Source organism: Klebsiella sp. BIGb0138 (assembly GCF_004342285.1).
Classification (GTDB): domain Bacteria; phylum Pseudomonadota; class Gammaproteobacteria; order Enterobacterales; family Enterobacteriaceae; genus Klebsiella.
The window spans coordinates 115,344-170,777 of the sequence record NZ_SMCV01000009.1; the positions used below are offsets into that span (position 1 = coordinate 115,344).

Consider the following 55,434-nt stretch of genomic DNA (forward strand, 5'->3'; position numbering starts at 1 on the left):
GTGAGCTACGCCTGGCCTGGCGCAGCGGGGTCGAGATCCTCAATCCGCTGTGGTTTTTCCTGATGGTGATCGCCCTGTTTCCCTTTGGCGTCGGCGCCGACCCGCAGCTGCTGGCGCAGATTGCGCCCGGCATCGTCTGGGTGGCGGCGCTGCTGGCGGCGCTGCTGGTGATGGACCGGCTGTTTCGCGACGACTGGCAGGATGGCTCCCTGGAGCAGCTCCTGCTGATGCCGACGCCGCTGGTGGCGGTGGTGCTGGTCAAGATCGTTGCCCATTGGCTGATGACCGGTCTGCCGCTACTGGTGGTTTCTCCGCTGGCGGCGCTGCTGCTGGGGATGTCGGGCCATGACGCGGGCGTACTGGCGCTGACTCTGCTGCTGGGGACGCCGACCCTGAGCTTCTTAGGCGCGGTAGGGGTCGCCCTGACGGTGGGGCTGCGGCGCGGCGGCGTGCTGCTCAGCCTGCTGGTGCTGCCGCTGTCGGTGCCGCTGCTTATTTTTGCCACCGCCGCCACCCAGGCCGCCTCGACGGGACTGCCGGTGGATGGCTACCTGGCGATTCTGGCGGCGTTTTTCACCGCCAGCGCCACGCTGTGCCCGTTCGCCACCGCCGCCGCGCTGCGGCTGACGGTGCAATAACCCGCTGCGGCCACCCTGCCGCAGCCATAAAAACAGTAGTGTGAGCAAACGTTATGTGGAAAACATTACATCAACTGGCGATACCCGAGCGGCTGTACGGCCTGTGCGGCCGCTTTATCCCGTGGCTGGCGGCGTTAAGCGTGCTGCTGCTGGCGGTAGGGTTGGTCTGGGGCTTCGTCTATGCTCCGGCGGACTATCAGCAGGGGCAAAGCTACCGGATTATGTATCTGCATGTTCCGGCGGCGATGTGGTCGATGGGCGTCTATCTGGCGATGGCCGTGACCGCCTTCGTCGGGATGGTCTGGCAGATCAAAATGGCCGATCTGACGGTGGCTGCGCTGGCGCCGGTGGGTACCGCCTGTACCGTCATCGCCCTGGTCAGCGGCTCAGCGTGGGGCAAACCGATGTGGGGAACGTGGTGGATCTGGGACGCCCGCCTGACGTCAGAGCTGGTATTGCTGTTTCTTTATGCCGGCATCATCGCTCTGTGGCACGCCTTCGACGATCGTCGGCTGGCGGGCAGGGCGGTGGGGATTCTGGTGCTGGTGGGGGTGGTGAACCTGCCGATCATTCACTATTCGGTGATCTGGTGGAACACCCTGCACCAGGGCTCCACCAACATGCAACAGACCATCGACCCGAGCATGCGCCTGCCGCTGCGGATCTGTATTCTGGCGTTTCTCAGCCTCGTGGCGACGCTGACGCTGATGCGCCTGCGCAATTTAATTCTGTGGCAGGAGCGCCGCCGCCCGTGGGTTCAGGCGCTGGTCAATAAAGGAGTGCTGAAATGACGCCCGCTTTTTCTTCCTTCTCCGCCTTTCTGGCGATGGGCGGCTATGCGCTTTACGTCTGGCTGGCGGCGGGGGCGACGCTGGCCGTTTTGGGGCTGCTGACGCTGCATACCCTGTGGCAACGGCGGGCGCTGTTTCATGAGATCGCCCGCCAGCAGGCCCGGGAGCGGCGTATTGCCGCCGCCCGTCGCCGCGAAAAGGAGGCCGCGGATGCAAACGCGTCGTAAAAACCGGCTCGCTATCGCTCTGGCGGTTCTGATCGGCCTGGGGCTGACGATTGGCCTGACGCTGTATGCCCTCAGCGCCAATATCGATCTGTTCTACACCCCGGGCGAGATCCGCTATGGCAAAACGGAGACGCAGCGGAAACCGGATATTGGCCAGCGTTTGCGCGTCGGCGGCTACGTTCAGCCCGGCAGCGTGCAGCGCGATCCGCAGACGCTCGACGTCAGTTTCCAGCTGTATGACGCCCGCGGGGTGGTTGATGTCAGCTACAAAGGTATTCTGCCGGACCTGTTCCGCGAAGGTCAGGGCGTGGTGGCCCAGGGCGTGCTTGACGGCGAGCGGCATATCACCGCGCAGCAGGTGCTGGCGAAACATGACGAGAACTATACTCCGCCGGAGGTGAAAGCGGCCATGCAGCCGGAGAAACAGGGAGAAAGGCCATGATGCCGGAACTGGGCAATTACCTTTTGTGCCTCGCGGCGGGCCTGGCCCTGCTGCTGAGCGTTTACCCGCAGTGGGGCGCCGCGCGCCAGGATCGTCGGCTGATGGCGCTGGCCCGTCCGCTGGCCTGCGCGCTGTTTGTCTGCATCGCCGGCGCGTTTCTGGTGTTGGTCCATGCCTTTGTGGTCAATGATTTTACCGTGCGCTATGTCGCGGAAAACTCTAACAGCGCGCTGCCGGTGTGGTATCGGGTCGCCGCGACCTGGGGCGCGCACGAGGGCTCGCTGCTGCTGTGGGTACTGCTGCTGAGCGTCTGGACCTTCGCGGTGGCGTTGTTCAGTCGGCGGATGCCGCTGGATGCCGTAGCGCGGGTGCTGGCGGTGATGGGCGCTATCGCCTTCGGCTTCCTGCTGTTTATTCTGTTTACCTCGAATCCGTTTCGCCGCACGCTGCCGCTTTATCCGGTTGATGGTCGCGATCTCAATCCGCTACTGCAGGATATCGGCATGATTTTCCATCCGCCGATCCTCTATATGGGCTACGTGGGCTTCTCGGTGGCGTTTGCTTTCGCCATTGCCTCGCTGCTCGCTGGGCGGCTGGATACCGCGTGGGCCCGCTGGTCGCGCCCGTGGACCCAGGCGGCGTGGGTGTTCCTTACCCTCGGCATCGTGCTCGGGTCGGCGTGGGCCTACTACGAGCTGGGCTGGGGCGGCTGGTGGTTCTGGGACCCGGTGGAAAACGCCTCGTTTATGCCGTGGCTGGTGGGAACCGCGCTGCTGCATTCGCTGGCGGTGACCGAGAAACGCGGCAGTTTTCGCGCCTGGACCGTCCTGCTGGCGATTGCCGCCTTTTCGCTGTGCCTGCTGGGAACCTTTCTGGTGCGCTCCGGCGTGCTGGTGTCGGTGCATGCGTTTGCCTCCGACCCGTCGCGCGGGCTGTTTATCCTCGCGCTGCTGACGATCGCCATCGGCGGCTCGCTGCTGCTGTACGCCCTCAAAGGCGGCCAGGTACGGGCGCGGGTCGAGCACGCGCTGTGGTCGCGCGAATCGTTCCTGCTCGCCAACAATATTCTGCTGGTGGCCGCGATGCTGGTGGTGCTGCTTGGCACGCTGCTGCCGCTGGTGCACAAAGAGCTGGGGCTTGGCAGTATCTCTATTGGCGAACCGTTCTTCAATACCCTGTTCAGCGTCCTGATGGCGCCCCTGGCGCTGCTGCTCGGGCTGGGGCCGTTGGTTCGCTGGCGGCGGGATGAGGCGGGAAAGCAGGTGAAGCGTCTGCTGATCGCCCTTTTGGTGACGTTGTCACTTTCTCTGCTGCTGCCGTGGCTGCTACAGGATCGGATTGCCGCCATGGCGGTCGTCGGGCTGATGATGGCCATCTGGGTACTGATCTTCGCCCTGATCGAGGTGCATGAGCGCGCCAGCCACCGTCACGGCTTCTGGCGCGGGCTGCGGACGCTGTCGCGCAGTCAGTGGGGGATGGTGCTTGGCCACGTCGGGGTGGCGGTGACGGTGATCGGTATCGCCTTCAGCCAGAACTATAGCGTTGAGCGCGATGTGCGGATGAAAACCGGCGACAGTATCGATATTCACCGCTATCACTTCGTTTTCGAGGGCGTGCGCAATATCGTCGGCCCGAACTGGAGCGGCGGCGAAGGGGTGATTGTGGTAACGCGTGACGGTCGCCCGGAAGCGACGCTGTATGCGGAAAAACGCTTCTACAGCGCCAGCCGGATGATGATGACCGAAGCGGCAATCAGCGGCGGTCTGACCCGTGACCTGTATGCCGCTCTGGGCGAAGAGCTGAACGACGGCAGTTGGGCGGTACGTCTGTATTACAAACCTTTTGTACGCTGGATCTGGTACGGCGGGGTGCTGATGGCGCTGGGCGGCCTATGCTGCATGCTGGATCCGCGCTACCGGATGCGTAAAAAACTGCAGGAGGCGCAATGAACCGCAGGCTGCTTTTTATCCCGCTGGCGCTGTTTCTGGCGCTGGTCATTGCTTTGTTCTGGCAACTGATGCGCAATGCCGACGGCGACGATCCGACGACGCTGGAATCGGCGCTGATTGGCAAGCCGGTGCCGACATTTCGCCTCGAAGCGCTCAACGTGCCGGGTAAAATCTACGACCGCGCGGCGCTGATCGGCGGCCAACCGCTGCTGCTCAACGTCTGGGCCACCTGGTGTCCGACCTGCCGCGCCGAGCATCAGTTCCTCAACGGCCTGGCGAAACAGGGCGTGCGGATCGTCGGGATGAACTATAAAGACGATCGCCAGAAAGCAGTCAGCTGGCTTAATAATCTCGGCAACCCCTATGCGCTGAGCCTGTTTGACGGCAACGGCATGCTGGGGCTGGATCTTGGGGTTTACGGCGCGCCGGAAACCTTCCTCATCGACGGTAAAGGGATTATCCGCTGGCGACACGCGGGCGATCTGAACGAACGGGTGTGGCGCGAGCAGCTCCAGCCGCTGTGGCAAAAATACCGCCGGGGGCCGGCATCATGAGGCGCTGGACTGTGGCGCTGCTGGCGCTGCTGATGGCCGCCCCGACGTTGGCCGCTATCGATACCTGGCAGTTTAAAAACGAGGCCCAGGAGCAGGCGTTTCGCGAGATAACCTCGCAGCTGCGCTGCCCGAAGTGCCAGAACAACAGCATCGCCGACTCGAATGCGATGATTGCCGCCGACATGCGGCTCAAAGTCTATGAGCTGATGCAGCAGGGGCAAAGCAAAGAGCAAATCATCGCCTATATGGTGGCGCGCTATGGCAATTTCGTCAGCTATCAACCGCCGCTGACCGCCGCGACCCTGCTGCTGTGGCTGGTGCCGGGGCTGTTTGTGGCGGCGGGGGCCGCGGTGCTGGTGACGCGCGCCCGGCGCCGCGATCCGGGAGACGCGGCGCTGAGCGCAGAGGAGCGCCAGCGGTTGGCGAGGTTACTCAACCAGGGAGATGAGCAATGAGCCTGTTTTTACTCCCGGCCCTGCTGTTGCTGGCCGGGGCGCTGGCGGTACTGTACTTTCCGTGGCAGGGCAAAGGGGCGGTTGACCGCGATACCCTCAACCGGGCGCTGTACCAGTCGCGGCTACAGGAGCTGGAGCAGGACAACCCCGCCGCCCGCGAAGCGATGGTGGTCGAGCTACAGCGGACGCTGCTGGCGGATATTCCCGTTGCCGGACCGCCGCCCGCCCGTCCGCTGAGCCGCTGGGCGCTGCTGCCCGGTGCGCTGGTGTTGGTGGCGCTGAGTAGCGGCATCTTTCTGAAAACCAGCGATTTTGGTCAGGTGCTGCTGTGGCAGCAGGCCGGGCGTGACTATCCCGCCTTGCTGCGGCAGGTGAACGATCCCACGGCAGCGCCGCTGCGAATGGATCAAATCGCCCAACTGCGGTTAGGGTTGCGCAGCCAGTTGCAGGAGCATCCTGACGATCTCGCTGGCTGGCAGCTGCTGGGGCGTCTCGGCCTGCTGCTGAACGACGGCGAGACGGCGATCGGCGCGTTTGCCCGCGCCCATCGGCTGGCGGCGGACGATCCGGCGGTGACCTTCGATTATGCCAGCGCGCTGGTGCGGGCGGGGGGTAGCGGGCAGCTGCGGATGGGCGAGCTGCTGCTGCGCGAGCTGTATCGGCGCCAGCCGCAGAATCTGCCGGTGCTGGAGATGCTGGCGCTGAGTGCGCTGCGTAGCGAAGATTACCCGCAGGCGGTTGCGGCATTGCAACAACTGCTGGCAGTATTGCCGGCGAACGATGCGCGACGTCAGGCCATTGAACGCCAGCTGGCGCAGGCGCAGGCGAGCGCACGGTAATCTGCCGGGCTAACCATCGCCCGCCGGGCTGCGGGGCGCCTTTTATTGTCTGAACGACCGTGACAAGCACACAAAAAAGCCCCGGCGTTTCCGCTGGGGCAAACCCTGTCAGAGCATCATGGAATTAGTTAAAGACCATCCCGCCGTCGATCAGCAGCGACTGACCGGTCATATAGTCGGAGTCCGGGCTCGCCAGATACGACACGCAGGCCGCCACGTCTTCAGGCTCCGACAGACGCCCCAGCGTGATGCGTTTCGCGAACTCGGCCGTACCGTGGCCCAGCGGTTTGCCCGCCGCTTCCGATACCTGACGATCGATCTCCGCCCACATTGGGGTCTTGACGATCCCCGGACAGTAGCCGTTAACGGTGATACCCAGCGGCGCCAGGTCGCGGGCGGCGGTTTGCGTCAGGCCGCGCACGGCGAATTTACTTGAGCTGTAAACCGCCAGATCCGGGTTACCGACGTGCCCGGCCTGCGAACAGGCGTTGATGATTTTCCCGCCGTGTCCCTCTTTTTTAAAGGCCGCGACCGCCGCCTGAATGCCCCAGATCACGCCTTTGACGTTGATGTTATAAACCTTATCGACGATCTCTTCGGCGATCGTTTCAATCGGCGTGGAAGGGGCGATGCCGGCGTTGTTGACGATGACGTCGAAGCCGCCCAGCGTTTTGCGCGCCTGCTCGACGGCGGCGAAAACCTGTTCGCGGCGGGAGACGTCTACCTTAACCGCCAGCGCCCGGCCGCCGTGCTGGTTGATTTCCGCGGCTACCGCTTCGGCAGCGGCGTCGTTGTAATCGGCGATGGCCACGGCAAATCCGTCTTTAACCAGACGCAGCGCGATAGCTTTACCGATGCCCTGAGCGGCGCCGGTGACGAGTGCGACTTTTTGCATGTTCCTTTCCTTTTATTGATGGTGGCTCAAAGTATCTGGCTGAGATGGAGCTGTCCCATCAGCAGCGGGTTATCGCGGTAATCGACCGGAATGGCGACCACCGCAGGGCCATCGACGTCCATGGCGGCACGCAGCGTCGGCTCCAGCGCGTCGGCGCTCTCCACCGCAAAGCCTTTGGCCCCAAAAGCTTCGGCGTAGGCTTTAAAATCCACCGCGCCGAATTCCACGCCGGAGAGGCGCTGGTATTTTTTCTGTTCCTGAATCGCCACCATGTTGTAACCGTTGTCGACCCAGATGATATGCAGGATATTGGCCCGCAGTCGGACGGCGGTTTCCAGCTCCATGCTGGATTGCAGGAAACCGCCGTCGCCGGAAACCGAGACCACTTTGCGCTGCGGATTCACCAGCCACGCGCCGATTGCCCACGGCAGCGCGACGCCCATCGTCTGCTGACCGTTGGAAATCATCACCTGACGGGCGCGGAAGCTGTACAGATAGCGGGCAATCCAGATATGGAAGCTGCCCATGTCGACGGTGAGGGTGACATCGTCGTTAACGATATCCTGCATTGCCCGCACGATGCGCAGCGGATGAAGGGCAAATTGATTCAGCTGCGCGCCGTGGCGGTCGAGCAGTTCGCGCTGATGCTGGCGATCGCGGAGGATCTCCGCCGCCTGCGGGGTTAATACCAGCTTATGCGTGATGCGCCGGGTCAGTTTGTTCAGCGTCGCGGCGATATCGCCCACCAGTTCGCTATCCGGGGTGTAGTTACGTTCTTCATACGCGGGCAGGACGTCGATATGTACCAGCGTCGCGTCGCCGCGGTTCCACATCGCCGGTTCATATTCCACCGGGCTGTAGCCGATGCAGATGATCAGGTCCGCCAGATGCAGCAGGCGGTCACCGGCCTGGTTGTTAAACAGCCCGACCCGGCCGGCGAAGCGTGAAAAATGCTGCTGGTTGACCGCCCCGGCGGCCTGGTAGGTACTGGTGACCGGAATATGACTCTGCTCCAGCAGCTGGTGCAGAGCGCGGCTGTTTTCCGGCTGGCTGGCCATCAGCCCGAGCAGGAAGATGGGATTTTTGGCGGCGGCGATCATCCGCGCGACCTTGTCGATCGCCTCGTCCGGGGCGGCCCCCATTTGCGGGACGTTGCCGGCCGGCAGAATCGCGCCGTGGGCAGGTTGATCGACAACATCCTGCGGCAGGCTGATAAAGGCGCTGCCCGGGCGCCCCTGTTCAGCGGCGCGAAAGGCGTTGGAGACGGCTTCCGCCAGCGCGTCGGCGGCGGTGACTTCCACGGCATATTTGGTCACCGGGCTGAACATCGCCACGGTATCCATGCTTTGATGGACCAGTTTGGCCTTATCCGCCCGCTTGACCGCGCCGCCCAGCGCCACCACCGGGTCGCCTTCGCTGTTGGCGGTGGCCATGCCGGTAATCAGATTCGAACAGCCCGGGCCGGAGGTGACCAGCGCGACGCCCGCTTTACCGGTAAGGCGCCCGACCGCCGCGGCCATAAAAGCGGCGTTGGCTTCGTGACGTACGGGAATAATGCGGATGGTGGAGTCCAGCAGCGAATCGAAAACTTTATCTATTTTGGCGCCGGGGATGCCGAAGACCTGGCGTACCCCCTGGGCCTCAAGCTGGCTGACGATCATATCCGCGCCGTGCGCCCACCGGCGTTCGTGACGTTGATTGTCCATAGGAAGCTCCTTAGTTTTCTACCGCGCGGATGGCGGCGTCGAGATTGTCAGGATGCAGATCGGCCTGCAGAAAAGCGCTGTCGACCGGGAGGTCAATCAACAGCTTGTGGATCTCGCCGAAGGTCAGCACGCCGCGGTCGAGCTGGTAATCCAGCAGATGCCCGCCGCCCTGACGATCGTCGGTGATGAAATGTTCGTGATACCCGGCGACGTTGATCCCCTGCATATGCTGCGGAGTGCGAAAACCGACCAGTATCCCCTGGCGCTGGTTGAAGCGGAACACCGGCTGGTCGTCCAGAACATCGGTCATCGCCCGGTAGGGCGGGGACTGACGAGGAACGGTCCGGGTATGGGCGTGGCGAAAATGGCCTGCGATATGCAGGGCGCAGAACAGATTATCAGAGGGGATGCGCCGGTCGATGATCTCATGCAGCTGCTGGCGGTTGACCGGATGGTCGAAGCTGACGCGATGCTGCGGGCGAAACCAGGTCATCACCGCGAACGGCGTTTTTTGATCCGCGCGGGCTTTGCGCGCGCTACCGTCGGCGCGCAGCTGGTAGACCTCGCTACTGAAGGCGATCAGCTCGCCGTCAAGTTCATTAAAGGTCCCGAGACCGAAGTCGCCGTGGGTAAGCAGGTCGGCGATGGTGGTATTGCCCTCATAGACGCCGCTCAGGAGCGCGCTCATCAAAGAGGTCTGGTAGAGCACGCTCTCAGGCCGCTGGGCAGAAAAACCGCGTACGGTTTCATACAGGCTCTGCTGGCAGGTGCATGCAGAAGATCGGGTCATCAGCGACTTCCTCGTTCAACAAATATAAGAAAGATTAAATAATTGTTGACCCGATTCAGCGCTCAGTTCCAATATAGAAAGCATGTTGGTTTGAGACGTTTTTTATATGGAACTTCGTTATTTACGCTATTTTGTCGCCGTGGCCGAGGCGCGAAATTTCACCCGCGCCGCCAGGGAGCTCGGCATCTCTCAACCGCCATTAAGTCAGCAGATTCAGCGGCTTGAACGGGAGATTGGCACGCCGCTGCTGCGCCGTTTGACGCGAGGAATTGAGCTGACGGAAGCGGGGGAATCGTTTTATGAGGATGCCTGCCAGATCCTCTCCCTGAGCGATGCGGCGCTGGAAAAGACCAAAGGCATCGCCCGCGGAATGAACGGCCGCCTGGCGTTAGGTATTACCAGTTCTAATGCTTTTCATCCGCAGATTTTCGCGCTGCTGCGCCAGTTTCAGCGCCATTATCCGGCGGTCGCCCTGCGCCAGGTCGAGGGCAATATGGCGGCGCTGATGAGCGCGCTGGGGGAAGGGGAGCTGGATATCGCTTTTGTACGCCTGCCGTGCGAAAGCAGCAAAGCGTTTAACTTGCGCATTATTGATGAAGAGCCGATGGTTATTGCCCTTCACCGCGACCACCCGCTTGCCGCGGAGTCCACGCTGCCCCTGGCGCGGCTGCAGGGCACCGCGCCGGTGCTATTTCCGCGCGAGGTGGCCCCGGGGCTGTATGAGCAGGTATTTAATAGTTGTTTGCGTGCCGGAATCGATATGCGCCAGGCGAGGCAATCGTCGCAACTCTCCGCCTCTTTGAGCATGGTGGCTGCCGGATTTGGTTTTGCGCTGGTGCCGCTATCGATGACCTGTATTCACCACCCTGAGGTCACCTGGCACCCGCTGCAGGGGGCGCCGCTGACTACCGATATCGCCATTGCCTGGCGGCGATTCGAACGCTCGCGGACGGTAAAGCGTTTTCTGCAGATGTTTTAGCCGCACCGTGTGCCCGCGGGCCGCGGCGCTGCGGTTATGAAAGATAGACGTTTGCCGCCGTGGGGCCGCGCAGGCCGTTAACCCGACGAAACTCAACACGAATGCCTGGGATAATGGTTTCTGGTTCGCCTGGGGATAATGCGGAAATATGGACCTGAACGTCTTTACGACCATCGGAGGGAATTATAAGGCCTTTGCCGGTTTTATTATCAAACGCTTTGACAATGCCTGTCATTTTTTGGAACAAATAAAATCCTTGGGAAAATAAGTACCGGCGCACTATACCTTAAGCAGGGAATAAAGCTATTAATTTTATTTTCCGCGAGGCCGGGCTTCTGGATGGCTAAAATAAGTGTTGCTAATAAATATCGCCTGTGCCTTAATAGCTGGGTCGGTTTGTAAGACAGAAAGCAGTTCACTAAAGCAGTCCTCATTTCCAGGCGTTATCGCTGATACCTCCTTCCTTGAGTCCCTCCATTAAGTGTTAAGTCGTTTCTGTAACGCAAATCAGTTTGCCTAAAAGGCTCAAAAAAAGGATTATAAAATGTCGAATAAAATGACTGGTTTAGTAAAATGGTTTAACGCAGATAAGGGCTTCGGCTTCATTACGCCTGCTGATGGTAGCAAGGACATATTTGTTCACTTTTCTGCGATTCAAAGCGATGACTTCCGTACCCTGTTTGAAGGGCAAAAGGTTGAGTTTGTTATTGGCAGCGGCGCGAAAGGCCCGGCTGCGACAAACGTCGCGATTGTAGGGTAAATTTTCTGAATTCTCGTCGGTCTGCGACAACGAAGACGGCAACAGCCTGAGTAGACAGATTGATGAGATTAAAAGATAAATTTAAGTTTATTTAAAACCCGCCAGCGTGCGGGTTTTTTATTTGCCAAAGCAAAGACACCACCGATTGTGCCCGTCATCACCGATAATAAGAATAATCTAATTAAGTCCGGGTTTCGGGGAACAATCAGCGTGGGGTAACCTGGAAATTAAGCTGCGGTTTTTGCTGACGTCTGGAAGAGTTTGTGGCAATAAGGGCAAATGAGCTGGGCGCCTTTTTGTACTCGGCTAAAGCTGTGTTCGGAATCCTGGGAGCAGTTAGGGCAGGTGCATTTTACAAGATAATTACGGCGGCTTTTAGCATCTTTTCGATCTGACATATGATTTTTCCTGATTTAATGGCCTGAAACCATACATCATTATTAAATAAATAGCTCGAACTCATTGTCTTTCGCCAAAAATAAACCGGCAGCAGGCGAATATTTCCGCGGACAAAAATGAGGGAAACGGGCTGCGTTTCTCAGGAGGAACAGGTTCCTCCTGAGAGGGGGCGGTTATTGCGCGATCCAGCCGCCGTCCATGTTCCACGCCGCGCCGCGGACCTGAGCGGCCCCCTCGCTGCACAAAAACAGCGCCAGCTCGCCCAGCTGCTGCGGCGTCACAAACTCGCCCGCGGGCTGTTTTTCCGCCAGCAGCTGCGCGCGGGCGTCCTCTGGTTTCGCCCCTTCGCTGATGCGCTTATCGATCTGCTGCTGCACCAGCGGCGTTAATACCCAGCCGGGGCAAATCGCGTTGCAGGTGATGCCGGTTCTCGCGGTCTCCAGCGCCAGCGTTTTAGTAAAGCCCACCACGCCGTGCTTGGCCGCCACGTAGGCCGACTTATCCTTTGACGCCACCAGGCCGTGAACCGAGGCGATATTAATAATGCGCCCCCAGTTGCGCGCCCGCATGCCGGGCAGCGCCAGGCGGCTGGTGTGAAAAACGCTCGACAGGTTAATGGCGATAATATCGTTCCACTTCTCCACCGCAAAACTCTCCACCGGCGCCACATGCTGGATCCCGGCGTTATTAATCACGATATCGACGCCGCCAAATTCGGCTTGTGCGTAGGCCATCATCGCTTCAATCTGCTGCACATCGCGCAGGTCGGCATCGTGATAACCCGGCGCGGTTCCCGCCCGGGCGACCTCCGAACGCGCAGCAGCGCTGTCGCCAAAACCGTTGAGAATCAGCTGCGCGCCGGCCTGTGCCAGCACTTTGGCAATGCCTAAACCAATACCGCTCGTCGAGCCGGTGACCAGCGCCACTTTACCGTTCAGATTCATTGTATTTTCCTTAGTCATACCGGTTAAACGATACCGGTTAAATAGAAGATCGCGATGACAAACAGGACCGCCAGACTCTTGATCAGGGTAATCGCAAAGATGCCGCCGTAGGCCTGACGGTGGCTCAGGCCGGTGATCGCCAGCAGGGTAATCACCGCGCCATTGTGCGGTAATGTGTCCATGCCGCCGCTGGCCATCGACGCCACGCGATGCAATACCTCAAGCGGAATATGGGCGGCGTGGGCGGCGGCGACAAAAGTATCCGACATCGCCGCCAGCGCGATGCTCATGCCGCCGGATGCCGAGCCGGTAATCCCCGCCAGTACGGTGACGCTAATTGCTTCATTTAACAACGGGTTGGGAATGGCGGTCAGCGCTTTGGACAATACCAGGAAGCCGGGAAGCGCGGCAATCACCGCGCCGAAACCGTATTCCGAGGCGGTATTCATCGCCGCGAGGATCGCTCCGCTCACGGCGGTACGGCTTCCCTCGGCGAGACGGCCGCGAATATTGCGAAAGCCGAACAGCAGCACGACGAAAATACCGGCAAGCAGCGCCGCTTCCACCGCCCAGATAGCGGTGATTTTGCCGACTTCCGTGACGATCGGCGTCGGCAGCCCCGGCAGGACCAGTTGGTGGCTGGCGCCATACCACCGCGGGATCCAGCGGGTAAACAGCAGGTTCAGGACGCCAACCAGCAGCAGGGGCGCAATCGCAATCAGCGGATGAGGCAGGTTAATGTTATCCGGCGTATCCGGCTCGTTTTGCAAATTGGTACCGTAGCCTTCAGCGTTGGCCTGGGCTTTACGCCGCTGGCGCTCAAGCCATAGCAGACCCAACGTGATGATAAACAGTGAACCGATCAACCCCAGCCACGGGGCTGCCCAGGCGTTGGTGCCGAAGAAGCTGGTGGGAATAATATTCTGGATCTGCGGCGTGCCGGGCAGCGCATCCATGGTGAATGAAAAGGCGCCCAGGGCCACGGTTGCCGGAATCAGTCTCTTCGGTATTCCGCTCTGGCGAAATAGTTCAGCGGCGAACGGGTAGACCGCGAAGGCCACGACAAACAGCGATACCCCGCCGTAGGTTAACAGGGCGCAAACCAGCACAATCACCGGAATGGCGTGACGCCGGCCGAGGATCTGAATGGCGGCGGCAACGATGGAGCGGGAGAATCCCGAGAGTTCAATCAGCTTGCCGAAGACCGCGCCCAGCAGAAATACCGGGAAGTACAGCTTCACAAAACCGACCATTTTTTCCATGAACAGGCCGGTGAAGGTGGGGCCGACCGCGCCGGGGTCGGTCAACAATACCGCCCCGAGGGCGGCGATCGGCGCAAAAAGGATAACGCTATATCCGCGATAGGCGGCCAGCATCAGTAATGCCAACGCGGCCAGGGCAATCAAAACACTCATCACGATGCCTCACTTGTCTTGTTATTGTCGGGTACCGTTCGCGAAGTTACGGTTTCAGGGCATAGCGCAGCTGGTGTTCCCGGCGCGACCGGATGCGGGCCGTGCGGGCGTCATCCCAGCGGTAAAAGCCTTGTCCGCTGCGGGCGCCGGTATCGCCGCGGGCGACTTTTTCCGCCACCAGGGCCATCATTTGCGTACCGCTGGCCAGCTCCGGCAACAGGTGCTGACAGATATCCTGCACCGTCGCCAGTCCGGTCATATCGGCGGCCTCCAGCGGCCCCACCATAGCGTAACGGCGGCCAAGCGAGGCGCGCATCACCCGATCGACCACTTCCGCCGAGGCGATGCCGCTGTGGACGATATGCAGCGCTTCGCGCAGCAGGGCGAACTGCAGGCGGTTGCCGACAAAACCCGGCGCGGCGCGGTTAAGGACCACGGCCTCCAGCGCCGTCGCGGTAAAAAATTCGCTGAGCCGGGCGGGCAGTTCCGGACGGGTGGCGCTGCCGGGAACCACTTCCACAAGGGGAATAAAGTGCGGCGGGTGCCAGAAATGGGCGATCAGCAGACGTTGCGGATGCGCCATCCCCTCGGCCAGCTGGTCCGGCGGCAGGCCGCTGGTATTACTGGCAATCAGCGCATCTTCGGCGATAATCGCTTCCAGCTGCGCATACAGCGCATGTTTTAGCGCCAGGCGTTCGGGAATGGCCTCAATCAGCAGGGTGCATTCCGCCAGATCGTTCAGGGCGGTGGTCGGGGTCAGCCGCGCCAGTAACGCCGGGGCGTTGCTGACCTCAAACTGGCCGGCATCGTGTAGCTCATTCAGAATGGCGGTGACAACGGCGGGGACTTCCGCCACGCGCGCCGGATCGGTATCGTAAAGCCGTACCCGGTGGCCGTGGCGGGCAAAATGGCAGGCGATGCCAATGCCCATCAGCCCGGCGCCGAGTACCGCCAGCGTTGGTTTATACATAGTGACTCCTGTTAGCGTTCAATGGTCATCGCGATACCCTGGCCACCGCCGACGCAGAGGGTAGCCAACCCCTTTCTGACGTTGCGGCGCTGCATTTCGTGCACCAGGGTTACGAGGATCCGACAGCCGGAGGCGCCAATCGGGTGGCCTAATGCGATCGCCCCGCCGTTGACGTTCACCTTATGGCCCTCCCAGCCCAGCGTCTCGCCGACCGCCAGCGCCTGGACGGCAAAGGCTTCATTGGCCTCGATTAAATCGACCTCATCGAGCGTCCATCCGGCCCGTTCCAGCGCCTTCTGACAGGCGCTGACCGGACCGAGCCCCATCACCGCGGGATCGACGCCCGCCACCCCTGAACTGACGATGCGAGCCAGCGCCGGCAGCCCCAGCTCACGCGCTTTGTCGGCGCTCATCAGCAGTACCGCCGCCGCGCCGTCGTTCAGCGAGGAGGCATTCCCGGCGGTGACGGTGCCGTGTTGGTGGCGAAACGCCGGGCGGAGCTGCGCCAGCTGTTCTGCGCTGGCATTCGGCCGGGGCTGTTCATCGCCGGTAATCACCTGCGGCGGTTTTTTCCCCTGGCTGACGCTCACCGGGATAATCTCTGCCTGAAAGCGGCCGGCCTCGATCGCCGCGGCCGCTTTGCGCTGCGATTGCACGGCGAAGGCGTCCTGCTGCTGGCGGTTAATGGCAAATTGGTCGGCGAGGTTTTCCGCCGTCATCCCCATGTGATAATCGTTGAAGGCGTCCCACAGTCCGTCCTGAATCATGCTGTCCAGCATGCTGGTATGGCCCAACCGCAGTCCGGCGCGGGCGCCGTCGACCAGGTAAGGGGCATTGCTCATGCTCTCCTGGCCGCCGGCGATGACCACCTGGGCGTCGCCGCAGCGGATCGACTGCACCGCCTGCTGTACCGCCTTGAGCCCGGAGCCGCACACCAGATTGACCGTGACCGCGGCGCTGGTGACCGGCAGCCCGGCGCGTAATGCCGTTTGCCGCGCCGGGTTTTGCCCGCAGCCGGCGGTCAGCACCTGACCGAAGATCAGTTCATCCACTTCCGATGCCGGAAGCTGGCTACGGGCCAGCAGTCCTTGTACCACCGCAACGCCGAGGTCGACGGCGGAAAGCGTCGAGAAAACGCCGCGAAAGCTGCCGATCGGCGTCCTGAGCGCGCTGACAATCACCACTTCTTTCATTCTGCTTCCTTAGTTGAAACGCATTTCGCAGACATCGTCCGGCACAATCAGCCGTCCGGCGGTTTTACGGGCAATCTCGTCAACGGTGACCCCCGGCGCGTATTCGCGCAGCACGAAGGCGCCGTCGCGAATTTCCAGCAGGGCGAGATCGGTCAGCACCCGGCGGATACAGCCGACGCCGGTCAGCGGCAAGGTGCACCGCGGCAGGAGTTTGGATTCGCCGCTTTTCGAGGCGTGGGTCATCACCACGATGATGTTTTGCGCCCCGGCAACCAGATCCATCGCCCCCCCCATGCCTTTCACCATCTTTCCGGGGATCATCCACGAGGCGATATTGCCCTCGATGTCGACTTCAAAGGCCCCGAGAACGGTTAAATCGACATGGCCGCCGCGGATCATGGCGAAGGACTGGGCGGAGTCGAAAATCGCCGCGCCGCTGCGGGCGGTGACGGTCTGCTTGCCGGCGTTGATCATATCGGCGTCAAGCTGTTCCTCGTGCGGAAAACCGCCCATGCCGAGCAGGCCGTTTTCGGATTGCAGCATCACGTCGATACCCTCCGGGATGTAGTTCGCCACCAGCGTCGGGATGCCGATGCCGAGGTTAACGTAGTCGCCATCGCGCAGCTCTCTGGCGACGCGCATCGCCATTTGTTCACGAGTCAACATCATCAGCGGCTCCCTGCGCGCAGCGTGCGCTGTTCAATGCGTTTTTCGAACTGACCGACAATCAGCCGGTCGACGTAGATTCCTGGCGTGTGGATGGAGGAGGGAGGCAGCTCGCCCGGCGCCACGATCTCTTCAACCTCTACCACCGTAATGCGCCCGGCGGCGGCCATCAGCGGGTTAAAGTTTTGCGCCGTATGGCGATAGATCACGTTGCCGTACCAGTCGGCTTTCCAGCCCTTAATCAGGGCGAAATCGCCGCGAATCGCCTCTTCGAGGATGTAGTTTTTGCCCGCGAACTGGCGGACTTCTTTGCCTTCCGCCACCGGCGTGCCGTAGCCGGTGGCGGTATAAAACCCGGGAATGCCGGCGCCCCCGGCACGTATTTTTTCCGCCAGCGTCCCCTGTGGGGTGAGGTCCACCTCCAGTTCACCGCTGAGCACCTGCTGTTCAAACAGCGCGTTTTCACCGACGTACGACGCCACCACTTTGCATATCTGGCGGGTTTCCAGCAGCAGGCCGAGACCAAAACCATCAACGCCGCAGTTATTCGATACCACCGTCAGCCCGTGCACCCGGCGGCGTTTGACTTCGGCAATCAGGTTCTCAGGGATACCACACAGGCCAAAGCCGCCGGCCAGCAACGTCATTCCATCCGTTAGTCCTTCCAGCGCCGCCTCGTAGCTGGCGACGCGCTTGTCCAGTCCTGCCATGTTTCACCTCTGCTGGCTTGCGATAGGGTTATCATTGGCGGCGCTGACTGATTTGTTAATTTTGAATTTGTGACCCACTCATTTGGTTTTCTTATTAATTTATTGTTAACTAAATCTTTTCAATTAGTTAACAGGTGAAGAAATGAGAATGAGTGTCAAACAGTTACGCGCGTTTTTAGCGGTAGCTCACACTCTCAATTTTGCCCATGCCAGCGAGCGGCTGAATCTTTCGCAACCGGCCCTTAGTTTGACCATCAAAGGCCTGGAGGAGGTGCTGGGCGGCGCGCTGCTGCAGCGCAGCACCCGCAAAGTGACGCTGACTCAGGAAGGGGAGAGTTTCTTACCGATGGCGCGCCAGCTGCTGGCGGACTGGGACAACGTCGAAGAGGCGATGCGGCAGAGCTTCACCCTGCAGCGCGGCAAAATATCGGTGGCGGCGATGCCCTCGTTTGCGGCGAACGTCCTGCCCGAAGTGCTGAAAGCATTTCGCGACCGTTATGCCGGTATCAACGTGACGGTTCATGACGTGATTAACGAGCAGGTGATTGAAATGGTTCGTGAAGGTCGGGTAGAAATGGGGATCGCGTTCGAACCGGCGCCAGCCAACAATTTGCTGTTTACCCCGCTGGGGGTTGACCGTTTTGTCGCCATTGTGCCGAAGGCGTCGCCGCTGGCCAGCAGGCGCCGGCTAAGCTGGCAGGAACTGCTGACGCTCGACTTTATCACTCTGCAACGGCCTTCGGCGGTGCGCCTGATGCTTGAAGAGGAGCTGGCGCGCAGCGGGCGTAAGCTGGATGTGGCGCTGGAGAGTCACCAACTGGTGACGGTGGGGAGAATGGTCGCCAGCGGTCTTGGCGGCAGCGCCGTACCGGCATTATGCCAGTCGCAAATGCAGGCGCTGGGCACCGTGTGTCTGCCGCTCGATAACCCGCCGATTGAAAAATGTATCGGGGTGATTCATGCCGGGCATATGCAGCTGTCGAAAGCGGCTCAGGCGCTGCTGGAGACGTTGAAGGCGGCGTTTTCGGCTTGAGCTGCCGGTACAGGGGACAGAGGAAAAAACCGGCGTGGTTAGCCGGTTCAGCAATCAGATTTTGCAGGCGTCGCCGCAATCATCATCGGCAACAATCGCCTCGGCTTTTTTGTCAGCATCTTCAAGGCGTTCGGCGTTACGCTCTTCCGCCTCTTCCAGACCGCTGAAAACCAGGTTGTCGAGATCAATTTCCATGAGTTACCCACTTTAGTTCAGTTTTGACCGTCAGCAGATTATAGAACAAAACCCCCAGGGGATGAACCCAGGCCGGCAGGCGACCGCACATAGCGATAATTTGGTGCTGTTGCCGGTTATTTCGACAGCCTCCTCGCGTTTACCGCTAATAATAAGAGTTGACAGATGATTATTATTTTGAATGCGTAAAAATGATTATCTGGCTACTTATTAAATGAAAGGACAACAAACTGGCAATCAGGCGTTGACCTGGGCTATTCATGATATTATGGCCGCGATTATGGTTGATTCTATGGATCTTGATCAATGGCGCCAACAGCAACAGTTGCCATCAAAGAATGGCGAAAAAATAATAAATTTATTTGTCAAATTAAACTCAAATATAAAAAGGTCTTACGAAAATGCAGAGAAATACCTCTCGCAGGGGGAAAGTATAAGGAATATCAAGAACTTTGTGATAAATACGTCTGCGCCAGATTGACCGGCGCCACCGAGGGGCTGGTCAGTTTCCAGGATAAGCCGTTCAAAGCGTATTTGAATAAAAAAATGTCCAAAAGAACCAAGCTGGCTATTGCTTATGGTTCGTTGAATTTTATAGAAAAAACCTTCAGTCCGACGGTGCTGCCGCAGCTGTATAATGTGCAGGACTTCGGGCTGCCGGTGGCAGAAATTCCGTTGAAAAACGGCACCCACCTTGCGGTTAAGCTGCTGGCTTCGCCTTTTCAGGAAGAGGGCGAGCTGATGCTATTAATGTTACAGGGTGACAAACGCATCTATAGCATCTGTTTTTCCTGTACTGAAGATCGCCGGGCGTATATTGGCGGAATTCAGGGCGGGAAGGATATTGCTAATGATGAAATTAAAGTGCTGACCAAAGAGTTACACGGTGCGCGGCCGAAAAATTTAATTATCTCTTTGCTGTACGCTTTTTTGCAGTATTGCGATATTAAAGAGATCTATGCGATCGACTCAGATTTTCACGTCAAAAGCGAACGGCTGAAAAGCCGTTACGCCGAGCTGTGGCTGGAACTCGGTGGCGAAAAGCACCGCCGCGGATGGTATAAATTACCGCCGCATGAGATAAAGAAAAGTCTTGAAGAAGTAAAAAGTAAGCATCGCAGCCAGTTTATCAAACGTGAAAGTTTGAAGGAGCTGGCGCAGCTGGAGCTGATGGCCGCCTTGCGGAACATCAGCGCACAGCCGCCCGCGACTAAGCTGCAGTAAGCGACTGGCGGGTCAACAGGGGGCTGTTGACCCGCCACTCTCCTCCCAACTTATCCCTTTCCGCTCGCTCAACTTCCTTTTATAAATTAAAAAATTTTAAACATTTAATGCGGGATGGTTTTACATAACTTTTACATATCCTTATACTTTATTACGTTCTTCGCTCGGCTCATGAGCGTCCAACCAGCATGTTATGTGGTCAGTGCCCGGTCATTTTCTGATAAGACACTGTTAAAAATAAATACATTGGTTATATCGACTAACGTCGTATGGGATGAGATATGGACGAACAACAAGGTAGCGGAAGAGGGATTTTCTTCACCGTTTACCGACTACTCTTTGTGGTACTGAGTTTTGGGATTGGACTGTTTTTGACTCTCTGGGGCGGCAAGCTCCTCTCGCTAGGCGGCAGCGCCTGGTATCTGTTGGCCGGCCTGGCCTATCTGCTGATCGCCGTCGGATACGTCATCCGCAGTCGCTACGTCCTTCCTTTCGCTATCATTACCTTCCTGCTGACCCTCGTCTGGGCGCTCTATGAAGTGCAGCTGAGCTACTGGGGGCTGATTCCACGACTGGTGGTTCCCGCGCTGCTGTTGATGCTCGGCCTGTGGCTGGCCACGACGCTGCCGGTGAAACGCGCGCATGTCCGCTATGCCAACTGGAGCGCCTCGGCGATATTCCTCGCGCTGCTGGCGACGCTGGTCTCGGCATTTTACCCGCATGGCGGCATTCATCATGGCGTGGTCAAAGCCGCCGGCGATAACAAGCCGACCCTGGCTGCGCAAAGTGATAACTGGGAATTTTTCGGCCGTGACGCGTCGGGCACCCGTTTTGCGCCATATGACGATATTACCCCTGAGAACGTCAAGAACCTGAAGGTGGCGTGGACTTATCACACCGGCCGTCGGGTCACCGGCCCGGGGATTGGGGTGGATGAAAACACGCCGCTGCAAATTGGCGACACCCTATACTCCTGTACGCCGCTAAACGTGGTGACCGCGCTGGATGCGGATACCGGCAAAGCGCGCTGGCGTTTTGACCCGCACGCGCAGACCGCGGAGCACGTTACCTGCCGCGGCGTGGGCTACTATGACGTGCAAAGCGATACGTCGTTGAGCGCGCAAGAGAAGGCCAGCCCGGCGCTGCAGCAGTGTCCGCAGCGGATTCTGGTGTCTACCGTCGACGCGCGTCTGCTGGCGCTCAATGCCAGAACCGGCGAACTGTGCGATGACTTCGGCACGCACGGCAGCGTCGATCTGAAACAGGGGATGGATAACACCGAAAACAGCAAACGCTACCATCCGACCTCCACGCCGGTGATCATGGGACACATTGCGGTGCTGGGCGGCTGGGTACGCGATATCGTACACGGCGAACCGTCGGGCGTGGTTCGCGCGTTTGACGTGCGCAACGGTAAAGTCGTCTGGGCCTGGGATGTGGGCCAGCCGGAAAATATTAGCGACCCGGAAAAGGGCCGCGTCTACACCCTCGAAACGCCTAACGTCTGGACGGTGCCCGGCTTCGATAAAGAGCTGAACCTGGTTTATCTGCCGACCGGTAACGGTCCGCCGGATTACTGGGGCGGCGATCGTAACGCGGCTAAAGAGAAATACGGCTCTTCCGTGGTGGCGGTGGATGCCAGCACTGGTGAAACAAAATGGGTCTTCCAGACCGTGCACCATGATATCTGGGACTACGATTTACCCTCACAACCGGTCCTTTTCCACATCAAAAATGACCAGGGTGAAGAGGTTCCGGTACTGATTCAGACCACCAAAACCGGGCAAATCTATGTGCTGGACCGTCGTACCGGCAAGCCGGTGACGCAGGTGGAAGAGCGGCCGGTCGCCCATGAAGGCGCTGAAGGCGAACATCTCTCCGCCACTCAGCCGTTCTCTACCGGGATGCCGCAGCTTGGCGTAGAGCCGCTGACGGAAAAATCGATGTGGGGCGTCACGCCGTTTGACCAGCTGATGTGCCGTATTGACTTCAAAGAGTCGACCTATCTGGGAATGTATACTCCGCCATCAGAAAAACCGTATATCGAGTGGCCGAGCCTGCTGGGCGGCATGAACTGGGGCGGTATTTCAATTGATGAACGGACCGGCACGCTGTTTGTTAACGATATGCGTATGCCGTTGAGAATGTCGCTGGTGCGTCAGGAGGACATGGCGAAATACAAAGTCTCCACTGACGAAGTTCCGGGCTTCATGGGGACCGTGCGTCCGCAAATCGCCGGGCCATACGGCGGCGTGCGGATCGATATCCTGCAGTCCGCGCTGGGCGTGCCGTGTAATACGCCGCCGTTCGGCACCATGAGCGCTATCGACCTGAACAGCCGCCAGCTGATGTGGCAGGTGCCGATGGGTTCCGTGGAAGATACCGGTCCGCTGGGGCTGAAAACGCATCTGCACATTCCGCTGGGAATGCCGACCCTGGGCGGCCCGACCTCTACCGCTTCCGGGCTGATCTTCTTTGCCGGGACTCAGGATAACTACCTGCGTGCGCTGGACTCAGCCACCGGTAAAGAGCTGTGGCGCGCTCGTCTGCCGGTGGGGGCGGTGGCCGCTCCGCTGATCTATAAATCACCGAAGACCGGGAAAGAGTACGTGGTGATTTCCGCCGGCGGCGCCAGCCACTCGCCGGACGTGGGCGACGATATTATTGCCTATGCCCTGGAAGAGTAGCGGTCTGAGGCCGACCCGCTGCGTTAGCTCCCCCTGACGGGGAATACCAGTCAGTTTCACCGCTGACTGGTATTTTTTTGCTTATCGCGAAGTTACCTTATTTGGCTCAACAGGCTCGCGCGTTCGCTTAGCCGGGCTAAGCGGGCGACATCTGATGGCAGGCCACGTGGTGTCCTGCGGCGACCTCCCGTAGCGCCGGTATCTCGCGGCGGCAGCGATCGCTGGCCTGCGGGCAGCGTGAGGAGAAACGACAGCCCGGAGGCGGGTTCGCCGGATCGGGAATCTCCCCCTGTACGATGGCCAGCGGTTCGCCGTTCGGGTCCAGCGTCGGCACCGCCGCCAGCAGCGCCCGGGTGTACGGGTGCAGCGGCTGCGCAAACAGCGTATCGCGGCCGGCGGTCTCCACCAGCTGCCCGAGATACATTACCGCCACGTCGTCACACAGATGTTCCACCACGCCAAGGTCATGGGAGATAAACAGGAAGGTGACGCCGAGATCGTCGCGCAAATCGGAAAACAGATTGATGATCTGCGCCTGGATGGAGACATCGAGCGCCGAGATTGGCTCGTCGGCAATAATGAAATCCGGGTTGAGGATCAGCGCGCGGGCGATGCCGATACGCTGGCGCTGGCCACCGGAAAACTCGTGCGGAAAGCGGTTGTAATGGTGCGGCGCCAGGCCGCAGATGCGCATCACCGCAATCACTTTATCGTACAGCTCGGCCCGGCTACACAGCTGATGCTGCAACATGGCTTCGCCAATGGCATCGCCCACCCGAATCCGCGGATTGAGCGAGCTATAGGGGTCCTGAAAGACCAGCTGGATTTTCGGGCGCAGCGCCTGCATCTCCCGCGGCGAGAGGGTGGACAGCTCCCGACCCCGGTATTTCACGCTCCCGGCGGTCTTTTCATACAGCCCCAGCAGGGTGCGGCCGACGGTGGTTTTACCGCTGCCGGACTCGCCCACCAGGCCAAAAATGGTCCCCTGGCGAATCTTAAAGCTGACGCCGTCCACTGCCCGCAGCTGTCCGGTCTGCTGGCCAAATAGCCCATCGCGCAGCGGGAAGTATTTTTTCAAGCCATCCACTTCAATAACATATTCAGGGTTCATACGATGGGCTCCGCGAACGTAGGGTGAAAGCAGGCGGCCTGCCGGTGGCCCCCCAGTAGCGGGGGGATAGCGCGGCGGCAATGGGCGCTGGCGCGTTCGCAGCGATCGGCAAAGGCGCAGTACGGCGGCAGCGCGGCCAGATCCGGCACCTGGCCGGGAATCGAGTACAGGCGGCGACGTCGTTCACCGGGCACCGGACGCGAGGCGATCAGCCCCTGGGTATAGGGATGCTGCGGGCGACGTAAGATCTCGGCCGTCGGGCCGGATTCGACAACCCTGCCGGCGTACATCACCACCACCTGTTCCGCCATTTGCGCGATCACCCCGAGGTCGTGCGTGATCAGCATCATCGCCATCTGATGCGCCTGCGCCCGGTCGCGCAGCAGGCGCAGGATTTGCGCCTGTACGGTCACATCCAGGGCGGTCGTGGGTTCATCGGCAATCAGCAGCTTTGGCCGGCAGCTCAGCGCCATCGCAATCATGATGCGCTGCAACATCCCGCCGGAGAGCTGGTGCGGGTAGCTGTTCATCAGGCTGCCGGCGCGGGCTAAACCCACCTCGCTAATGAGATCCGTGGCATGCTGCCAGGCGGCCTTCGGCGATTCGCCACGGTGGCGAATCAGCGGTTCGCAAAGCTGCTCGCCGATAGTCAATACCGGGTTCAGGGCGGTCATCGGTTCCTGAAAAATCATTGCCAGCTGGTTACCGCGCAGGTCCGCCATTTTGCTCGCTTTCAGACGCAGCAGGTCTTGCCCGGCGAAGAGGATTTCACCGCTCTCAATGTGCGCCGCCTGGGGCGGCAACAGCCCCATTGACGCCATGGCGGTCACGCTTTTTCCGCAGCCGGATTCACCGACCACGCCGACGGTTTGCCCGGCGTGCAGAGTGAATGAGACATCCTGTACCGCCCGTACGCGCTGTTTTCCGGCGGCGAAAGAGAGCGAAAGGTGTTTAAAAGTCATTAACGGCGCGCTCATTTCAGCCTCTGTTTCATTTTGGGATCCATTGCATCGCGCAGGCCATCACCCAGCACGTTAATCGCAATCACGGTGATAAAAATGGCAACCCCCGGCGGCATCCACAGCCACGGCCGACGCTGGAAGTCGATCAGGCTGTTGGCGGCGTCCATCATGTTGCCCCACGAGGGGGTTGGCGGCACCACGCCCAGCCCCAGATAGCTCAGCGCCGATTCGCTCAGAATGGCATTCGCCACCGCCATGGTCGCCATCACCACGAGGATCGGAATGGTGTTGGGCAGCAGGTGGCCAAACAGACGGCGGCGTGCGGAGAGCCCCAGCACCTGAGTGGCCAGCATAAAGTCGCGCTCGCGAAGCGACAGGCACTGGCCGCGTACCAGCCGCGCCAGCTTCGGCCACTCCAGCAGGCTCAGCATGATCACCACCATGTAGACCCGCGCGTCCGGCGAGAAATCGAGTTCCGCTAACATCGCCCCGGCGACAATCAGCAGCGGCAGTCCGGGAATGGTCATCACCAGATCCGCCAGACGCATAATCAGCTTATCGGTCAGCCCGCCGACATAGCCGGACACCGCGCCGAGCAGATAGCCCAAAGCCACCGACAGCAGCATGGTGAGCAGCCCGATAATCAGGGAAATACGCCCGGCCAGCAGCAGGCGGGTATAGACATCGCGACCGAGGAAGTCGGTGCCCAGCCAGTGCCCGGCGCCCGGCGGCTTGTTAATCATCAGCGCGTCGGTCGCGTCATCTTTCCATGGCGACCAGATGGGCCCCAGCACGCACCACGCCGCCATTACCACCAGCAACACCAGGCATAACATCGCCAGCCGGTTGCGTTTCAGCGTCTGCCACGCCTGGCGCCACGGCGATGGCGCGATCTGCGCCAGCGCCGGGATCTCCGCTTTGCGCAGGCGGCGTTGCGTTGAAAACAGGGAGCTGAGCATCATGACCTCACTCGAATGCGCGGGTCGGCCCACGCGTACAGAACATCGGCGATCAGGTTGCCCAGGATGGTGAGCACCGCCAGAAACAGGGTAAAACCCATCAGGACCGGATAATCGCGGGCGGCCAGAGAGTCGATGTGAATGTGCCCCGCGCCGGGCCAGTTAAACACTTTTTCGGTGATGATGGCGCCGGAAAACAGCCCCGGCAGCTCAAAGCCGAGGAGGGTGATAATCGGCAGCAGCGCATTACGTAGCGCGTGTTTAAAGATCACCGTCCGTTCGCGCAGCCCTTTGGCGCGGGCGGTGCGGATAAAATCCATCTTTACCACGTCGAGCATGCTGGCGCGGAAGTAGCGCGTCAGGCTGCCGGCCTGCAGCATCACCAGCGCCAGCACCGGCAGCACCAGATGCGCGGCCACCTGCAGGAGATAGTCCCAGCCGCGGTCATCGCTGCCGGTGTTGGTCATGCCGCCGACCGGCAGCCAGTGCAGATCGACGGCAAACCACTTAATCAACAGCAGGCAGAGGAAAAAGGTCGGGAAAGACATGGCGGCAAAAACCGCCACGCTCACCAGATGGTCGAACAGCGAATTCGGTTTCATGGCCGACACCATCCCCACCGTCAGGCCAATCCCCCAGTAAAAAACCAGCGCAATGCTCGCCAGCAGGAAGGAGTTCCAGATGTACTGGTTCAGCAGCTGGCTGACCGGAATCTGGTACTGCAGGGAGAACCCCAGGTCGCCTTGCAGCAGCTGGCCGAGCCAGTGCAGGTAACGGGTGAACAGCGGCTGGTCGAGGCCGTAAATGGCTTTCAGTTCGGCGGCGCGGGCGGCGGTCAGCGTGATATTACCGTCGATAAAGTCACCGGGCGTTTTGGCAAACAGCATAAAGATGATAAAGGAGGCCAACAGCAGCATCGGCAGGGTTTGCAGCAGCCGTCTCAGGATGAAATTTCTCATGACACTCTCACATCAGCCGCCGGGAGTCCCCGGCGGCAGGCGTTTTTATTTGACGATTTTCACGTCCGGCAGGCTGCCGGTCAGACCGTTATAGATATCCGGTTTAAAACCGCTCACCCGGGCGCTGCTGGCAGAGAGAATTTCGCGGTAGCCGAGGAAGATAACCGGCGGGTCTTCCGCCAGCACTTTATACAGCTGGTGGTAGATCGGTTTACGCTTCTCGACGTCGAGCACCGAGTTGCCGGCGTTAATCAGCCGATCGACCTGCGGATTGTGATAGCCCGACTCTTTCGCTTCGCTACTGTAGAAGTCCCATACCCCGTCATGCGGGTCGTTCAACGTACTGGTGCTGAAGGAGGCGAGGTCGTAGTTGCCCGCTTTGCGCTGCGCCATCAGGGCGTTGAAATCCACAACCTGAGGTTTCAGCTGCACGCCAATCTGCTGCCAGTTCTCTTTGGCGATGGGGATCAGCGCATCGTTAAGCACCTTCTTGCTTACCAGCAGCGTGAGCTCCAGCCGTTTTCCATCCTTCACGCGGATGCCGTCCGGCCCCGGTTTCCAGCCGGCCTCGTCGAGCAACTTTTTGGCCTGTGCCGGATCGTATTGGTAGGGATTCACGCCGTCAGCGTTATAGGCCCATGAGATGGGGGCGATGGGTTCAATCGCCACCTTGCCATATCCCTGGTACACCACATCCACCAGCTTCTGGCGGTCGAGACCGTAGATTAGCGCCTGGCGGACTTTGGCGTCCTGCAGCGCCGGGCGGCGGACGTTGAATTCCACCTGGCTGTAGTCGCTGGAGCCATACAGATTGATATTGGCGAAGCCGAGCATTTTCAGCTGTTCAATATCATCCGGGCGCGAGGTAAAGGCGTCGTAATCGGTTTCCCCGGTCTGGAACAGCTGGAAATTGGTCGACGGGTTGGTGACGCGATAGATAAAGCGCGGCGTCGGCGGGGTGCCGCGGTAGAAGCGGCTGTTGGCGTGGAAACGAATCTCCTGGCCCGGAATATATTTGTCATAGACATACGGGCCGTTCCCCAGCGGTTTTCCATGCAGGCTGCGCAGATAGTCAAGCTGGCCGCGCTGGTAGCCTTGGCCATAGTAGGCTTTGGAGAGCACCGGGCCGCCGATTTTCGCCAGCGTCGTGGCCCCTGGCTGAGTGGTGGTCACCTGCAGCGTGAGCGGGTCGATGACTTTCAGTCCGCTGACGCTGTCCGCTTTTCCGGCCTTATATTCGGCGCCGCCGGCAATGTTGGCGAGGGTGATGTCGATATCGCCGTCATATTTCGGGTCAAGCAGAACGGTGAGGGTAAAGGCGACGTCTTCCGCGGTGAGCGGCGAGCCGTCGCTGAAGGTCAGATTCGGCCGCAGCTTGATGGTATACACGGTGTTATCCGCGCTCACGGTCCAGCTTTCAGCCAGACCCGGCACCAGGTTGCCGTGGCTATCCCAGTCGATTAGCCGTGAAAAGATGACGTTAGTGACGTTTTCGTCCCAGCCGTTAACGAAGAAGTAGGGGTTAAAGATCCCCTGCGGCTCGGAAATGCCGGCGACGACGGTATCTTTGCGCAGTTTAGCCGCGGCCGGGATCTGGCTGACATCGCTGGCCGGGGTGATCCCTTCTTTTAAGATTTCATCGGCGCTGGCTGCAGAGGAAAATGCTACCGTGCTGCTCAGTAGGGCGATGTTAAGAGCAAGCGAGAATCGCGTTTGTTTGGTTTTTAATCCGTGCAGTAGTCTGGACAAAAGTGCTCCCTCATCAAATAATTGCGTTTAAATTTACAATTCATGACGAAAGATAAGAGGCGCGCCCCGGCCTGTCTAACAACGAAAAGATATGATTTATATCTAATCGTCATTAGCAAATAAGTGGAAATAAAATGCCACTTTTGTATTAAGTGGCAGTATTTTCCACCACAGGCTCCGTGCCCAGCGTCAGGCGATCCGCCACCCAGCCGTGCTGGTGCCATGTGCCGTCGTCAAACGGCTGCGGCAGGCGTACGCGCAGCTGGCCGATGACCCGTCCCTGGATTTGTTCACAGCTGGCGTGCAGCAGGCTGGCGCCGGTACCCAGCAACGAAGCAATATGCTGCAGGTTCGGTTCACAGCCGCTGCTGCCGTCAAAATGCAGCGTCACCAGCTGGGAGCCGGCGACCGGCGGGGCATTTTCGCCGGGGCGGCCATGATGCAAGGTGCGGGTCAAGCTGCGGGTGACGTCATGTTGCGGGTTGCCGAAAACCCGCCACACTTCGCCCTGTTCGATGATCTTGCCGCCCTCAAGCACCGCGACCCGGTCGCACAGGGTACGAATGACGTCCATTTCGTGGGTGATGAGGATGATGGTCAGCCCCAGGCGCTGGTTAATTTCTTTCAGCAGCTTCAGCACCGCGAGGGTGTTTTCCGGGTCGAGAGCGGAGGTGGCCTCATCGCAGAGCAGAATTTCCGGCTGGGTGACCAGCGCCCGGGCGATGCCGGTACGCTGTTTCTGCCCGCCGGAGAGTTTTGCCGGCCAGCTGTCGCGCAGGGCGCTCAGACCCACCAGCTCCAGCATCTCATCCACCCGTCGCTGCCTCTCCGCGCGCGGAACGCCGGCCATTTTGAGCGGCAGTTCCACGTTCTGCGCCACCGTTTTAGTCGCCATCAGGTTGAAGTGCTGGAAGATCATCGCCACCCGGCGGCGCAGATCCCGTAGCTGGGTACGTGAATAGCGCAACGTCTGTTCGCCGTGAATGACGATCTCGCCGCTGTCGGCGCTTTCCAGGCGATTAAACAGGCGCAACAGGGTGGATTTCCCGGCGCCGCTGCGCCCGATAATGCCAAAAATTTCGCCCTGGTAGAGCGTCAGGTCGATATCCTGCAAGGCCTGAACGCCGTTGGGATAGGCTTTGCCGACACCGGTCAGCTGAATATGCGGTACCGCAGTTTGTTCTAAAGTCACGCTGGTAAGCTCCGTCAGCCTTGAAATACCGGCAGCGCGAGGGCCGCCGGGCTCGTCCGGTTATCAGAAACCGGGGACAATTTTGCCTTGGTAGCGGGTCAAAATAAAATGGCGCACCGCGTCGGAATGCAGGGCTTTTGCCAGCTTCTGAATTCCCGGGTCGTTGAGGTTATCGGGGCGAGCGACCAGATACTCGACGTACAGATCGCTGCCTTTTTCCACCAGCAGCGCCTTGTCGGTGTCAATGCCGGCTTCCAGCGCATAGTTGGCGAAAATAAATGCCAGATCGACCTGGTTGACCGCGCGGGCCAGCATCGCCCCTTCCAGTTCACGAATTTTGAAATGGTGCGGGTTGGCGACGATATCCCGGGTTGCCGACTGCGGATCTTGCGGGTTTTTCAGGGCGATCAAACCCGCATCGCTCAGCATCACCAGCGCCCGTCCGGTGTTCACCGGATCGTTAGGGATTGCGATGGTGGCGCCATCCGGCAGCTCTTTGAGGGTTTTGTATTTGCTGGAGTAGGCGCCGAAAGGTTCGATGTGCACGCCCACTACCGGCACCAGCTGGGTGTGGCGCGTCTGGTTGTAGTTATCGAGGAAAGGGCGGTACTGGTAGTAGTTAGCATCAAGATGCTTCTCCGCCAGCTGTTGGTTGGGCTGAATAAAGTCGTTAAAAACTTTGATGTTCAAATCCACGCCCTGTTTGGCCAGCTCCGGCTTTACGAACTCGAGGATTTCCGCGTGCGGTACCGGCGTGGCGCCGACGGTCAGCGTTTCGTTGGCGGCCGCCGGTAAGGAGAAGAGGGCCAGCAGCCCGGCAGCGATAAGGGTCTTTTGCACTATGTTGTTCATTGTCTTTTCCTGGAAAAGTAGCGTGTCTTTGTTATTTGCGGCTCATGTACCGCACAAGGCGATCGCCGCTCATCTGTAAAATCTGTACTAAGGCGATCAGCAGCAGAACGGTGATGACCATCACGTCGGTCTGAAAGCGTTGATAGCCGAAACGGATCGCCAGGTCCCCCAGTCCGCCGCCGCCGATGACGCCCGCCATCGAGGTGTAATCCACCAGCAGGATGGCGGTGACCGTCACCGCAGCGACTAACCCTGAGCGCGATTCCGGCAACAGGGTGTGCCAGATCAGCTGCGCGGTATTGCCTCCCATTGACCAGCTGGCCTCCACCAACCCGTGGTCCACCTCGCGTAAGGCGGTTTCCACCAGCCGGGCGAAGAAGGGCGCACAGCCCGCCACCAGCGGCGGAATGGTGCCCTGCACGCCGAGGGAGGTGCCGGTGATCAGGGTGGTGACCGGGATCATCACGATCAGCAGGATGATGAACGGCAGCGAGCGCAGCACGTTGACGCAGAACGACAGCAGGCGATACAGCCGTGGGGCGTGCAGCAGCCGCGGCTGGCCGGTGAGATAGAGTACGATGCCCAGCGGTAGACCGATCAGCACGGTAAAGCCCAGCGACCAGCCCAACATGGTTAAGGTATCGAGGCCCGCGAGGGCCACGTCGTTCCAGTCGATATCGGCGAAAAACTCCAGCACGGTGGCCACCTCAGTTCCAGTCATGACGCTGGGGGCGAATGCCGTTTAAGACCCAGTTGCCGAGCAGCTGATATTTCCAGCGTACCGGATCGTGCAGGGTGTGAACCCGGGCATTCCGCCAGTGGCGATCGAAGTTGTGACTGCTGCTGGTGGAGCGGGTACCGCTCAGTTCAAACAGGCGGCTGGCGGCCTCCAGCGCGACTTCGGTGGTAAAGACCTTGGCCCGGGCGACGGCGATGGAGGCCTGGGCCACATTCTCTTCATTCAGGGTATGCCTGAACTGGTCCAGTACCTTGCCCGCCCGCTCCAGCAGCGCCTCGGCGGCGGCCAGCCGACTATCGATCTGCCCGATATGATAGATGGTGAGCGGATCTTCACTGGCGCGCTCGACGCCGGCATCAATCCACGGCCGGGCGAATTCGCGCACGAATGCGACCGTGTCGTTAAGGGCGGCGCGGGCGATCCCGGCATCTATCGCCGCGGTGGTCAACTGCGCGAACGGCCCGGCGAGAGTTGGCGTGGCATAGGATTGCCACGTCGGGAACAGGTGGAACGGCGCCACGGCGAGATCCTCCGCCAGTACCGTGCCGCTGGCGGTATTGCGCTGGCCGAGGCAGGCCCAGTCGTTGACCACCGTCAGACCGGCGCTGTCGCGCGGGACGAACGCCAGTTGGGCGCGATCGTCGGCATCGAGTGCGAGGATCCCGAGCCAGTGGGCGTACAGCGACCCGGTGCAATAGCCTTTCCGCCCGTTGATATACAGGCCTTCCGCGCGCCTTTCCAGCCGGGTACGGATATCGAGCACCGTTTTACCGCCGGTCTCCGAGAGGGCGTTGGCGAAGCGGTGGCCCTGTAAGACCAGATCAAAAAAGAAGGCCTGTTGTGCGGCGCTCCCCTGCAGGCGGATGTCTTCCAGCAGGCAATAATGGTTTTGCGGAATTTGCCCGAGCGACGGGTCGGCGGCGGAAACAATCGCAATCACCTGGGCCAGCGTGGCGGCGGAAACCTCGGCACCTCCCCATTGCTTCGGCACCGTAATCCCCCACAGCCCGCTATTGGAAAAGGCATCAATAATTTCCGGCGGCACCACGCCGCTGCGGTCGCGTTCCGCGGCGCCGGGTTGCAGCAGCCGGGCGATTTCATGGGCGACGGCAATGGCTTCTTCATCGCTGCGGATGACGTGCGCGTCCGGCGCATAGCGGGTGTAGCTGATAGGCTCTTTGCTCTCTGACATACTGATTTCTCGTGGTTAACTAAATAGCATATGCAAAAAATAGATAACTAAATAATCTATCATTCCAATAAGTTATATCTACAAAAGCAAAGGGTGTGCCAACTTCACGATTTTTTTTAGATAATTAAAATCAATGCGTTATGTTTTTACCGGCCGGCGCCGCTGCTGCAAAGGCAACTGCGGTGCATCGGCGCTGTTGCATTCACGACAGACGGAGAAGGGAACTTGCTGAAAACATCGTTATGTAGTGTGATATATAGCGAAATGACCATCTGGGGATCGAAATGAATCTGTTTATGTTTTATGTCGGCGGCAATGCGGGTAAATCAAATATTGAAGTGCATGACATTCAGTTTGTGGTCGCGCAAACCCCTCAGCAGGCCTGGCCGGCCCTGCGCAAGGCCTGGTTCGGCGATGCCGATAAAATTCATGTCGATGGCTACAGCCGGATTCGCTGGGCCGATGGCTATGATGTGACATTAGCCAAAGAGCCCGCCAGCGGCGGCCTGAAACTGTTTTTCATCAATGCCGGCGGCTATCGCCCGGATACGCTGGCGGAACTGCATGAGTTCGATCTGTTCGTGGCGCACGACGCGCGGGAGGCGAAAGAGAAAGCGCTGGACAAACTGCTCCGCGGCGCCCAACAGCAGCATAAGGATAATTTAACCGCGGTCGACGATTGCCTGCTGCTGGATAAGGTGGGCGACTGGTATCTGCATCTGACCCCCAACGCGGCAGGCGTCGCGGCGAAGCCCGAGTGGCAAGGCTATCAACCTATTGGCGTGTAGTGCCGCGCCCGCTCTGACGCCTGACACAAGATTGTGAAGGCGTCAGGGAAGCGGTTGCCAGAGCGCGTCCGGCTCGGCAAACCCCGTCTCGACCTCGGCGAAGAACCGGCTGGCATGCAGGCCATCAACAAAGGCGTGATTGAATTTGCCGGCGACCGGGATCAGGCCGTTTTTCAGTTTGCCCCAGGTGATGGCGGGCACCGCGGCGCCGACATAATATTCGGCGTGGGTGATTGCGCTGAAATGCAGCCATGGCAGGCAGCTTGCGCAGAAGAAATGTTCGCCGTCAACGAGCAGCGGCGCCGGATCGGCGGTTTTTGCCGCCGCAATATTCGGCGCTGCCGCCCGGCTAAAGGCGGAAAAATCACGGGCGTTGTCGCACCAGACCTGGCGAAAACCCTGCCGGGTCGTCATCACCGGGGTCATCACTGAAATCTCAGCGTATTCGATAATATCATCGCCCAGCAGACGTTGCTTGAGCTGAGGGACGGCGTTAGCTGCCCGTAATAGCGCATACAGCGCCAGCTGGAAAAAGGAGACCTGCCGGTCCCTGGCGCATTCATACAGGCGCTGCGCTTCTACCGGCACGCAGAGGTTAAAGCCGGGATTGGCAAAGGTGCGATAAAACGCGAAATGGTCTTTACGAGGCCAGTTTTCTTTGTCAATAAGACGATAGTGAGGCATGGCGGGCTCCTGGTCTGTAGGGGGGCAGAAATGACTATGCGACAATTTCAATCAGGTTGCCATCCGGGTCTTTGATCACCGCCTCATAATAGCCGTCGCCGGTAGTCCGCGGCGGGGAGACCAGGATCCCTTGCCCATCGGCGCGTTTCGCCAGCGCGTCGACCTGCTGCGCACCGCCTACGGCAATAGCCAGATGGACCCAGCCGGTGTGATTATTGTCCGCCGTTGCCTCGGTGAGACCCGGCTTGCTCATCAGTTCTATGGCAATATCGTCACCGATCTTCACAAAGTAGGATGTAAAACCGGGGTTGGTCCGGCTGCAATATTTTTCATTGATTTGGCCCTGAAAGAAATCGGTCCAGAAGCGGGCCTGCTGTTCAAGCTGGCGGGTCCATAAGGCGATGTGGGCGACTTTCATTGTAAACCTCGTTGTAGCGTATGTTGACAGACGCCGGGCAATGCGTGAACATGCTCTTTATTGCTCGGTTAAGGTTATTTCAGGAGTTATAATGCTCGATTATGCAGCTTTCCCACAGCAGCGACAAGCGCTTATTTGCCAGATTCTGCAGGAGAATGGTCGGGTGGTCTGTGCGGAACTGGCAATCCGCTTAAATGTCTCGGAGCATACAATTCGCCGGGATCTACATGAACTTAGCAAAGATGGCTTCTGTAAAAAGGTTTACGGCGGGGCGGTGATGAACCTGCCGGAGGCCGGAGATTACAGCGCGCGGAAAGACAAAAATGCGGCAACAAAAATCAGAATCGCGCAAAAATGCGCAAGACTGGTGAAACCCGGAGGCTGCATTTTTATCGATACCGGTACCACCAATCTGGCGATGGCGGAGGCCTTGCCCGCGGAGCTGGCGCTGACGGTGGTGACCAACTCACCGGAAATCGCCGCGGCGTTGCTGAAAAAACCGCTGTATGACGTGGTGATTCTCGGCGGCCAGGTTCAACGGGCCTCGGGTGGCTGCGTCGGGACTTCGGCGGTGGCCCAGCTGCAGGGCGTGCTGTTTGACCAGGGTTTTATCGGCGGCTGTGCGATGGCGCCGGAATCCGGCCTGACCGGGTTTGACTACGCCGATTGTGAATTCAAAAAAGCGGTGATTAAGCAGTGCAGCGAGATTATCGTCGGCCTGACCTCAGACAAGATCCCGGCGGTGGCGCGTTTCGTGGTGGCTGAAAGTAGCGCCATCGATGTGCTGGTGGTGGAAGAGAACGTCAGCCGGGAATATAGCGCCACGTTTCGCGAGCACGATATCCGGATTTATACCGTCTGAACGGGAGGAACGCCGCCGCATCTGGCGTCTCGTGACCGCTCGATCGACATATTGCCGGCAGGCTGCCGGCTCCACTTCAATGCTCTTTCGCGCTAAAACCGCAACAAAATTGTCAGTTTTATTAACGATTCCCATTCAGCCCGGCGGTGCTACACTAGCAAACTGTGATCTTTGTCATACCGTAATTCATACCGAGAAAAGAGACACTGCTATGCAACATATCATTGAGGGTTTCCTCAACTTCCAGAAAGAGATCTTCCCGCAGCGTAAAGAACTCTTCCGTAGCCTGGCCTCCAGCCAGAATCCGAAAGCGCTTTTCATCTCCTGCTCAGACAGTCGCCTGGTACCAGAACTGGTCACCCAGCAGGAACCGGGACAGCTCTTTGTCATTCGTAACGCGGGGAATATCGTGCCCTCATTCGGCCCTGAACCGGGCGGCGTATCCGCGACCATTGAGTATGCCGTTGTCGCCCTCGGCGTCACCGATATTGTTATTTGCGGCCACTCTAACTGCGGGGCGATGACTGCGGTCGCGACCTGCCAGTGTCTGGATTCGATGCCGGCGGTTTCCCACTGGCTGCGCTATGCCGATGCGGCAAAAGCGGTCGTGGAAAAGAGAACCTGGGATAGCGAAATCGATAAAGTGAATGCCATGGTACGTGAAAACGTCATTGCGCAGTTGAACAACATCAAAACTCACCCGTCGGTTGCCGTGGGCCTGCGTGATAAGGCCCTGCGCCTGCACGGCTGGGTCTATGATATCGAAAGCGGCGTCATCGGCGCGCTCGATAAGAATACCGGGACCTTCGTCTCGCTGTCTGAGAACCCTGACGTCTACTTCGCGTAATTTCGCTCTTCAGGGCAGGGAAGCCCTGGGTATCCGCGCCCCGCTTTTTTACTCTTCTCCCATCTTCGCTGTGGCTTTCCTGTCGCCTTCGGCATGCCGGGCCATCACCCGCGCATCTGCCATACTCATTACTGCTTTGCCATCGCTGCGAAAGGAGGGGGAATGATTAAGCTGTGTAAAACCTGCGGCACGTCATATGACGAAAGAAGTGCCACAATCTTACGCTGTAAGATTTGTGACGATGAGCGCCAGTATGTCCCGGCCAGCGGGCAGGCGTGGCTAGCCTTTGAGGATCTCATCAGCCGTCATACCAACGCCTGGCAGCAGCATCACCGCGCGCTGTTTAGCCTTACAACCGTTCCCCGGTTCGCCATCAACCAGCGCGCCTTTCTGCTCAGAACGCCGCAGGGCAATATTCTGTGGGATTGCATTGCCAACCTCGATGCCGCCACGCAGGCGTTGATAACTGCGCTCGGCGGTATCCATGCCATCGCGATTTCCCACCCCCATTACTACACCACCATGCAAGATTGGGCGGATGCCTTTGACGCGCCAATCTATCTGCATGCCAGCGATAGCGAGTGGATCGTGCGCCATAGTCCGGCGATTCGTTTGTGGGAAGGCGATGCGCTTGCGCTATGCCCCTCGGTACAGCTGTTGCGGCTGGGCGGGCATTTCGCCGGGGGAACCGTTCTGCACTGGCGTGAGGGCGATGGCGCGCTGCTGGTGGGCGACATTCTGCAGGTGACCCCCGGGGCGGACGCGGTCTCTTTTATGTGGAGCTACCCGAATATGCTGCCGCTGCCCGCGTCGGCGATTGAACACATCATGCAGCGCCTGGCCGGCGTGCAGTTTGCCCGCCTGTACGGGGCCTTCGCAGGGCAAAATATGACGGAAAACGCGGATGAAAGGGTACAGCGTTCCGCACAGAAATATCTCGCCTGCCTGCGTGGATAACGAGCGTTAAGCGCGATGAGAGGCCCTTTTTACCGGCCTCTCATCGCAAGCTAACCGTGGAAATTGCCGTTACAACACTCCGTCGCCGCCATCCGAGCACCAGACCTGGCCTGAGGTGAAGGAACAGGCGTCAGAAGCGAGGGTTACGTACAGCGGGGCGATCTCTACCGGTTGTCCCGGACGGCCCAACGGCGTATCGGCGCCGAACTGGCGGACTTTTTCCTCCGGCTGGCCGCCGCTCGATTGCAGCACCGTCCAGTAGGGACCGGGAGCGACCGCGTTGACCCGAATGCCTTTTGGCCCTAGCTGTTTGGCCAGCGATTTGGTGAAGGCGACCAGGCAGGCTTTGGTCTGCGCATAGTCAAAGAGAATCGGGCTGGGCTTAAAGGCCTGCACGGAAGAGGTATTGATGATCGTGCTATGGGCCTGAAGATGGCGCAGCGCGGCTTTGGTTATCCAGAACGGCGCGTAGACATTGGTCTTAAAGGTGGCGTCGAAATCGGCGGTCGCGAGATCTTCCAGCGATTCGCAGTACTGCTGGCGCCCGGCGTTATTGACCACAATATCGAGGCCGCCCAGTTCGCTGACGGCTTTTTCAACCAGCACCTGGCAAAACGCTTCGCTGCGAATATCACCGGGAAGCGCGACCGCTTTGCGCCCTTCGGCGGCAATCAGAGCGATCACCTCCCGGGCATCAGATTCCTCTTCCGGCAAATAGTTTATCGCCACGTCGGCGCCTTCGCGAGCAAAGGCGATCGCCACCGCGCGGCCAATACCAGAGTCACCGCCGGTAATCAGCGCTCTTTTCCCCGTAAGCCGCGCAGAACCAAGGTAACTGGTCTCACCGTGATCCGCTACAGGGACCATTTCAGATGCTAAACCGGGCGGCGTTTGCGGCTGGTCGGCAAAAGGGGGCTGGGGATACTGGGCTGTGAGTGTTGCGTTATCGCTCATACGGTCCTCCTGCGCTAAAACCTTAAGGATAGGCCGGATGGCGCGCGGTGGGGGATATTGGGACTATTCATCCGCCGCCCGCGCCATGGTGAATCGCCGCGGTAAAACAGTATATGGGGGGCTAATACGCTGATTGCCGGGCAGGTTTGCCAACAGGTGATGCGCGGCGGATAGCGCTATTTTCGGATGATTCTCGCCATTTAGTCGGGAATATTTTCAATCGGGACGCCGCCGTGAAAAGGGTATTAGCCGTCGTCGGTTGGAATAATCGAAATTTGGCCGTTACTTTCCAGAATGGCATATTTTATTTTCTCCAGACGGGTAATCCCGTGGTGCTGCCGGGCGGCCAGCAGAATATCATCAACAGAAATATTCACTTTTTGAATTTTGCTGTTCATCGCGACGCCGTTTTCCACCACGATAACGGGCGCGCCATCAAGAAAATCCTCAGCCGGCGAAAAGTGTTTTTTGATATAACCAAATAAAATATCCATGCCCACCAGGGTTACAATCGTAATCATCGCCCCGGTGAGCGAATAATCGGTAGACAGCAGCGCCTGCTGGGTGGCTTCGCTGATGATCAGTAACAGAATTAAGTCGAAACTGGTCAGCTGCATTAACGTTCTTCGCCCGGCAATCTTAAATACAATCAGCAGAATAATGTAGATTGTCACGGCCCGGAGCACCATTTCCATGATCCCTCCTAGGGATAAATAAACTGGCTGAAGGACAGCGGCGGCCGATCGTTAATGCGCACGACGTTGGTCATCCTGCCGGCTTGCCGCGGCGTGACGCTCAGCCACAGAGAGAGCGGAAGGTGGGGCGTCGCCTGGTTATAAACCAGATACAGCGTGCCGCCGCGACTGTACATTTTATCGGGCTCCAGGCGAATATCTCCGATTTGAAAGCGCGTCAGCAGAGTATCGCCGAAACTGATGGTCAGCTGCTGCGCCGTGACCTTTTGTACCTCAATATTGATATCCATTGCGCTCATTAATCTGCCGAAGCGTTGATAGTGAATCCTGAGCGTCGCGGTCGCATTTTGTTTACTCGCCGCGCTGAAATAGCCGTTTGAAAATACGCCGGCCAACGCGGCCATGATGACGAAAGTCAACAAAACCACGCCAAAGCGGCGGAATTGATATTCAAAACGCAGCGCGCGTTCGTTTTCCGAGATACGCGGCACTTCCTGTTTTTCCTGATTCATAGAAAAACCTCATCGGCTCGTTTGCGGTAAGGAAACACACGCGAAGCGCCCACCGAGTCTGTTTCAGACTATGCGTAAATCATTTAGCTTGTGAAAAGTAATCCTGGCAACCAGGCTTTATAAGTCTAGTTGAGGAACCGGCGCAGGGCTTTAGAGACCCGCGCGCCTGCGATGTCTGCTTCCTGCCGCCGGCTCATCAACAACCGCAATCACCCACGCTGCTACCGGAGGTATGAATGAGGGTATTGATGGCTAATGATTCCGCGAAGCGCGGCAGCCACCCGGCAAAAGACGACCCGCGCGAACAGGGGGAAATACCGCGTAAACGCGATGATAGTGAGGATCATAAGCACGATCCTTTTCACCCGGCTCCCGGGCAGCGTTAAGATTCGCGGTCACAGCTCTGTCGGCGGCAAACGCCTGCGGCGACGGGACGCCGGCCGGGAAATGGCTCCGGCCATGGCCTCAGCCATCTCGGCGCAGGCGGTAATGCCCTGCACAAAGGGCTGATCATGCATTAACCACGGCAGCGCCGCGAACGCCACGCGGCCTCGTACCTCCGCGGGCTCCTGTAAAGTGTAGTCGTCACCCACGTCCGGGATATCGTCACCGGTCGCCTGCAGCTGCTCACGTAACGTCGGGAAGGGCAGATCTTTCGTTTTTAGCGCTCTTTGCCCGCGCGCATCGATAAAGACATCATAGGTGGCCTGGTTTTCCCGGGTGGTAATCACCGTTTTGTCCTCTTCGATCGCCATCTGGTAATCCTCGCCGAGGGCGAGAATACGGATTACCCCGGCTTCGCGGAGCGCCAGCAGGCGGCGGATCGACTCCGATGGAATCGCGGCGTAATTATCGATGAACACCCGGGCGAGCCCGGCGCGAAAGCGTTGACTATCCCGCTCATCCAGATGCGGGACAATCTCCTGCACGGCCTCATGCAGCCGGAGGATGACATAACGCCACGGGACGGTGTATTTCTCGCGCTTGTTGCGTTCGACCTCCATAAGGTTGGCCTGCGCCCAGTGAAACGGGTCGTGTTTGTGTCGTTCACGGAACCACGCGTCGCTGAAGCTATCGGCGTCCAGCGTCGGGAGAGCGATGCCGGCGCTCCATTGCGGATCGGCGCGGTCGATCTCCGCAGCCATCAGCCGGAAGACCCGGTCAAGTAAACCTGCTGAACCGGCGGCAATCGCCTTTTCCAGCGCGTCAGGCGTCACCACCGCAAGCGGTTCATAGGGAATCGGGCAGTAAAAATCCGCTTCCGGCAGAATACCGGAGCGCGACATCAGGACGATATTCAGCGCTTCGCTGGCCGGATTGAGCCTGAACTGCAGCGGTCGATCGGCGGATTCGACAAACTCGCCGTGCTGAACCACGACGGCCATCGCGGCATCAATACCGCTCAACGATGTGCCCATGATACCGACCCTGCACGCCGGGATCTCCGCATCCATCAGGCCGGACCATGGGCTGGGGAAGAAGGTGCGGGTGGACTCCTCTTCAGCGGGCCAGACGTGGCCCGTGGCGATGACCACGAGATCGAAGCGTTCCGCCACCGGCTCACCTTGCGCCCATACCCTGACGCCTTCTGCCGTGGCCTGCAGGTCGGTGACCTCACAGGATTCATGCACCGTCAACGGGAAGCCTTGTTGTTTAGCCCTGGCGATCAGGCCGATAAACTGATCGCGAAAATACTCGCCAAGCAGGATACGCGGAAGAAACTGGCGAATATGCAGCGAGTCATCGCTGACGCCATAGCGGGCAAGGTGCTCCTCGCTTTGCTGTTTCAGCCAGTCGATATAGGGACAGAGGATCGGGGGGATTTCAATACTGGCGATATTGGCCAGCATCATGCGCGAGTTTTCTTCGTCGCTGTATGGCATGCCGACGCCGGCCTGACGCGCCTGCTCATAGACCGTCACCGCCAGCGGCTGCTGATATTTTAACAGGGAAAAAAGGGTGTAAATCCCGGTGGGGCCGGCGCCGATAATCGCAATTTTCTTCATGCATAATCACCCGTGATAAGCGTTCTTCCATTGCAGTTTCCCGCCAGCCGGATGGTTAACCGGGCAAAGCGATCTGCGCCTGAGGTACAGCAGCGGGAGCCGGATTTAAGTGTGGTCGAAAACCCCGCCGCTAGCCAGCTGGATGCATGCGGTCTGTGCATCGCCGTCGGCTTGCGGCTGCCGGGTAATAAAAAGGGGGCCCCTGAGCCCCCATGAGTTTTCCACTTTCATATCGCTCAGGGCAGAGGAAACTGTTTAAAGGCCGGATGAGCTTCTGCTATTTCGCTATGGGCGAGAATGTAGTGGAAGTCATGCGCCTTAACCACTTCGGGGATCATCGCTTGAATAAAGGTCCATACCACAGCGCTGGTAACCGATACCTGATCGAGTCGTGCGTTGAGCGCGCGTTTTTCCAGCGCGGCGTTCCATTCCCGGCAGGCAGACAGCAGCTGCCAGGTGATGCGTTCAATCCACGGTTGATGCTGTTTCTCTGGCGGCCGTAAGTGGTGCTCGTAAACATGCTGTACGGCTTTTTCGCTGGCAGCCAGAATCAACCCCAGAGTCTGCAGATCTTCGGCCAGCGCAGGACCGATGACGGGTAGCAATTTACGCTGCATATCCGCCTGGGATTCGAAGTAATGGAGGATCAGCGTGGAGTCCATCAGCCGTACGGCGTTATCCAAAACCAACGTAGGCGCCTTGACCACCGGGTTTATTTGGGCAAAGGGCTCAACGGCACTAAACACCGAAAGCGGCAGGTGTTCAAATTCGACACCGTACAGCACCAGAGATACCGCGACGCGCCTTACGTAAGGAGAGTCCATCATGCCAATGAGTTTCATCATTATTCCTGTTTTCCTGTCTCTGAAAGGAGAATACCGGGTCGTTCAAGGTGCGCCGGGGAGGGATCTCACGGCTCGCTTTGCCCCCGGAAGCAGAAAGACATTACGCTAAAGTGGCGATAACGAATATTACGCATTTCTTACCTGAGATGTCAGAATGACTGACGGTATCGTCGCCTGAGGTTTAACCCCTGGGCTGTGGTAACGTTTACGTCCCGGATCTGGAACATCAGGAGCTGCTTCATGTCGGATTACCCACCGATCGCCAGTTTACGGAGTTTTGAGGCCGTTGCCCGGCTTGGTAGCGTGACGCTGGCGGCGAAAGAGCTGCATGTCACCCATTCTGCGATCAGTCAGCAAATTAAAGTGCTGGAAGATATGCTCGGCGTGAGATTGTTTATTCGTCACGGGCGTGGGGTACAGATTAATGAAGAGGGGAGACTGTATGCGATGCATGTCCGCGAGGCGCTGAATCATATCGCTGATGCGACTCGTCTGGTCCACGTTAAGCCGCGAACGACGACGTTAACCTTAGCCGCGGTACCTTCTTTTACCTGCCACTGGCTATTGCCACGGTTGGATCGCTTTCGCGCCAGATATCCCCATATCACCTTGCGGCTGCTGGTCAGCCTGACGCTCACCAACATGCAGCAGGAAGCGGTGGATATCGCCATTCGCATGGGGAAAGGCGACTGGGAAGGGTTGGAAAGCCGCTATATGTTTGCCGACGAGCTGATTGTGGTGGCCGCGCCGCATTATAACGGCGGCTCGCTGCCCACGACGCCACAAGAGGTGGCGGCCAGTAAGATTATATTTTCTATGGAATCGTGGAAAACCTGGTGTCTGAATGCCGGGCTGGAGCGTGAGATCGTCGCTGGCGGACTCTGTATTAACGACTCGAATCTGGTTCTGGAAGCCGTTCGTCTCGGCAATGGCGTTGCGCTCGAGCGGCGTTCCCTGGTCCAGGGGGCGATAGATCGAGGAGAGCTGGTCCAGGTCACCACCTGCTCTGCCCCTTATCCCTGGCCATACTGGTTGGTTACCTCGCAGCAAACTGCAAAGAAGGCGGATGCCTCTTTGTTCATCGCCTGGCTTAATGAAGAACTTGCGGCCTGGCGCCAGCGAGGGGATTTACCGGCGACGCTATAGCATTGTTCTGGCGCTTCCAATGGGTTCGCTTAACGGCGGCTGGACTGCGTGAATTCCCGTACCAGCGCCAGAAAAGCGGCCAGCCCGGCGGAAGGATGTCGTCTGCCGGGATAATACAGACACAGGCCGGGAAAAGGGGGCGTCCAGTCGTCCAGCAAACGGATGAGCCGGCCGGCCTGAATATCCTCGATGACATCCTGCTCAAGAAAGAAACCGATTCCCGCATGCTCCAGTACCGCAATTCGTGCCAGTGACGCCTCATCCAGCGTCAGCTGCCCGCGGACGTCGACCTGTAGCGCTTCTCCTTGCTTCTCGAGGTGCCAGCGATAAAGGGAACCGTCGGGTAGACGCACCCGGATGCAGGGGTGATTGAGCAGATCGGCGGGGGTTTCAGGCCGTGTGTGGTGCGACAGATAGTGCGCCGAGGCCACCACGGCATAGCGCTGAGGTTTGCCGAGGGAAAGCGCGATCATATCCTCCGGTATCAGGCTGGCGACCCGTACTCCCATATCGAAGCCTTCCGCAACGATGTCGATCAGCCGACCATCGGTGACGATATCCACCTGCATTTGCGGATAGCGGCGCAAAAACTCCAGTACCAGCTGGGAGAGAAGCGCGCGGGCGGCAAACGGAGGCGTATTGATGCGCAGGATGCCAGAAGGCGTTTCACTGCGGGAGCGGACGACCTCAAGGGCCTGATGAACCCCCTGTAGCGACGGGCCGATGTGATCAATAAACAGGCGTCCGGCGTCGGTGAGCCCCACGCTGCGGGTGGTCCGGTTAAATAAACGCACGCCCATTTCGGCTTCAAATTTGGCGATGATATGGCTCAGTGCGGTGGTCGATACCCCCAGTTCGATCGCCGCCGCACGAAAGGTCCCCCGTCGGGCGATGGCCATAACGGCATCTAAATCAGTCAGCGTGATTCGCGACATTATCCCATTTCCTTCATCATGGCATCCCGGTTTGTCCTGATTGTTTAAATTATAAAGGATTCTTAAAGTTAAGCCGTAGAGTTTAATCACGGGAGATTCACTATGGATATGCCATCAGCAGTGCAGGCTTTTTTTACGGCTGAAGATCTGGACAGCGTTGTCAGCGCCTTCACCCCGGATGCGGTGGTGAAGGATGAAGGGAATACCTATCGCGGGCGGCAGGCCATCCGGGAATGGCGGGTTGCCGCCAGACAAAAATATCAGTATGTCGCCGAACCTATTGAGGCGATCGCGCAGGGGGATAGGGTGAAGGTGCGCGCCAGGGTGAGCGGAAATTTCCCCGGTAGCCCAGTCATTCCTGGCTATCTATTTCGCCTGACGGTGGAGCAGATCGATGGGCTGGAGATCGCTTATGACTGATTTCCTGGCGCTGGAAGGAAAACGCGTACTGATTACCTCGGGAACCAAAGGGGCGGGGGCGGCAACCGTGGCGCTGTTTCGACAGCTGGGGGCGCGAGTGTTAACCTGCGCTCGCCATCAGCCGGACACGCCTGTTGATGCGCTATTTGTGACGGCGGATCTCTCCACGGCGAGCGGGTGTGCTGTACTGGCCGCTGCGGTGCAGGAGCAGTTGGGCGGTGTTGATATTATTGTTCATATGCTGGGCGGCTCCTCCTCCCCGGCGGGTGGGTTTGCCGCGCTGAGCGATGAGCTGTGGCAACAGGAGCTGGATCTCAACCTGTTCCCTGCGCTCAGGCTGGATCGTTTATTGCTTCCACCCATGCTCAACAGCGGGAAGGGGGTGATTATCCACGTCTCTTCAATCCAAAGAGTGATGCCGCTGGCGGAGTCAACCACGGCCTACGCCGCCGCCAAAGCAGCGCTATCCACCTACAGTAAAAGCCTGTCGAAAGAGGTCTCCCCCAGGGGCGTTCGTGTACTGAGCGTGGCTCCCGGCTGGATTGAAACCGAGGCGGCGGTCAGATTTGCGCAGCGGCTTGCGCAGCAGGAGGGGGTCGATTATGCGCAAGGTAAACAAATCATCATGGACTCATTAGGCGGAATACCGCTTGGTCGTCCGGCACAACCCGCAGAGGTGGCCAACCTGATTGCGTTTTTAGCCTCCGACCGGGCGGCGTCGATAACCGGCGCGGAATACGTTATTGATGGCGGAACCGTGCCGACGGTTTAACCATAAAGACGGATTGGCAAGACGCGGCGAAGGTTTTTCTCCGCATAAATCTTGATTGCGGCGTATTCCAGCCGAGGCATCAGCGGGGCGTGGCGCGTGCGAGACGGGGATCAAAGGTAAAGGGATACTGGCGCACGGAGGCAAGGGCCTCGCTGAAAGCGGGATGCAGCGGGTTTAGAATGGCGTTGTTTTCATAGGGAATAATGCAGGAGGGTAACATCAGTGCCATGCCGCTGCCCGACTGCAGCCAGCCGGTGCCCAGATCCATTGTGGAAACGGGCATCGGATTTTCCTGCCAGTTATCCGGCAGCCACTGTTTATCGAGCGATTCCACTTCACTGTCCGCTATCTCGATGCTATACAGCTGATACTGGTTGAGGATAGTTTCATTTTTGACATGAACCAGGATCTCCAGCGACGCCAGAGCGATGGAGGTGGAAACATAGACAGCCGGGTGCCCCTGGTGATTCCAGCGTCCGCCGTACTGGTTGGCCCCGCTTCCCGTCCAGGCTTCGCTGGCGTAACGGCCGCTCACCAAACGATAGAAAATCATGCAAAGACGCCGTGTTCCAGACGACCAATCAGGTCAGTCACTTCCAGCGCGCCGCTCTCGGTAGCAATCAGATCGATGGGGGCGACATTGCCCAACCCTCTGACCGGCGACTGCAGCCAGTCGTAGGCAGCCTGCTTGCTGCCAAAATAGTCGACGGCGGCATCCAGAACCCTGACAAAACGCGCCACACGTTCGCTTTCGCCCGGCGTCAACGTACCGCCCGCGCTCTTACGCCGGGCAACGTTACGCTCATTAATGCCGGTGATGCGCAGGATGTCGGTTTTCGACATTTCCGTCCACTCGTGAATATTATCCAGAACGCTGACCGGCAATCCCATACTCAACAGCTCAATCAGCTGCATACCCCGATTTGCCGGTAGCCCGGCATAGCGCCACAGCGCCTTATCGGCAGGTTGCTGTGCAGGAACCCAGGTTTTCATCTCTCCTCCTGAATAATGACATTTGTCATACTTTATTATAGTCATTTGTCAGGTTGTTGAAAGTTTAATCGCTGTCGCGGCGGAGAACAGGCGGGGGTTTTGTTGCCCGCGGACCAGACCCTTTTATTTGTCTATTTTGTAATTCATTGATTTTTATTAATAATTATTGAGTGGTTGAAAAAAGGGTGTAGTGAAAAAATTTGAGGCATTTTACATATAAAACAAAGAGGTGAGTTGATATTATCTCAGTGCACTGCCGTACAGGCAGCTTAGAAAGTTGGGTGCTTGGGGTGTCCGTATGACTATCGGTGCACTGCCGTACAGGCAGCTTAGAAATTGAGCCCGAGCTGATGCACGCGGGCGATGCGGTGCACTGCCGTACAGGCAGCTTAGAAAGCCCACGGCCAGAATCATCACCTGCTCACCAAGTGCACTGCCGTACAGGCAGCTTAGAAATGACAAGCAACCCCATCCAGACTCCAGCCCAGGTGCACTGCCGTACAGGCAGCTTAGAAATACAACACGGAGCGTGCCGCATGACAACTGATGTGCACTGCCGTACAGGCAGCTTAGAAATATCGCATCATCGTTGTGGATTTGATAAGGCTGTGCACTGCCGTACAGGCAGCTTAGAAAGTACGAAATGGCCGAGTACATTGCGCTGTTGAGTGCACTGCCGTACAGGCAGCTTAGAAATGAAAACCAGAAAACAGGCGCTCAAAATTCCAGTGCACTGCCGTACAGGCAGCTTAGAAAAAACAGCGCCGCCAGTGCGCGATAGTTCTGCTGTGCACTGCCGTACAGGCAGCTTAGAAATTATTGGTTTAAAAAACATCAGCGAGAGGGTAGTGCACTGCCGTACAGGCAGCTTAGAAAATAAACATAACTTTGTGATCCCAGCACATAAAGTGCACTGCCGTACAGGCAGCTTAGAAACTGCGCCTCATACGACAGCCAGCGGTTCAGGAAGTGCACTGCCGTACAGGCAGCTTAGAAAAAACATCAGAGACAGGTCTTTTTCGTCATGCCGTGCACTGCCGTACAGGCAGCTTAGAAACATGCGGCCGGGAATTTATACGCCGTGCTGAAGTGCACTGCCGTACAGGCAGCTTAGAAACACGCCAGCGCCTTGTCTCGCTCGACGGCGTTGTGCACTGCCGTACAGGCAGCTTAGAAATTACTGGTGAGCTGGATCAGTCGGGCATCAATGTGCACTGCCGTACAGGCAGCTTAGAAAATTATGCCGACGCTGCAGAGATGGAGATTGCAGTGCACTGCCGTACAGGCAGCTTAGAAATTGCAGGTACAGCGGGTTTGGCTTGATGCCGTGTGCACTGCCGTACAGGCAGCTTAGAAACACTGGTCCCGGCAAATGCCGAGCGCGTCACAGTGCACTGCCGTACAGGCAGCTTAGAAAATTATGCCGACGCTGCAGAGATGGAGATTGCAGTGCACTGCCGTACAGGCAGCTTAGAAATTGCAGGTACAGCGGGTTTGGCTTGATGCCGTGTGCACTGCCGTACAGGCAGCTTAGAAAATAACAGACGAACGCATTGAAAAAATAGCGGTGTGCACTGCCGTACAGGCAGCTTAGAAAATTGAACAACGCCGAAATTGGCTATCTGCAGTGTGCACTGCCGTACAGGCAGCTTAGAAATGTAAGTAATGGCTCTCTGGATGCCTCTGGAGGTGCACTGCCGTACAGGCAGCTTAGAAAACATCTGTTTTAGATCCGTCCAGCGGGATACCGTGCACTGCCGTACAGGCAGCTTAGAAAATCAGCCTTAATCCCGGATACGATGCGATCGGTGTGCACTGCCGTACAGGCAATAAGGGGTCTTAACTGGCTGATTATAATAAATTTCCCCATTCACTTATGGGTGCGAATTGGGAAACCAGATACTGCCGAAGAGGGTGATTCGAAAGGACCGTCAACAGGACGGTCCGCCGTAGTTGTTTTATCGATCCATGACTCAAATTTTAATGCTGCAACACTTCAGCAAATTTTGCCAGCCATTGCGGATGCGCGGGCCATGCAGGGGCGGTGACCAGGTTGCCGTCGACATGCGCCTGATCGATACCGATTTCAGCATAATGCCCGCCGCTGAGCCGCACTTCCGGCGCGCAGGCCGGGTAGGCGCTACAGGTCCGGCCTTTGAGTATGCCGGCGGCGGCCAGGAGCTGCGGGCCGTGGCAGACGGCGGCGATGGGTTTGTGTGCAGCGTCGAAGGCCTGAACCAGTTTGAGCACCTCGTCATTCAAGCGCAGATATTCCGGCGCTCGACCGCCGGGGATCAGCAGGGCATCATAATCCTGTGCTTTTACTGCGGCAAAATCGGCGTTGAGGACAAAGCGGTGTCCGGGTTTCTCGCTATAGGTCTGGGCACCGTCAAAATCATGGATCGCCGTCATGATATAGTCGCCTTTGCTCTTGTCTGGGCAAACCGCGTCAACCTGATGGCCAATCATCTGCAATGCCTGAAACGGCACCATGGTTTCGTAATCTTCGGCATAATCACCGACCAGCATCAGAATTTTCTTGCTCATCTTGATTGTTCCTCAGGGAATAAAGATGCCTAAGGTATAGCCCAGTGGCAGAGGGAATGCGAACGGCAAGTGGCGTTATGGGGACGGCTACTGCGGCGTTTTCACCTTTTGCCTGCTTTTTGGGGGAGAGAACGCAGTTTTTTGCCCGAGTCGACTTTCGTCGACGATAAGTGATTGCCGACCTGTGAAAGGGAGCTGCGCAAAGAAGTGCTGAAACGTCTGGCCTACTGGCGCGAAATCGTATCTGACACATCTACAGGAGACTGGGACAGTGCGATTTTAGCGACTGCACTCCTCCTTCGGCCCTCTGGGATAGCGGACAGTAAGATCACCTGACCAGCATATTTAATGGCTATGTCAGATATAGTAGTATTACGTCGCAACTCTGGTTGTTTTCTGTCAGATTGACTGCCTGATAATGATGCAAACAGTTTTATATCTACTTCAGAAGGATTTTTTAAGTTAATTTAAATATAGAAAATCCTCAACTAAAGTGATTAATTTTAATGCGAAAAATATTATTATTTGAAGATTTAACTGTTTGACGAAAATCACATTTGCATGGAAAGGTTTTCGTCAATATACGGATTACATTACTATTTTGTGCAAAGGGTTTGCCATGCCTCCAAATACTATTCCTCCTTCTGATTTAAAAACTATCCTTCATTCTAAACGCGCTAATATTTACTACCTTGAAAAATGCCGTGTACAGGTGAACGGTGGCCGGGTGGAGTATGTTACCCAGGAGGGCAAAGAATCTTTTTACTGGAACATCCCTATTGCCAATACGACTGCGGTGATGCTGGGTATGGGGACCTCCGTTACGCAAATGGCGATGCGGGAGTTTGCTCGCGCCGGGGTGATGGTCGGGTTTTGCGGAACGGATGGCACACCGCTGTATTCCGCAAACGAGGTGGATATTGATGTCTCATGGCTTAGCCCACAGAGCGAATACCGGCCGACCGCCTACCTGCAAAACTGGGTCTCGTTCTGGTTTAGGGAAGACAAACGATTACAGGCGGCAAAACGGTTTCAGTTTATACGACTACAGCAAATCACCCGGCACTGGACGGGCGTACGGGCGCAGCGAGAAAGTCCATTTCAACCTGATAAAGTGATGCTACAAAATATCCTCGAACGCGCCAGGCAGGCAATGGAAGAAGCGCCGGATCATACCACCCTGATGTTGCAGGAGGCACAGCTCACCAAATCGCTCTACAAGCTGGTCAGCCAGACCGTAGGCTACGGGAGCTTTACGCGAGCTAAACGAGGAGACGGGGCAGACATGGCGAACCGCTTTCTCGATCAGGGTAATTATCTGGCTTATGGACTGGCAGCTGTGGCGGCGTGGGTCACGGGTATTCCTCATGGTCTGGCGGTGATGCATGGTAAAACCCGGCGTGGTGGTCTGGTCTTTGATATAGCAGATCTCATCAAAGATGCGCTGGTTATGCCGCAGGCGTTTGTCGCAGCCATGGAGGGTGAAGACCAACAAATGTTCCGCCAGCGATGTATCACTACCTTCCAGCAGGCAGATGCACTGGATGTAATGATCAATACCTTGCAGGAGACCTCGCAATCACTCGCGGGAGGAGTGCAATGAATGTGCTAATCATCTCCCGAAGTACCAAAAATGCGCGTGAAGAAAGCTGCCGGATTATCGATCAGTTTGCAGAACGCACCGGTGATGCCGCATGGCAAACGACTATCACTCAGGAAGGCGTCAACACCCTGCGTAAATTGCTGCGTAAAACGGCGCGGCGTAATACGGCAGTTGCCTGCCACTGGTTGAAGAAAAATGGGCAAACTGAACTGTTGTGGATAGTCGGCAACCTTCGTCGTTTTAATGCTCAGGGACGCGTGCCAACCAACCGCACGATGGCTGATGTCCTCAATAGCGGTGCGGAACATTACTGGCACAGCACGGAAAGTATCGCTTTGCTGGCGGCGATTGCTGGGTTATTTCACGACTTTGGCAAAGCGGGAAAATGCTTTCAGCAGACTCTGAAAGGGAAAAGTAAGCACGTTTGTCAGCCTTATCGCCACGAGTGGATCTCTGTTCGCTTGTTCCAGGCATTCGTCGGTGAATGGACCGATGCACAGTGGCTGGCGGCCCTGGAGCATCTGAAATCATCTGATGAAAAGATCATATTAGATCGACTTGTCACCGATCTACCGGATAAGCCTCGTGGCCGGTCTACGCATCCTGACAATCGGAATCCGCTCAGCACGTTACCGCCAATTGCCCGGACCGTCGCCTGGTTAATCCTTTCACATCACCGCATTCCTCAGTCGCTGTCATCGACACCGCAGCTGGAGTATTGCGAAGGCTGGATCGACAGACAACTCAATGTTGACTGGAATTCTCTGAACCACAAAAATCACCCTTGGGTAGATGTCGATTATAAAAATGTCTGGCTATTTCCTGACGGTACGCCGCTGCAAAGTGCCATATGGTGCGAGAAAGCCAGACAGATAGGGCGGCGTGTTAAAAATTCCATCTCATTGCAGCAATACGGCAAGTTGGATAACCTGTTTACCGCTCATCTGGCGCGCATGTCCTTGATGCTTGCCGATCACTTTTATTCCTCGCAATCCCCTGAAATTACCTGGCAGGATTCCCATTATAATGTGTGGGCCAACAGCGACCGTCAGACTAAACAGCTGAAACAAAAACTGGATGAGCACAATACGGGTGTTGCGCATCATGCTTTACTATTAGGGCGTTCTTTACCGCGATTACGCAGCTCGCTGCCAGCGATAGCGCGGCATAAAACATTCCGCGAGCGGGCAAAGGATGCGCGTTTTAGCTGGCAAAACAGAGCATGGGATGTGGCATCGGCTCTACGCGAGCGCAGCGCAGCGCAGGGTTTTTTCGGCGTTAATATGGCCTCCACCGGTTGCGGTAAAACGTTCGCTAATGCCCGGATTATGTATGCGCTAGCTGATGAGCGTGAAGGCTGTCGCTTCAGCGTTGCGCTTGGACTACGTACGTTAACCTTGCAAACCGGGCAGGCGTTACAGTCTCGTCTGGGGCTGGATGAAGACTCGCTGGCGGTGGTTACTGGCTCAGCTGCCGTTCGGGAGCTCTACGAGCAGCATAGTGACGCTCAGGATAATAATAGCGTCAGCGAGGAAGCGTTTTTCTCCAGCCACCAGTATGTACATTACGAGGGGAGCATAGGTTACGGGATCGCACAGCAATGGCTGGCTGCGGAGCCCACCCTTAACCGTCTGGTCAGTGCACCGGTTCTGGTGACGACTGTTGACCATCTGATGCCTGCGACCGAAGGCGTGCGTGGCGGCAGACAGATCCCCGCGATGCTACGTTTGTTGACCAGCGATCTGGTACTGGACGAACCTGATGATTTCGACATCGACGACCTGTACGCTCTCTGCCGGCTGGTTAACTGGGCGGGGATGCTGGGATCGCGAGTATTACTCTCATCCGCAACGCTGCCGCCCGCATTAATCGAGGCGTTGTTTGAAGCGTATCGAAAAGGACGGGAGGCGTATCAGTCGGCATGCGGCATTGCAGGCAAACAAGTGAATATCTGCTGCGCCTGGTTTGATGAATATGGCGCGCAGTCTCAGGATATTTCGGACGACGCTCTTTTTCGCCACGCACATGCGCAGTTTGTGGTCCGACGCGTCACACATTTACCGCGGCAGCCACGGCTAAGGTTGGGAAAACTCGCGGTAGTCGAGCCCGCAGCGACAACGAGTACGTCTGTGATTTCTGCAGTCGCCGGGACGCTGTATCAGCAGATGCTGGGATTGCATCTGCAGCATCATACAGACCATCTAAACGGGAAGACGATATCATTTGGTCTGATAAGACTGGCAAATATTAAACCCCTGGTTGCCGTCGCACAGGCATTGATGGCAATGCCTGCCCCGCAAAACTACTGTATTCACTATTGCGTTTATCACAGTCAACATCCGCTAGCTGTGCGTTCAGCCATTGAAAAGCGACTGGATCATGCATTTACTCGCCATGATCCGCAGGAGATTTGGCACTTGCCGGAGGTTAAAGAGGCGCTGGCATCGCCCAGACAGCACCACCTTTTTGTTGTGCTGGCCAGCCCTGTGATTGAAGTCGGTCGGGATTTTGATGCCGACTGGGGAATTATCGAACCCAGCTCTATGCGTTCGCTGATCCAGTTTGCAGGACGAATTCAGCGTCACCGTCAGCAAGTCCCGGCCAGTGAGAATCTGGTCATCCTGAACCGTAATCTACGTGCGCTTCTTGGCGAGAAGGTGGCGTATTGTCAGCCAGGTTTTGAAGCCGAATCTTATCGACTTCGCGAGCACGACTTACGTGAACTGCTGCCTGAGGCGACTTACCGCACTATTAATGCAGCCCCACGCATTGTGGAGGACTTCCCTGATAATGCTCTCGCCGTGCTGGAACATTCCCGGCTGCGCGCCGCATTACTGGAGGGGAGAGATAAATCCGCTGTGACCGCCGCTCTGTGGTGGCGTTTACCGATAACATGGAATGGTGAAATGCAGAAGCGCACCCCGTTTCGACGTGCATCTCCACAGGAATCTTTTTTTCTGACAATGAAAGAGGATGACGATGAACCCGAGTTTTGCCTGATGCAGGATGACGGCATGCTCAAGCCTTCTGAGCGCTTCGAACTCCATGAGTTTGTGATGGCGGAAGGCGTACAACCATGGTTTGAAATAGATTACCGGGAAGTGCTGCTGGAACTGGCGGAAATGCGTCAGATGGAGATTTCCAGCGTGTCGCGTCGTTACGGAGAGATCACGTTAAGGGTTGGAGGAAAGGGGGACTCAATAGAAAAATGGCGATATCACCCGGTGCTGGGTGTGTTCAGGGAATATTAATAAATTTCCAGGAGCTGATATGTCTATAGAAGCATTGACCGCTTTTATCGCTGACTATATTGCCGGCCGACGGCAAACGAAGCTGGAAGCGTTTGATAAAAAGGTCGCGAAGAGCAGCGGTGAGGATAGCGCCTCTCTGGCGGCAGAGCGCCGCGAACTAGAGCTCAGCTATGAACCGAAAACATGGCTTACGGCTGCGGCGAAGCGAGCCGGGCAAATCAGCCTTGTGACTCATGCGGCAAAATTTACCCACGGAGATTCGAAAAGTAGCAGTATTTACAGTGAGACCGTAGTGAACGAAGGGTATCTCAACAGCGCGGCATTGCCAACACTGGAGACTGATGCGGTAGGAAACGCGGCTGCGCTGGATGTGGCTAAACTGCTGCAAACCTGTGTGGACGGCGATTCGCTGCTGTCGTGCTTGAATCGCAGTGACCACAGACCGTTTGCCGCCTTTACCGATGATGCCGCACAACTGGATGAGTGGATTAGCGGCTTTTCCTGCGCGCTGAACACCGGTGAGCCGACTTCGCACAAGCTGGCGAAACAAAGCTATTTCCCGGTGAAGGATGGTTATCATTTATTGAGCCCGCTGTTTGCAACCTCGCTTGTTCACGCTCTGCACCAGAAAATGGTTGCGTTACGCTTTGGTGACGATGTTAAAGCTATCTGGAAGGCTCGACGTGAGAAAACATGGCATCCGCGTCCGCTGGTACTGTTTCCGTATTTGGCAGAAATGCACTTCGGCGGTACCAAACCGCAGAATATCTCCTGGCTGAACAGCGTGCGCGGTGGGCGCGTCTGGCTGCTTTCCGCACAGCCGCCACAGTGGAAGCGTGTTGATAAACCACCTGTCAATTTGCGATCTATTTTTACGCCTGGAAGTCAGTTTGACCGGCGAGCGAACGGGGTTATTCAGCTACTGGTATCCCTGCTGACAAGAACGGGGGATTACAGTAACCACCGAATTCGACAGGCACGAGATGAGTATATTGATACGCTCATTGATCTTTTGTTTGTTGTTGCCGCAGACCTTCAGCGGCAGGAATGGCAGCATTGGACGCTACAGTGCCCGGACCTGAGAAGGCATCAGCAATTGTGGCTCGATCCCTGGCGGACAAAAACCGATGAAATATTCCGGATTGAGCGTGATAAAGGCGACTGGCAGGACCGTGTGGCGGAGGATTTTGCATTGTGGCTAAACGCACGCCTGCGTAAAGCGTTACCGGAAGTCGGTGCTGCCGAGAAACGAGAATGGGAAACGCGTGAACGGCTACGAACTAATCTACGTGAGCTTGAGAAAATCATACGGGAGGCCCTGAGATGAGTTCGCTGATCTTTCTTCGACGCATGCGGGTGGAAAATGCCAATGCGATTGCGGGCATCACCTGGGGCTTTCCGGCAATAACCCATTTTCTCGGTTTTACGCACGCCCTGTCACGTATGCTGACTCAAACCCATGAGCTCCGGCTTGATGGTTGCGCGGTGGTATGCCATGGACATCAAATTCATGCGCATACATCCGGCCGTGACTATCAGTTTGCGCTGACCCGTAATCCGCTGACCCGAGAAGGTAAAACGGCTTCTTTTAACGAAGAAGGGCGGATGCATCTGACGGTGTCGCTACTTCTTGAGTGTCACGGTGAAATTCCCTACGGCGAATATGGTCAACAGGAGCTGGCCGATTATCTGCTGGAAATTTGCCCGACTCTCAGGCTGGCTGGCGGAAGCATTGTCAGTATTGAGGATATTTCTGTACTGGATATGCCGGCCTCAGGAAGAGATATGAGTCGCCTACAGTGGCGATTGATGCCTGGTTTTGTGCTGCGTGACCGTAGTGCCTGGCTGGGCGAACACCATCAGACGCTTCTGGCAGCGAACCCGCAGGCCACATTATTGGATGCCTGGCTCGATTTTGCCTCGCTGAAAATACAGGCGGAGAGTCCGGAAGAGGGCGAGATACACGAAGGCGATCCTGCTACGTGGCATCGTGTCCCCAGACCACGTCCCGGGTATCTGGTCC

The 55,434-nt window shown here is 57.9% G+C and carries 57 protein-coding genes and 1 CRISPR repeat array (2 of these 58 running past the window's edge); of the genes, 25 read left to right on the forward strand and 32 right to left on the reverse strand.

Going from position 1 to position 55,434, the window contains the following annotated elements; translation table 11 throughout:
- The 8 genes in view from ccmB to ccmI are tightly spaced (at most 53 nt apart) and all read left to right on the forward strand, a layout consistent with a single transcriptional unit that may run on beyond the window.
- On the forward strand, positions 1–638 hold the 3' portion of the coding sequence (gene ccmB, locus EDF73_RS19510; protein WP_132730710.1) for a heme exporter protein CcmB. Its footprint begins 22 nt before the window's first position; 638 of the gene's 660 nt are visible here — the last part of the coding sequence; its start codon lies off the left edge, out of view; it ends in the stop codon at positions 636–638.
- 53 nt (positions 639–691) lie between these two features.
- Positions 692–1,429, forward strand: coding sequence for a heme ABC transporter permease (locus EDF73_RS19515; RefSeq protein ID WP_132730711.1), 738 nt, complete (start codon positions 692–694; stop codon positions 1,427–1,429).
- Positions 1,426–1,656, forward strand: a complete 231-nt coding sequence (ccmD, locus tag EDF73_RS19520; protein WP_132730712.1) for a heme exporter protein CcmD — start codon at positions 1,426–1,428, stop codon at positions 1,654–1,656. The genes EDF73_RS19515 and ccmD overlap by 4 nt, the downstream gene beginning before the upstream one ends.
- Positions 1,640–2,098 (forward strand): cytochrome c maturation protein CcmE, encoded by a 459-nt coding sequence (gene ccmE, locus EDF73_RS19525; RefSeq protein WP_132730713.1) that lies wholly within the window; start codon positions 1,640–1,642, stop codon positions 2,096–2,098. The genes ccmD and ccmE overlap by 17 nt, the downstream gene beginning before the upstream one ends.
- Positions 2,095–4,047, forward strand: coding sequence for a heme lyase CcmF/NrfE family subunit (locus EDF73_RS19530; protein ID WP_132730714.1), 1,953 nt, complete (start codon positions 2,095–2,097; stop codon positions 4,045–4,047). The genes ccmE and EDF73_RS19530 overlap by 4 nt, the downstream gene beginning before the upstream one ends.
- Positions 4,044–4,601, forward strand: coding sequence for a DsbE family thiol:disulfide interchange protein (locus tag EDF73_RS19535; RefSeq protein WP_132730715.1), 558 nt, complete (start codon positions 4,044–4,046; stop codon positions 4,599–4,601). Before EDF73_RS19530 ends, EDF73_RS19535 begins: the two co-directional genes overlap by 4 nt.
- Positions 4,598–5,056, forward strand: coding sequence for a cytochrome c-type biogenesis protein (locus EDF73_RS19540; RefSeq protein WP_132730716.1), 459 nt, complete (start codon positions 4,598–4,600; stop codon positions 5,054–5,056). The genes EDF73_RS19535 and EDF73_RS19540 overlap by 4 nt, the downstream gene beginning before the upstream one ends.
- Positions 5,053–5,895 carry a c-type cytochrome biogenesis protein CcmI gene (gene ccmI / locus EDF73_RS19545; protein WP_132730717.1) on the forward strand — a complete coding sequence of 281 codons (843 nt, stop codon included), beginning with the start codon at positions 5,053–5,055 and terminating at the stop codon, positions 5,893–5,895. The genes EDF73_RS19540 and ccmI overlap by 4 nt, the downstream gene beginning before the upstream one ends.
- Positions 5,896–6,019: 124 nt before the next feature.
- On the opposite strand, the gene EDF73_RS19550 is transcribed toward ccmI, so the two are convergent.
- From EDF73_RS19550 to budA, 3 genes are read right to left on the reverse strand one after another with little or no spacing between them, the layout of a single operon-like run.
- A complete protein-coding gene (locus EDF73_RS19550) occupies positions 6,020–6,790 on the reverse strand; it encodes a (S)-acetoin forming diacetyl reductase (protein ID WP_132730718.1) in 771 nt (256 codons plus the stop codon).
- 26 nt (positions 6,791–6,816) lie between these two features.
- A complete protein-coding gene (alsS, locus tag EDF73_RS19555; protein WP_132730719.1) occupies positions 6,817–8,496 on the reverse strand; it encodes an acetolactate synthase AlsS in 1,680 nt (559 codons plus the stop codon).
- 10 nt (positions 8,497–8,506) lie between these two features.
- Entirely contained in the window at positions 8,507–9,286 is a 780-nt protein-coding gene (gene budA, locus EDF73_RS19560; protein ID WP_132730720.1) for an acetolactate decarboxylase, read from the reverse strand.
- 106 nt (positions 9,287–9,392) lie between these two features.
- Between budA and EDF73_RS19565 the strand changes: the two genes are divergently transcribed.
- Positions 9,393–10,265, forward strand: coding sequence for a LysR family transcriptional regulator (locus EDF73_RS19565; protein WP_132730721.1), 873 nt, complete (start codon positions 9,393–9,395; stop codon positions 10,263–10,265).
- Positions 10,266–10,299: 34 nt separating this feature from the next.
- Here EDF73_RS19565 and cspF read toward each other — a convergent pair whose 3' ends face one another.
- Positions 10,300–10,512 carry a cold shock-like protein CspF gene (gene cspF, locus EDF73_RS19570; RefSeq protein WP_132730722.1) on the reverse strand — a complete coding sequence of 71 codons (213 nt, stop codon included), beginning with the start codon at positions 10,510–10,512 and terminating at the stop codon, positions 10,300–10,302.
- A 297-nt stretch (positions 10,513–10,809) separates the two neighbouring features.
- Here cspF and cspA point away from each other — a divergent pair, with 297 nt between their 5' ends.
- A complete protein-coding gene (gene cspA / locus EDF73_RS19575) occupies positions 10,810–11,025 on the forward strand; it encodes an RNA chaperone/antiterminator CspA (RefSeq protein ID WP_132730723.1) in 216 nt (71 codons plus the stop codon).
- Positions 11,026–11,252: 227 nt separating this feature from the next.
- Here the strand turns inward: cspA and EDF73_RS27755 are convergent, their stop codons facing one another.
- From EDF73_RS27755 to EDF73_RS19605, 7 genes are all read right to left on the reverse strand, one after another.
- Entirely contained in the window at positions 11,253–11,423 is a 171-nt protein-coding gene (locus EDF73_RS27755) for a YnfU family zinc-binding protein (RefSeq protein WP_243655237.1), read from the reverse strand.
- Positions 11,424–11,597: 174 nt separating this feature from the next.
- Positions 11,598–12,368: a 3-hydroxybutyrate dehydrogenase gene (locus EDF73_RS19580; protein WP_132730724.1), complete on the reverse strand. Its 771-nt coding sequence runs from the start codon at positions 12,366–12,368 to the stop codon at positions 11,598–11,600.
- A 23-nt stretch (positions 12,369–12,391) separates the two neighbouring features.
- A complete protein-coding gene (locus EDF73_RS19585; RefSeq protein ID WP_207896657.1) occupies positions 12,392–13,786 on the reverse strand; it encodes a GntP family permease in 1,395 nt (464 codons plus the stop codon).
- A gap of 43 nt (positions 13,787–13,829) precedes the next feature.
- Positions 13,830–14,753, reverse strand: a complete 924-nt coding sequence (locus EDF73_RS19590; RefSeq protein ID WP_132730726.1) for a 3-hydroxyacyl-CoA dehydrogenase family protein — start codon at positions 14,751–14,753, stop codon at positions 13,830–13,832.
- An 11-nt stretch (positions 14,754–14,764) separates the two neighbouring features.
- Entirely contained in the window at positions 14,765–15,946 is a 1,182-nt protein-coding gene (locus tag EDF73_RS19595) for an acetyl-CoA C-acetyltransferase (RefSeq protein ID WP_132730727.1), read from the reverse strand.
- Positions 15,947–15,955: 9 nt separating this feature from the next.
- A complete protein-coding gene (locus EDF73_RS19600) occupies positions 15,956–16,612 on the reverse strand; it encodes a CoA transferase subunit B (protein ID WP_132730828.1) in 657 nt (218 codons plus the stop codon).
- Between the two features lie 2 nt (positions 16,613–16,614).
- On the reverse strand, positions 16,615–17,322 hold the full coding sequence (locus EDF73_RS19605; RefSeq protein WP_132730728.1) for a CoA transferase subunit A: 708 nt from the start codon (positions 17,320–17,322) through the stop codon (positions 16,615–16,617).
- A 142-nt stretch (positions 17,323–17,464) separates the two neighbouring features.
- Between EDF73_RS19605 and EDF73_RS19610 the strand changes: the two genes are divergently transcribed.
- Positions 17,465–18,355, forward strand: a complete 891-nt coding sequence (locus EDF73_RS19610; protein WP_165905752.1) for a LysR family transcriptional regulator — start codon at positions 17,465–17,467, stop codon at positions 18,353–18,355.
- Positions 18,356–18,409: 54 nt separating this feature from the next.
- Here EDF73_RS19610 and EDF73_RS19615 read toward each other — a convergent pair whose 3' ends face one another.
- Positions 18,410–18,550, reverse strand: coding sequence for a hypothetical protein (locus tag EDF73_RS19615; protein ID WP_132730730.1), 141 nt, complete (start codon positions 18,548–18,550; stop codon positions 18,410–18,412).
- Positions 18,551–18,856: 306 nt separating this feature from the next.
- On the opposite strand from EDF73_RS19615, the gene EDF73_RS19620 reads away from it, so the two are divergent.
- Positions 18,857–19,774, forward strand: coding sequence for a DUF535 family protein (locus tag EDF73_RS19620; protein WP_132730731.1), 918 nt, complete (start codon positions 18,857–18,859; stop codon positions 19,772–19,774).
- A 281-nt stretch (positions 19,775–20,055) separates the two neighbouring features.
- Positions 20,056–22,461: a membrane-bound PQQ-dependent dehydrogenase, glucose/quinate/shikimate family gene (locus tag EDF73_RS19625; RefSeq protein ID WP_132730732.1), complete on the forward strand. Its 2,406-nt coding sequence runs from the start codon at positions 20,056–20,058 to the stop codon at positions 22,459–22,461.
- 136 nt (positions 22,462–22,597) lie between these two features.
- Here the strand turns inward: EDF73_RS19625 and EDF73_RS19630 are convergent, their stop codons facing one another.
- The 9 genes from EDF73_RS19630 to EDF73_RS19670 form a co-directional block, all read right to left on the reverse strand.
- The gene (locus tag EDF73_RS19630; protein WP_132730733.1) at positions 22,598–23,572 is read right to left on the reverse strand and encodes an oligopeptide/dipeptide ABC transporter ATP-binding protein; all 975 of its coding nucleotides are present in this window, start codon (positions 23,570–23,572) and stop codon (positions 22,598–22,600) included.
- Positions 23,569–24,549 (reverse strand): ABC transporter ATP-binding protein, encoded by a 981-nt coding sequence (locus EDF73_RS19635; RefSeq protein ID WP_132730734.1) that lies wholly within the window; start codon positions 24,547–24,549, stop codon positions 23,569–23,571. Before EDF73_RS19635 ends, EDF73_RS19630 begins: the two co-directional genes overlap by 4 nt.
- A complete protein-coding gene (gene opp4C, locus EDF73_RS19640; protein WP_132730735.1) occupies positions 24,546–25,496 on the reverse strand; it encodes an oligopeptide ABC transporter permease in 951 nt (316 codons plus the stop codon). The genes EDF73_RS19635 and opp4C overlap by 4 nt, the downstream gene beginning before the upstream one ends.
- Positions 25,493–26,452, reverse strand: coding sequence for an ABC transporter permease (locus EDF73_RS19645; RefSeq protein WP_132730736.1), 960 nt, complete (start codon positions 26,450–26,452; stop codon positions 25,493–25,495). The genes opp4C and EDF73_RS19645 overlap by 4 nt, the downstream gene beginning before the upstream one ends.
- A 45-nt stretch (positions 26,453–26,497) precedes the next feature.
- Positions 26,498–28,201: an ABC transporter substrate-binding protein gene (locus tag EDF73_RS19650; protein WP_132730737.1), complete on the reverse strand. Its 1,704-nt coding sequence runs from the start codon at positions 28,199–28,201 to the stop codon at positions 26,498–26,500.
- Positions 28,202–28,349: 148 nt separating this feature from the next.
- Positions 28,350–29,393 carry a methionine ABC transporter ATP-binding protein gene (locus EDF73_RS19655; RefSeq protein ID WP_132730738.1) on the reverse strand — a complete coding sequence of 348 codons (1,044 nt, stop codon included), beginning with the start codon at positions 29,391–29,393 and terminating at the stop codon, positions 28,350–28,352.
- Between the two features lie 63 nt (positions 29,394–29,456).
- On the reverse strand, positions 29,457–30,233 hold the full coding sequence (locus tag EDF73_RS19660; RefSeq protein WP_132730829.1) for a MetQ/NlpA family ABC transporter substrate-binding protein: 777 nt from the start codon (positions 30,231–30,233) through the stop codon (positions 29,457–29,459).
- Positions 30,234–30,276: 43 nt separating this feature from the next.
- Entirely contained in the window at positions 30,277–30,951 is a 675-nt protein-coding gene (locus tag EDF73_RS19665) for a methionine ABC transporter permease (protein WP_243655239.1), read from the reverse strand.
- A gap of 1 nt (position 30,952) precedes the next feature.
- Positions 30,953–32,176, reverse strand: coding sequence for an SfnB family sulfur acquisition oxidoreductase (locus tag EDF73_RS19670; RefSeq protein ID WP_132730740.1), 1,224 nt, complete (start codon positions 32,174–32,176; stop codon positions 30,953–30,955).
- A gap of 284 nt (positions 32,177–32,460) precedes the next feature.
- On the opposite strand from EDF73_RS19670, the gene EDF73_RS19675 reads away from it, so the two are divergent.
- A complete protein-coding gene (locus EDF73_RS19675; protein WP_132730741.1) occupies positions 32,461–32,964 on the forward strand; it encodes a DUF1543 domain-containing protein in 504 nt (167 codons plus the stop codon).
- A 42-nt stretch (positions 32,965–33,006) separates the two neighbouring features.
- Here the strand turns inward: EDF73_RS19675 and EDF73_RS19680 are convergent, their stop codons facing one another.
- Positions 33,007–33,648 (reverse strand): CatA-like O-acetyltransferase, family 1, encoded by a 642-nt coding sequence (locus EDF73_RS19680; RefSeq protein ID WP_132730742.1) that lies wholly within the window; start codon positions 33,646–33,648, stop codon positions 33,007–33,009.
- A gap of 34 nt (positions 33,649–33,682) precedes the next feature.
- On the reverse strand, positions 33,683–34,066 hold the full coding sequence (locus EDF73_RS19685) for a VOC family protein (RefSeq protein WP_132730743.1): 384 nt from the start codon (positions 34,064–34,066) through the stop codon (positions 33,683–33,685).
- Between the two features lie 91 nt (positions 34,067–34,157).
- Between EDF73_RS19685 and EDF73_RS19690 the strand changes: the two genes are divergently transcribed.
- The 3 genes from EDF73_RS19690 (at position 34,158) to EDF73_RS19700 (ending at position 36,732) form a co-directional block, all read left to right on the forward strand.
- Positions 34,158–34,928: a DeoR/GlpR family DNA-binding transcription regulator gene (locus tag EDF73_RS19690; RefSeq protein WP_132730744.1), complete on the forward strand. Its 771-nt coding sequence runs from the start codon at positions 34,158–34,160 to the stop codon at positions 34,926–34,928.
- Between the two features lie 211 nt (positions 34,929–35,139).
- Complete coding sequence (locus EDF73_RS19695; RefSeq protein ID WP_132730745.1) at positions 35,140–35,775, forward strand: carbonic anhydrase; 636 nt, start codon at positions 35,140–35,142, stop codon at positions 35,773–35,775.
- 162 nt (positions 35,776–35,937) lie between these two features.
- Entirely contained in the window at positions 35,938–36,732 is a 795-nt protein-coding gene (locus tag EDF73_RS19700; RefSeq protein WP_132730746.1) for an MBL fold metallo-hydrolase, read from the forward strand.
- A 69-nt stretch (positions 36,733–36,801) separates the two neighbouring features.
- Here the strand turns inward: EDF73_RS19700 and EDF73_RS19705 are convergent, their stop codons facing one another.
- The 3 genes from EDF73_RS19705 to EDF73_RS19715 form a co-directional block, all read right to left on the reverse strand.
- Positions 36,802–37,686, reverse strand: coding sequence for an SDR family oxidoreductase (locus EDF73_RS19705; protein WP_132730747.1), 885 nt, complete (start codon positions 37,684–37,686; stop codon positions 36,802–36,804).
- 245 nt (positions 37,687–37,931) lie between these two features.
- Positions 37,932–38,381, reverse strand: a complete 450-nt coding sequence (locus tag EDF73_RS19710; protein ID WP_132730748.1) for a YetF domain-containing protein — start codon at positions 38,379–38,381, stop codon at positions 37,932–37,934.
- A gap of 8 nt (positions 38,382–38,389) precedes the next feature.
- Positions 38,390–38,893: a hypothetical protein gene (locus tag EDF73_RS19715; RefSeq protein ID WP_132730749.1), complete on the reverse strand. Its 504-nt coding sequence runs from the start codon at positions 38,891–38,893 to the stop codon at positions 38,390–38,392.
- 248 nt (positions 38,894–39,141) lie between these two features.
- Between EDF73_RS19715 and EDF73_RS27475 the strand changes: the two genes are divergently transcribed.
- Positions 39,142–39,279, forward strand: coding sequence for a hypothetical protein (locus tag EDF73_RS27475; RefSeq protein ID WP_165905748.1), 138 nt, complete (start codon positions 39,142–39,144; stop codon positions 39,277–39,279).
- Between the two features lie 9 nt (positions 39,280–39,288).
- Here EDF73_RS27475 and EDF73_RS19720 read toward each other — a convergent pair whose 3' ends face one another.
- Together EDF73_RS19720 and EDF73_RS19725 are read right to left on the reverse strand one after the other, a co-directional pair.
- Entirely contained in the window at positions 39,289–40,899 is a 1,611-nt protein-coding gene (locus tag EDF73_RS19720; protein WP_132730750.1) for an FAD-NAD(P)-binding protein, read from the reverse strand.
- 236 nt (positions 40,900–41,135) lie between these two features.
- Positions 41,136–41,741 (reverse strand): glutathione S-transferase, encoded by a 606-nt coding sequence (locus EDF73_RS19725; protein WP_132730830.1) that lies wholly within the window; start codon positions 41,739–41,741, stop codon positions 41,136–41,138.
- Positions 41,742–41,984: 243 nt separating this feature from the next.
- On the opposite strand from EDF73_RS19725, the gene EDF73_RS19730 reads away from it, so the two are divergent.
- Entirely contained in the window at positions 41,985–42,890 is a 906-nt protein-coding gene (locus tag EDF73_RS19730) for a LysR substrate-binding domain-containing protein (RefSeq protein ID WP_132730751.1), read from the forward strand.
- Between the two features lie 29 nt (positions 42,891–42,919).
- Here the strand turns inward: EDF73_RS19730 and EDF73_RS19735 are convergent, their stop codons facing one another.
- Positions 42,920–43,825: a LysR family transcriptional regulator gene (locus EDF73_RS19735; protein WP_132730752.1), complete on the reverse strand. Its 906-nt coding sequence runs from the start codon at positions 43,823–43,825 to the stop codon at positions 42,920–42,922.
- Between the two features lie 102 nt (positions 43,826–43,927).
- On the opposite strand from EDF73_RS19735, the gene EDF73_RS19740 reads away from it, so the two are divergent.
- Together EDF73_RS19740 and EDF73_RS19745 are read left to right on the forward strand one after the other, a co-directional pair.
- Positions 43,928–44,245: a nuclear transport factor 2 family protein gene (locus EDF73_RS19740; RefSeq protein WP_132730753.1), complete on the forward strand. Its 318-nt coding sequence runs from the start codon at positions 43,928–43,930 to the stop codon at positions 44,243–44,245.
- Positions 44,238–45,017 carry an SDR family oxidoreductase gene (locus EDF73_RS19745; RefSeq protein WP_132730754.1) on the forward strand — a complete coding sequence of 260 codons (780 nt, stop codon included), beginning with the start codon at positions 44,238–44,240 and terminating at the stop codon, positions 45,015–45,017. The genes EDF73_RS19740 and EDF73_RS19745 overlap by 8 nt, the downstream gene beginning before the upstream one ends.
- A 79-nt stretch (positions 45,018–45,096) precedes the next feature.
- Here EDF73_RS19745 and EDF73_RS19750 read toward each other — a convergent pair whose 3' ends face one another.
- From EDF73_RS19750 to EDF73_RS19760, 3 genes are all read right to left on the reverse strand, one after another.
- Entirely contained in the window at positions 45,097–45,570 is a 474-nt protein-coding gene (locus EDF73_RS19750; RefSeq protein WP_132730755.1) for an RES domain-containing protein, read from the reverse strand.
- Positions 45,567–46,010 (reverse strand): antitoxin Xre/MbcA/ParS toxin-binding domain-containing protein, encoded by a 444-nt coding sequence (locus EDF73_RS19755; protein ID WP_132730756.1) that lies wholly within the window; start codon positions 46,008–46,010, stop codon positions 45,567–45,569. Before EDF73_RS19755 ends, EDF73_RS19750 begins: the two co-directional genes overlap by 4 nt.
- Positions 46,011–46,258: 248 nt before the next feature.
- Positions 46,259–47,848: direct repeats of the CRISPR family, unit length 28 nt; unit sequence GTGCACTGCCGTACAGGCAGCTTAGAAA.
- A 142-nt stretch (positions 47,849–47,990) separates the two neighbouring features.
- Positions 47,991–48,557 carry a DJ-1/PfpI family protein gene (locus EDF73_RS19760; RefSeq protein WP_132730757.1) on the reverse strand — a complete coding sequence of 189 codons (567 nt, stop codon included), beginning with the start codon at positions 48,555–48,557 and terminating at the stop codon, positions 47,991–47,993.
- A gap of 619 nt (positions 48,558–49,176) precedes the next feature.
- Here EDF73_RS19760 and cas1f point away from each other — a divergent pair.
- The 4 genes in view from cas1f to csy2 are tightly spaced (at most 19 nt apart) and all read left to right on the forward strand, a layout consistent with a single transcriptional unit that may run on beyond the window.
- Complete coding sequence (gene cas1f / locus EDF73_RS19765; RefSeq protein WP_132730831.1) at positions 49,177–50,160, forward strand: type I-F CRISPR-associated endonuclease Cas1f; 984 nt, start codon at positions 49,177–49,179, stop codon at positions 50,158–50,160.
- The gene (cas3f, locus tag EDF73_RS19770) at positions 50,157–53,411 is read left to right on the forward strand and encodes a type I-F CRISPR-associated helicase Cas3f (RefSeq protein WP_132730758.1); all 3,255 of its coding nucleotides are present in this window, start codon (positions 50,157–50,159) and stop codon (positions 53,409–53,411) included. The genes cas1f and cas3f overlap by 4 nt, the downstream gene beginning before the upstream one ends.
- A gap of 19 nt (positions 53,412–53,430) precedes the next feature.
- Positions 53,431–54,738, forward strand: a complete 1,308-nt coding sequence (csy1, locus tag EDF73_RS19775) for a type I-F CRISPR-associated protein Csy1 (RefSeq protein WP_132730759.1) — start codon at positions 53,431–53,433, stop codon at positions 54,736–54,738.
- Positions 54,735–55,434: the 5' portion of a type I-F CRISPR-associated protein Csy2 gene (gene csy2, locus EDF73_RS19780; RefSeq protein ID WP_132730760.1), read on the forward strand. 227 nt of this gene lie beyond the right edge of the window; 700 of the gene's 927 nt are visible here — the first part of the coding sequence; its start codon is at positions 54,735–54,737; the stop codon falls past the right edge of the window. Before csy1 ends, csy2 begins: the two co-directional genes overlap by 4 nt.

What these genes read in the sequence shown, in the direction of transcription:
- EDF73_RS19515 (WP_132730711.1), top strand. Translation starts at nt 692, where the DNA reads ATGTGGAAAACATTACATCAACTGGCGATACCCGAGCGGCTGTACGGC.
- ccmD (WP_132730712.1), top strand. Translation starts at nt 1,426, where the DNA reads ATGACGCCCGCTTTTTCTTCCTTCTCCGCCTTTCTGGCGATGGGCGGC.
- ccmE (WP_132730713.1), top strand. Translation starts at nt 1,640, where the DNA reads ATGCAAACGCGTCGTAAAAACCGGCTCGCTATCGCTCTGGCGGTTCTG.
- EDF73_RS19530 (WP_132730714.1), top strand. Translation starts at nt 2,095, where the DNA reads ATGATGCCGGAACTGGGCAATTACCTTTTGTGCCTCGCGGCGGGCCTG.
- EDF73_RS19535 (WP_132730715.1), top strand. Translation starts at nt 4,044, where the DNA reads ATGAACCGCAGGCTGCTTTTTATCCCGCTGGCGCTGTTTCTGGCGCTG.
- EDF73_RS19540 (WP_132730716.1), top strand. Translation starts at nt 4,598, where the DNA reads ATGAGGCGCTGGACTGTGGCGCTGCTGGCGCTGCTGATGGCCGCCCCG.
- ccmI (WP_132730717.1), top strand. Translation starts at nt 5,053, where the DNA reads ATGAGCCTGTTTTTACTCCCGGCCCTGCTGTTGCTGGCCGGGGCGCTG.
- EDF73_RS19550 (WP_132730718.1), bottom strand. Translation starts at nt 6,790, where the DNA reads ATGCAAAAAGTCGCACTCGTCACCGGCGCCGCTCAGGGCATCGGTAAA.
- alsS (WP_132730719.1), bottom strand. Translation starts at nt 8,496, where the DNA reads ATGGACAATCAACGTCACGAACGCCGGTGGGCGCACGGCGCGGATATG.
- budA (WP_132730720.1), bottom strand. Translation starts at nt 9,286, where the DNA reads ATGACCCGATCTTCTGCATGCACCTGCCAGCAGAGCCTGTATGAAACC.
- EDF73_RS19565 (WP_132730721.1), top strand. Translation starts at nt 9,393, where the DNA reads ATGGAACTTCGTTATTTACGCTATTTTGTCGCCGTGGCCGAGGCGCGA.
- cspA (WP_132730723.1), top strand. Translation starts at nt 10,810, where the DNA reads ATGTCGAATAAAATGACTGGTTTAGTAAAATGGTTTAACGCAGATAAG.
- EDF73_RS27755 (WP_243655237.1), bottom strand. Translation starts at nt 11,423, where the DNA reads ATGTCAGATCGAAAAGATGCTAAAAGCCGCCGTAATTATCTTGTAAAA.
- EDF73_RS19580 (WP_132730724.1), bottom strand. Translation starts at nt 12,368, where the DNA reads ATGAATCTGAACGGTAAAGTGGCGCTGGTCACCGGCTCGACGAGCGGT.
- EDF73_RS19590 (WP_132730726.1), bottom strand. Translation starts at nt 14,753, where the DNA reads ATGTATAAACCAACGCTGGCGGTACTCGGCGCCGGGCTGATGGGCATT.
- EDF73_RS19595 (WP_132730727.1), bottom strand. Translation starts at nt 15,946, where the DNA reads ATGAAAGAAGTGGTGATTGTCAGCGCGCTCAGGACGCCGATCGGCAGC.
- EDF73_RS19600 (WP_132730828.1), bottom strand. Translation starts at nt 16,612, where the DNA reads ATGTTGACTCGTGAACAAATGGCGATGCGCGTCGCCAGAGAGCTGCGC.
- EDF73_RS19605 (WP_132730728.1), bottom strand. Translation starts at nt 17,322, where the DNA reads ATGGCAGGACTGGACAAGCGCGTCGCCAGCTACGAGGCGGCGCTGGAA.
- EDF73_RS19610 (WP_165905752.1), top strand. Translation starts at nt 17,465, where the DNA reads ATGAGAATGAGTGTCAAACAGTTACGCGCGTTTTTAGCGGTAGCTCAC.
- EDF73_RS19615 (WP_132730730.1), bottom strand. Translation starts at nt 18,550, where the DNA reads ATGGAAATTGATCTCGACAACCTGGTTTTCAGCGGTCTGGAAGAGGCG.
- EDF73_RS19620 (WP_132730731.1), top strand. Translation starts at nt 18,857, where the DNA reads ATGGCGCCAACAGCAACAGTTGCCATCAAAGAATGGCGAAAAAATAAT.
- EDF73_RS19625 (WP_132730732.1), top strand. Translation starts at nt 20,056, where the DNA reads ATGGACGAACAACAAGGTAGCGGAAGAGGGATTTTCTTCACCGTTTAC.
- EDF73_RS19630 (WP_132730733.1), bottom strand. Translation starts at nt 23,572, where the DNA reads ATGAACCCTGAATATGTTATTGAAGTGGATGGCTTGAAAAAATACTTC.
- EDF73_RS19635 (WP_132730734.1), bottom strand. Translation starts at nt 24,549, where the DNA reads ATGAGCGCGCCGTTAATGACTTTTAAACACCTTTCGCTCTCTTTCGCC.
- opp4C (WP_132730735.1), bottom strand. Translation starts at nt 25,496, where the DNA reads ATGATGCTCAGCTCCCTGTTTTCAACGCAACGCCGCCTGCGCAAAGCG.
- EDF73_RS19645 (WP_132730736.1), bottom strand. Translation starts at nt 26,452, where the DNA reads ATGAGAAATTTCATCCTGAGACGGCTGCTGCAAACCCTGCCGATGCTG.
- EDF73_RS19670 (WP_132730740.1), bottom strand. Translation starts at nt 32,176, where the DNA reads ATGTCAGAGAGCAAAGAGCCTATCAGCTACACCCGCTATGCGCCGGAC.
- EDF73_RS19675 (WP_132730741.1), top strand. Translation starts at nt 32,461, where the DNA reads ATGAATCTGTTTATGTTTTATGTCGGCGGCAATGCGGGTAAATCAAAT.
- EDF73_RS19680 (WP_132730742.1), bottom strand. Translation starts at nt 33,648, where the DNA reads ATGCCTCACTATCGTCTTATTGACAAAGAAAACTGGCCTCGTAAAGAC.
- EDF73_RS19685 (WP_132730743.1), bottom strand. Translation starts at nt 34,066, where the DNA reads ATGAAAGTCGCCCACATCGCCTTATGGACCCGCCAGCTTGAACAGCAG.
- EDF73_RS19690 (WP_132730744.1), top strand. Translation starts at nt 34,158, where the DNA reads ATGCTCGATTATGCAGCTTTCCCACAGCAGCGACAAGCGCTTATTTGC.
- EDF73_RS19695 (WP_132730745.1), top strand. Translation starts at nt 35,140, where the DNA reads ATGCAACATATCATTGAGGGTTTCCTCAACTTCCAGAAAGAGATCTTC.
- EDF73_RS19700 (WP_132730746.1), top strand. Translation starts at nt 35,938, where the DNA reads ATGATTAAGCTGTGTAAAACCTGCGGCACGTCATATGACGAAAGAAGT.
- EDF73_RS19705 (WP_132730747.1), bottom strand. Translation starts at nt 37,686, where the DNA reads ATGAGCGATAACGCAACACTCACAGCCCAGTATCCCCAGCCCCCTTTT.
- EDF73_RS19710 (WP_132730748.1), bottom strand. Translation starts at nt 38,381, where the DNA reads ATGGAAATGGTGCTCCGGGCCGTGACAATCTACATTATTCTGCTGATT.
- EDF73_RS19715 (WP_132730749.1), bottom strand. Translation starts at nt 38,893, where the DNA reads ATGAATCAGGAAAAACAGGAAGTGCCGCGTATCTCGGAAAACGAACGC.
- EDF73_RS27475 (WP_165905748.1), top strand. Translation starts at nt 39,142, where the DNA reads ATGGCTAATGATTCCGCGAAGCGCGGCAGCCACCCGGCAAAAGACGAC.
- EDF73_RS19720 (WP_132730750.1), bottom strand. Translation starts at nt 40,899, where the DNA reads ATGAAGAAAATTGCGATTATCGGCGCCGGCCCCACCGGGATTTACACC.
- EDF73_RS19725 (WP_132730830.1), bottom strand. Translation starts at nt 41,741, where the DNA reads ATGAAACTCATTGGCATGATGGACTCTCCTTACGTAAGGCGCGTCGCG.
- EDF73_RS19730 (WP_132730751.1), top strand. Translation starts at nt 41,985, where the DNA reads ATGTCGGATTACCCACCGATCGCCAGTTTACGGAGTTTTGAGGCCGTT.
- EDF73_RS19735 (WP_132730752.1), bottom strand. Translation starts at nt 43,825, where the DNA reads ATGTCGCGAATCACGCTGACTGATTTAGATGCCGTTATGGCCATCGCC.
- EDF73_RS19740 (WP_132730753.1), top strand. Translation starts at nt 43,928, where the DNA reads ATGGATATGCCATCAGCAGTGCAGGCTTTTTTTACGGCTGAAGATCTG.
- EDF73_RS19745 (WP_132730754.1), top strand. Translation starts at nt 44,238, where the DNA reads ATGACTGATTTCCTGGCGCTGGAAGGAAAACGCGTACTGATTACCTCG.
- EDF73_RS19750 (WP_132730755.1), bottom strand. Translation starts at nt 45,570, where the DNA reads ATGATTTTCTATCGTTTGGTGAGCGGCCGTTACGCCAGCGAAGCCTGG.
- EDF73_RS19755 (WP_132730756.1), bottom strand. Translation starts at nt 46,010, where the DNA reads ATGAAAACCTGGGTTCCTGCACAGCAACCTGCCGATAAGGCGCTGTGG.
- EDF73_RS19760 (WP_132730757.1), bottom strand. Translation starts at nt 48,557, where the DNA reads ATGAGCAAGAAAATTCTGATGCTGGTCGGTGATTATGCCGAAGATTAC.
- cas1f (WP_132730831.1), top strand. Translation starts at nt 49,177, where the DNA reads ATGCCTCCAAATACTATTCCTCCTTCTGATTTAAAAACTATCCTTCAT.
- cas3f (WP_132730758.1), top strand. Translation starts at nt 50,157, where the DNA reads ATGAATGTGCTAATCATCTCCCGAAGTACCAAAAATGCGCGTGAAGAA.
- csy1 (WP_132730759.1), top strand. Translation starts at nt 53,431, where the DNA reads ATGTCTATAGAAGCATTGACCGCTTTTATCGCTGACTATATTGCCGGC.